Consider the following 56,973-nt stretch of genomic DNA (forward strand, 5'->3'; position numbering starts at 1 on the left):
CTCCGGGGCCATGGTGCTGGGCATGGGCGCGGCGACCACCTGCCCCCTGGCGCGCAGCTCGTCCAGGGCTTGAATCTCCACCTCCACGACGACCTTCCTGCCCCGCCGCTCGACGAGCCGGGCCCGCAGCGTCAGTTCCGGGCCCAGGGGCGTGGGCCGCAGAAAATCCACATGAAGCGAGGCCGTGACGTAGCGCTGCGGCCCCTCGCCGTCTCCGGCCGCGGCCGCGGCCGCCGTGGCCACTCCGTGACAGTCCACCAGCGAGGCCAGGAGCCCGCCGTAGACGTAGCCAGGCAGGGCGATGTGCTCGGGCCGGGGCGTGAAGCGCGCGATCCCCTGCTCACCGTCCCAGCGGGACTCGATATGCAGGCCGTGTTCGTTGTTTTTGCCGCAGCCGTAACAGTGGCTGAGATCGTCGGGGTACTGGTGCTGGATAGGGGTGCCGGACATGGAAGGCCTCCTTGGGGAAAGAATGGGGGAAGTGGCGGTCCCGGTCATATAGGCGCTCAGGGAGGCAGTCGGCAAGCGCGTCTCAGGACTCTTCCGGGATCACGTGCAGACGGTCCGGGGCGAAGCCCAGGCTGACCGGGGCCCCGAGTTCCGGAGGGCCGTCGGCCAGGAACTGCCGGTCCAGAGCGGCGGTGAAACGGGCCTGACCGCAGGACACCTCGGCGAACCAGGAAAATCCCTCGTGGCGAACGGCCGCGAGGCTGCCCTGCAGGCTGACCCAGTCCGCTGGGAACGTCCCGCCCGGGGACACGAAGACATCCTCGGGCCGCAAGGCCACGCTGCCCGTGAAGCCTGCGCCGCATACCGCGAAAGACGTTTCCCCGCCAAGGCGGCAGACGCCGTCGACATCCAGGGGGAATATGTTGCGCATGCCCACGAAGGAGGCCACGAAGGATGTGGCCGGCTTGCGGAAGACTTCGCCGACGGTCCCGACCTGTTCCAGACGCCCGTCGCGGATGACCGCGGCCCGGTCGGCCAAGGTCAGGGCGTCCACAAAGTCGTGCGTGACCATCAGGAAGGTCAGTCCCGACCGGCGGTGCAGCGCCTTGAGCTCGGCCCGCAGGCCGTCGCGGAACTGCGGGTCCAGGGAAGACAGGGGCTCGTCCAACAGCACCACATCGGGCCGGCAGGCCAGGGCCCGGGCCAGGGCCACGCGCTGCCTCTCCCCGCCGCTCAGGTGCGCCGGGGAACGCGAGGCCAGCCTGGACAGGCCCAGACGCTCCAGAAGGTCCATAGCCTCGACACGGCCTTCCGCGGCGGGGATGCCGTGATAGCGCTGCCCATAAGTCACGTTCTCGAACACCGTCATGTGCGGGAAAAGCGAATGGTCCTGGTACACCAGACTGACCCTGCGCCGCTCGGGGGGAAGGAAACTGACGTCCTGCCCCGCCACATGGATGCTGCCGGACTGATACTCCGCAAGCCCTGCCACGGATTCCAGCACCAAGGTCTTGCCCGATCCCGTGGGGCCCATGAGGGCGAAAAATTCCCCCGCGCCGACCCCGAAGGTCACGTCCTTGAGGCTGAAACCAGCCAGGCGCAGGCACAGGCCTGAAATGCGGATCATGCCCGCCCCGCGGGGCCGCGCGAGAGCAAACGCAGCAGCACGAAGAAAACGAGGCTGACCAGAATGAGGATGACCGCCACGGGCTGCGAGTACTTCAGGCCGTAGGCGGTGAAGCGCTCGAACATGAGCACCGGCGCGATCATGGGATGGTAGGCCACGATGACCACGGCCCCGAACTCGCTCAGCGCCCGGGCCATGCACATGATCATGCCCACCAGCACGGACCGGCGGCACAGGGGCAGCGTGACGCGGAAGAACGTTTCGCCGGGTCCCGCGCCAAGGGAGCGGGAGACGCGCTCCAGGCGCACGGGCACGCTCTCGAATCCGGCCTTGACCGTGTTGATGTAGAACGGCAGCCCCACGAAGAAGAGAACCATGGTGATGCCAGTGACCGTACCCATGATCTCCACGCCCATCCCACCGAGCATCCGCCCGAACCAGTTGTTGCGGCCGGCCAGGGTCAGGAAAGCGATGCCGATGACCGGATGCGGGATCATGATGGGCAGGTCGATGAGACTCTCCACGACCTTCTTGCCGGGAAACTCCCGTCTGGCCAGGACATAGGCCAGGGGGGTGCCGAAGAACAGCGACAGGACGGCGGCCATGGCCGATGCGCCCATGGACAGGCCCACGGAACGCAGCACATCCGGATCGCGCAGGGTGGCCCACATGCGCTCCGCATCCGGCGAAACCACGGTCCGGGCCAGGGGCACGACGATGAAAAGCAGGACCAGCACGCAGGACAGCGCCAGCCAGGCCTGAAAAACACGTCCGGGAAGGCCTTCTGGGAGGCCTTCCCGGCGCACGCCAGCAGAGGAAAGAGTCATTTATTTCGAGACCTTGACCAAAGTCTTGAGGCCCTGCGGAAGCGCTGCATGCATGCCCTGGGTAGCGACGCTGGCCGGCATGATGGGAGGCTGGCCCTGATCCTTGAGAATCTTCAGGCCCCCGTTCTCATCCAGCAGATAGGCCAGAAAGGCCTCGGCCGCCTCGGGATTGGGCGCGTTCTTGAGCATGGTCACGCCATAGGTGATGGAGCTGCCCTTCATTTCCATGAACGTGCCGGGCTCCTTGCCCGTGACCTTGACCACGGCCGTGGCGTAGAACGGGTCCATGGCGTAGTTGCCCAGGTTGATGTGGTCGTCGAAGGCCACGAACTTGAGCCCGTGCTGGACCGCTACGGACATGTACTCGAAGGCGTAGTCCATGTTTCCGGATTCGAGCATGGAGATGAGCTCGACGGATTTGGGCCGCACATTCTTTTCCGGCCTGTTGGCCAGAATCTTGTCATAGAGGCCGGCCTGGCCCGAGAACTTCTCGGCCAGCTGGACGGTCATGAGGCTGCGGTATCCGCACGGGTCCAGGTTGGGGTCAGAATGCCCCCAAACCACGTCGGGACGCTGCAGGATCTCCGTCCAGTTCTTGTCGTTGATCTCGGCGGCGTATTTGCTCTGGGGCGTGTAGCACAGGACGATCTGGTTGGTGGCGAAACGGGCGTTCCAGCCGGCGAACTCGGGCACGAGCATTTCGTCGATGACCAGGTAGTCGGCCGAAGCCATGATGTCCGCAGGCTTGCCGAGCTCCGTGATCATGCGGGCCAGCTTGGTGCTCCCGCCGGATTCGCGCTGGATGTCGACCTTGGGGTACTTGGCCTCGAAGGCCTTTTCCATGTCCCCGAAAGGCACGGCCAGGCTGCCGGCATGAAAGATGATCAGCTTGCCCGAGGGTTCGGCGCAGACCGGACCGGCCAGAATGAAAACGAAGAGGGCCGCCATCAGGGCTTTGATCGACCAGACACATGTCACGCTGTTCATGAATTACCTCCAGGGTTATGAAATGGCCCTGGAATTATGCCTCGAAAAGCGAATATGTCAACGATGACAGCAAATTCCGTCCAAACAGGTCGGGTTCGCAACACCATGCGCGCAGACGTAAAAAATGCAGCGCCGGTACTTGTCCGATGCTGCATTCACACCCGGTTTCCCGGCTCGTTGCCCTTTCCGGCTCATTTTTTCTGTGCCGAAAGCCAGCCGATGATGGCCGCCTGCTCCTCGGCGCCCACGGCCGGGGCGTTCGGCTTGGCGAGCATCCTGACCACAGTGGTCGACCACGCGGCCTGGTCCTTGACCCCGAAGGCCGCACGCACGCGGGTCAGGTCATGGCATTTCGTACAGGTTTGCTGAACCAGGGCATCGCCGTCGACGGCAAAGGCCCACACGGACACCAGGCACACGGCGATGGCGGTCGCCAACGACAGGTATCTTCTGCGCATCTCGATTCCTCCGGTTGTGATTTACGACTCTGCCCCCTTGTACACCGGGACGGTCGCCGAAGGCAAACGCCAGGCGCTTCGAAGGCGTCAGGCCTTGCGGACCCGGCCCAGGGAAAAGAACACGCCGATGACGCACAGCGCCGCGCAAACGGCGAAGATGATGTGCATGCTGGCCAGAAACTGCGGGACGGTCTCGGGGCTGACCTGCCGCCCGTGCAGCAGGAAGCCGAAGACCACCGTGGCGATGCCCATGGACAGGGACATGCCGAAAGTGCGCATGGTCGCCACCAGGCTGGAGGCGATGCTGTAGTGCCGGGGCTCGACGCTGCCCATGACCACGCTCATGTTGGGCGAGGCGAAGAGCGCGAAACCAAGCCCGAGAAGCGCCAGAATCCCCCCGATGGCCCACAGGGAGGTGTCCGCGCCCACGCCAACCATGCACAGAAGTCCCAGGGCGCACAGCGCCATGCCCAGGCTGGCCATGCCGGCCGCGTTGAACCTGTCCGAAAGAGTTCCCGCCAGAGGGGACAGCAGGCTTTGCACCACGGGCTGGACCACGAGCAGAAGCCCGGCGTTCATAGGCGAAAAGCCCTTGACCACCTGCAGGTAGAGGCTCAGCAAGAAGCCCACGGCGAAGGTGCCGGCGTAGTTGATGAGGGTCGCCAGGCTCGTCAGCAGAAACACGCGGTTGGACGTGAACAGGGACAGTTCCAGCAGGGGATGAACGGCGCGCTTCGAACGCAGCACGAACAACAGGCCCAGGGACGCCGCGCCCGCGAGCAGGGGGAGCCCCTGGGCGGGCCTGGCCAGACCCGTCAGGCCGTTGACGAAACAGACCACGAAGAGCGCGTAGTAGAGACTCCCGAGAGCGTCGAAACGCTCCCCTTCCGCCGGCCGCCACTCGCCCTCGATGCGCATGGCCAGCAGCCAGCAGGCCAGGCCCGGGGGCAGGCTCAGGAAAAAGACGCTGCGCCATCCCGCGAGGTCGGTCATCAGCCCCCCCACCAGCGGCCCCACGGACAGGCCGAGATAGACGCAGGCCACCAGCACGCCCATGACCTTGCCGCGCTCGTTCTTCGGGTAGATGTCCGTCACGATGGCCACGCCCGTGGACAGGATCATGGCCGCGCCCACGCCCTGCACGATGCGCAGCACGACGAGGCTGGCCACGGACCAGGCCAGGGAGGCGCATACGGAAAACACGACGAAGGCCGCCGTGCCCCAGACGAAGGTCCGCCTGCGCCCCCAGATGTCGGCCAGTCGGCCCACGGGGAGCAGGATGGCGGCCAGGGCCAGGATGTAGCTGCCGGCCACCCAGCTCAGTTCCACGGCCGTGGCCTGAAGCTCGGTCTGCACCACGGGCAGGGTGATGCCCACCGCGGACATCATGAACGGGACGAGAAAGCTGGCCATGGACCCGGCGACCAGGGCGGCGGTTCTGCTCTGCATGTTTCCTCCGAATGTCGGGTCTGGTTAGCCTTCCCCCGCCCGCGGGGCAAGCCCGGCAACCGAATGCGCAGCCGACGCAAAATCGGTTGCGTCAGCCCCTTGTTTTCATCTAATCGATGATCTATCGGCAAAGCTCGCAAGGAGGCGAGATGCTCACATCGATGCAACAGATCCGCGACAAGGCCCTGACCCTGCCCGTCCAGACCGTGGCCGTGGCCTGCGCCCACGACACCGAGGCCCTGAAGGCCGTGGCCGAGGCCCACGCCCTGGGTCTGGCCCGCTTCATCCTGGTCGGGGAGACCGACAGAATCCGCCTCCTGGCCGACGGCATGGGGCTCGACCTTTCCAGCTTCGAACTCGTGGACGCCCGCGGCGAGGCCGCCGGGGCGGCGGCCACGGTGCAGGTTGTGGCATCCGGCCAGGCCCGGATCCTGCTCAAGGGGTTCGTGGACTCCTCCGTCCTCTTCAGGGCCGTGCTCGACCGCGACACGGGACTGCGCAACGGGAGCACCGTCAGCCATACCGTTGTCATGGACATGCCCGGCTTCGACAAGCTCTACCTCCTGACCGACGCGGCCATGATCATCAAGCCCGACCTCGAAACCAAGCGCCAGATCGTGCTCAACGCCGTGAAGGTGGCACGCGCCCTGGGCAACCCGGACCCCGTGGTCGGCGTGCTGTGCGAGTCCGAGAAGGTCAACCCGAAGATGCCCGCCACCGTGGACGCGGCGGCCCTGGTCGAGATGAACCGCGACGGCCGCCTGCCCGGCTGCCGCGTGGGCGGCCCCTACGCCCTGGACAACGCCATCAGCGAGCGCGCCGCCCGCCACAAGGGCATGGACGACCCCCTGGCCGGCCAGGCCGACATCCTCCTGGCTCCGGACCTGGCCGCAGGGAACATCTTCTACAAGAGCCTCATGTACTTCGCCCACGCCCGCTCGGCCGGGGTGGTCATGGGCACCAAGGCCCCGGTGCTCCTCAACTCCCGGGCCGACTCCCACGAAACCAAGATCAACGCCGTGGCTCTGGGCGTGCTCATGGCCGCGGCCAAGGCGGAGGGCGTCGCGTGACTCAACGCATCCTGGCCATCAACCCCGGCTCCACCTCCACCAAGATCGCGGTCTTCACGGGCGGCACCCCCGTCTTCGTCGAGACCATCCGCCACGACGCCATGGAACTGGCATCCTTCGGCAGCGTCATGGACCAGGAAGGGTACAGGCGGGACCTCATCCTGGCCGCACTGCACCGGCACGGCCTCGCCGTCGCCGACCTGGCGGCCGTCATCGGGCGCGGCGGGCTCATGCGGCCCATCTCCGGCGGCACCTTCGCCGTGAACGTGGCCATGCTGGACGACCTGCGCTCGTGCCGCTACGGCACCCACGCCTCCAACCTCGGCGCCATCCTGGCCCGCGACCTGGCGGATGAGGCCGGCATTCCCGCCCTCATCGCCGACCCGGTGGTCGTGGACGAGTTGAGCCCCCTGGCCCGCTATTCCGGGCATCCGGACATTTCCCGGCGCAGCATCTTTCACGCCCTGAACCACAAGGCCGTGGCCAGGATGACGGCAGCCGAACTGGGGCGCCCCTACGAGGACCTGCGCCTGATCGTGGCCCACATGGGCGGCGGCGTGTCCGTGGGCGCCCACGACCGCGGGCGCGTGGTCGACGTCAACAACGCCCTGGACGGCGACGGTCCTTTCTCGCCCGAGCGCAGCGGCGGCCTGCCCGCCGGGTCCCTGGTGGACTGGTGCTTCGCGCCAGGCGCGGACGAGGCCGAAATACGGCGCCGGATCACCGGCCGGGGCGGTTTCCTGGCCTACCTGGGTACGGCCGACGGCCTGGAGGTCGACCGGCGCGTGGCGGCCGGCGACGAGAGGGCCCGCGAAGTGCGTGAAGCCATGGCCTACCAGGTGGCCAAGGAGATCGGGGCCATGGCGGCCGTGCTCGAAGGCCGCGTCGACGCGATCATCCTCACGGGCGGCCTGGCACATGACGGGGACCTGGTCGACATCGTCTCCCGCAGGGTCTCCTTTCTGGCCAAGATCATGGTCCATGCCGGCGAGGACGAGATGGGCGCCCTGACTCGGGCCGCCCTGCGCGCCCTGGACGATCCCGGGACGATCCGGACCTATCCGGCCTGAGCCGGGTCGGGCGCGCCGGGCACGGCAACAGGCAGCGTTCCTTTTGCGCCCTTTTCGATATTTCCCCCTTTCCCCCAACACCGTTCTGCGTTAGGAATTCTTCTCGAATACTCCCCGCCCATCCAGGAGCACGACATGACTGCGAAGATCACGTGGGACTCATCCTTCGAAACCGGCATCAGCGCGGTGGACGCCCAGCACCTGAGACTGGTCGAGATCATCAATTCCCTTGTCGACGCCATCGGCCACGCCGACAAGAACACCCTCAAGGGCATCGTCGAGCAGCTCAAGGAGTACGCGCAGTACCATTTCCGGACCGAAGAGAAGATCATGGCGGAGTCGAACTATGCCGGACTGGCCGAGCACCGCGACGAGCACGCCATGTTCGTGGACCAGATCCTGCTCTTCGACCTCGACGTCATCCTGGCGTCCGAGGGGCTGGCCTGGGACATGCTCCATTTCCTGCGCGGCTGGCTGACCAACCACATCCTCGTCGTCGACAAACGGTTTTCGACGCAGTTGCAGGCGTAGCGACCCTTTCGTCCCGATGGACCATCCGCCTCCAGCCCGCTCCGGCCCCAGCCCCGGATGCGGCTTCCCCAAGGACTGCCCCTCCCATCCGGAGCATGCCCCATGAGACTGCTGTTTCTTCTCCTTCTTCTGGCCGGCTGCCGCGCCTTCACCCCCGAACCGGCTCCGCAGGCCGTCCTGCCGCAGGCCTACCGCGTGGAGGCCGGAGACCGTGCCGTGCCCGAAGCGTGGTGGAGGGAACTCGGCAGCCCGGAACTCGACGCCCTCATGGACGAGGCCTTCCACTCGGCCCCGGACCTGCGCACGGCCCTGGCCAGGCTGGACCAGGCCCGCGCCGCCGCGGCCAGAACGGGGGCCGCGCTGTGGCCGTCCGTGACCGCCGACGGCGATGCGGCCCGCAACTGGTCCAGGATCAGGCAACGGAACGTGGTCGAAGCCGACGCCTACGGATTGGGCCTGGCCGCGAGCTACGAGCTGGACCTCTGGGGGCGGGTGCGCTCTCTGCGCAGCGCCGACAGTCTTGCGGCCGAAGCCAGTCTTGAGGACCTCCGCACCGCGGTACTGTCCCTGAGCGGCGAGATCGCCGAGGCCTGGGTGGGCCTGTGCTCGGCCCGCGAGCAACTGGCCATCCTCGAAGCCCAGCAGCGCACCAACGCGGACATCGAGTCCGCCCTGAGCCTGCGTTTCGCCAATTCCCTGGCTTCGGCCCTGGACGTGCTGCAGCAGCGCGAGGCCGTGGCCGAGAACACCACGCGCATCATCGCCGTGCAAGCCGAGGCGGCGCGCCTGGAGAACAGGCTGCACCTGCTCCTGGGCAAGGCCCCGGGGAGCCTCGACCTTTCCGCCGCCGCCCGCCTGCCGCAGGCTCAGCCCTTCCCCGACACGGGCCTGCCGGCCGATCTGCTGCGCGACAGGCCCGACATCCGCGCCTCCTGGCGGCGGCTCATGGAAGCGGGCTGGAACGTGGCGGCGGCCAGGGCCGACCGCATGCCGGCCCTGCGCCTGTCCGGCCGCTTCGAGCAGAATGGGGACGACGTGGGGCGCATTTTCGACAACTGGCTCGCCAACCTGGCCGCGTCCCTGACGGCGCCCATCTTCGACGGAGGCGCACGCGCGGCCGAGGTCGAGCGCCAGCGGGCCGTACGGGACGAACGGTTGGCCGCATACGAGAAGGCCGTCTTCACGGCCTTGTCCGAGGTGGACACTGGCGTAAGCGACGTGCTCAAGCAGTCCGACCTCATCGACGCCCTGGACCTCCAGCTCGAGGCCGCGCGCTCGGCCCTGCAGAGCGCCAGGGTCCGCTACGGCAACGGTGTTCTCGAATACGACACCGTGCTTTCCCTGCTGCTCAAGGTCCAAAGCCTCGAACGCACCAGAATCCAGGCCAAGGCCTCCCTGCTGAACTTCCAGACCGGCCTGTGCCGGGCCCTGGGCAGAGGCTGGCGGCAGGCCTTCCCCGACCAGACCGCAACCACGGAACCGGACGCGTCATGATCATCCCCGAGTGCGACAGCTCAAGGCCCCTGCCTTCCAAGGTCAGGATCGTCATCGTTCTCCTGGCCGTTCTCGTCATCGGCGCCGGAGTCTTCACCGCCGTCCGCTTCATCCAGACCCGGCCCAAGCCGCCCCAGCGTCCGCCGGCGGTCATCGCGCCTCTGGTCGAGGTCATGACCGCCAAGGCCGGGCCGGAAACGGTCGTGGTCCGCGCCATGGGGACCGTGGTCCCGTCGCGCCGGACGCTCATCCGGCCCGAAGTGTCCGGCGTGGTGCGGGAGGTGTCCCCGGATTTCCTGCCCGGCGCCACCGTGAAGGCCGGAGCGCCGCTCCTGCGTCTGGAAACCGAGGACTTCCGCCTGGCCGTGAGCGCCCGGCAGGCCGACCTGGACAGCGCCCGGGCGGCCCTGGACCTCGAACTCGGGTACCAGCAGGTCGCACGGCACGAACTCGAATTGCTGCAGAAATCCGGCAAAGCCCTGGAGGACCCGAACCTGGCCCTGCGCAAACCGCAGCTGGCCCAGGCCAGGGCCAAGGTCCTGCAGGCCGAAACGGCGCTGGACCAGGCCCGGCTCGACCTGAAGCGCACGACCGTGGCCGCGCCGTTCACGGCTCTGGTGCTCGACAAGCAGGTGGAGATCGGGTTCCGGATCGGACCGACCGACACCCTGGCCACCCTGGTCGACGCAAGCGAGTACTGGGTCGAGACGACGCTGCCCATGGACCGTCTGCCCTGGGTTTTCCTGCCGGAAAAGGGCAAGCCCGGTTCCTCCGTGCTGGTCCGCTCCCAGGCCAGCGGCGCCCAGCGCGAAGGGCGCATCCTGCGCCTGCGCGGCGACCTGGAGGACCAGGGCCGCCTGGCCCGCGTGCTGGTCAGCCTGCCGCGCCCCCTGGAGACATCGCCCGCGCCTATCCTGCTGGGCGAGTATGTCCGGCTGGACATCGAGGGCAAACGCCTCGATCAGGTCGTGCGTCTGCCGCGCTCGGCCCTGCGCGAGAACGACACGGTCTGGGCCGTACAGAACGGCACCCTGGACATCCGGCCCGTGGACGTGGCCTGGCGCGACACCGAAACCGTGCTGGTGGAAAGCGGGCTCGCGGCGGGCGACGTCATCGTGACCAGCGAACTGGCCACCCCCATCCAGGACATGCCCCTGACCCTGGCCCAGGGCGCGGGAAACTGAGCCATGCGCGACAGGATACAGCACGGCGCCATCGCCTGGATGGCCTCCAACCCGGTGGCCGCCAATCTGATCATGCTCATCTGCCTGGTCGGCGGCTTCATCATGAGCACGCAGATCAAGCAGGAGGTTTTTCCGGAGTTCGAGTCCGACATCGTGACCGTGACGGTGCCCTACCCCGGCGCCAGCCCCGAGGAAGTCGAGAAGGGCATCGTCCTGGCCATCGAGGAACGGGTCACGGGCCTGGACGGCGTCAAGAAGGTCACGTCCTCATCCGTGGAGGGCGCGGGCACGGTCACGGTGGAGGCCCTGGCCGGAGCCGACGTCGAGCGCCTGGCCCAGGACGTCAAGAGCGAGGTGGACCGCATCACCTCCTTCCCCGAGGACGCCGAGACCCCGGCCGTGGTCATCGCCTCCAACCGGCGCCAGACCATGTCCGTGGCCGTGTACGGGGCCATGGACGAACGGGTGCTGCGCGAAGTGGCCGAGACCGTGCGCGACGAACTCCTCCAGGATCCCGAAATCACCCAGGTGGACTTCAGCGGCGTGCGCGACCTGGAAATCGCCGTGGAAATCCCCGAGGCAAAGCTGCGCGCCCACGGCCTGACCCTGCGGCAGGTGGCCGACATCATCGGCCGTTCGGCCCTGGAACTCCCCGGCGGCAGCGTCAAGACCGACCAGGGCGAAATCCTGGTCCGGGTCAAGGACCGGCGCGACCTGGGCACCGAATTCGCCTCCCTGCCCATCGTCACCACGCCCGAAGGTTCCATCGTCCGTCTGGAGGACCTGGCCACCGTGACCGACGGCTTCGAGGACACGGACCTCTTCGCCCGCTACAACAACCAGCCCGCCGTACTGCTCAACATCTACCGCGTGGGCGACCAGACGCCCATCTCCGTGTCCGACGCGGTGCAGCGGCACATGGAACGGCTGGAGAGGATGCTGCCGCCGGGCGTGCATCTGGCCAAGCGCAACGACAGCTCCGACGTCTTCCGCCAGCGCATGGACCTGCTGACCCGCAACGGGATCATGGGCCTGGGCCTGGTCTTTCTGCTCCTGGCAGTATTCCTGGAGATCCGCCTGGCCTTCTGGGTCAGCATGGGCATCCCCATCTCCATCATGGGGTCCTTCCTGGTGCTGCCCGCCTTCGGTGTGAGCTTCAACATGGTCTCCATGTTCGCCTTCATCATCACGCTGGGCATCGTGGTCGACGACGCCATCGTGGTCGGCGAAAACGTCTACCAGCAGCAGGAGCGCGGCCTGACCGCCCTCAAGGCCGCGACCAAAGGCGCGCGCAACGTCGTGGTGCCGGTGACCTTCTCGGTCCTGACCAACGTTGTGGCCTTCATGCCCATGTTCTTCGTGCCGGGCACCATGGGCAAGATCTTCTGGGCCGTGCCGGCCGTGGTGGTCAGCGTCTTTCTCATCTCCCTGGTGGAGAGCCTCTTCGTCCTCCCGGCCCACCTCGGGCACCAGAAGGCCGGCGGGAAATCATGGTTCAGCGTCGTGCACAAGGCGCAGGCCCGGTTCAGCGCCGGATTCCTGAACGCGGTCAGGTCCTTCATCGCCCCATTGCTCCTGTGGACCATCCGACTGCGCTACCTGACCCTGGCCATGGCCGTGGCCGTGCTGGCGGGGACGGTCGGGTACGTGGCCAGCGGACGCATGGGCATGGTCATGTTCCCGCGGGTTGAGTCCGACTTCGCCTACGTCGAGGTGGCCATGCCCTTCGGCGCCCCCGTGGCCAGAACCGAGGCGGCCATCGACCGCATGGTCCGCATGGCGACGGAACTGGCCGCGGAAAACGGCGGCGAAGCCCTCGTGGAGGGAGTCTACTCCCAGGTCGGAACCAGCAACGGCGGGCACGAGGGCTCGGTGCGGGTCTTTTTGACTCCCCCGGAACGGCGGCCGATGGGCACCGCGGAATTCACCCGCCGCTGGCGGGAGCGCGTGGGGCCCATTGCCGGGGCCGAGTACGTCAAGTTCGAATCCGACCGCGGCGGACCGGGCTCAGGGGCGGCGCTGACCGTGGAGCTTTCCCACCGCTCCACGGACATTCTCGAACGTGCCGGGCAGGAGCTGGCCCAGGCCCTGACCAAGTACGCCCAGGTTTCGGACATCGACGACGGCTTTTCGGCCGGCAAGGTGCAGCTCGACGTGCGCATCCGGCCCGAGGGGCGCAGCCTCGGCCTGACGTCCCAGGACGTGGCCAGACAGATCCGGGCCGCGTTCTTCGGGGCCGAGGCCCTGCGCCAGCAACGCGGCCGCAACGAGATCAAGGTCATGGTCCGCCTGCCCAAGGACCAGCGCATCTCCCTGCAGAACATCGAGGACTTCCTGGTCCGCACGCCGGCGGGCACGGACGTGCCCCTGCGGGAGGTGGCCGACGTGGCCACGGGCCGCTCCTACACCAGCATCGACAGGAGGGACGGCCGCCGCGTCATCTCCGTCACGGCCGACGTGAACCCGCCCTCCGAGGCGGCCGGCATCCAAGACGTCCTCAAGGACACGTACCTGCCGCAGCTGCGGGACCGCTACCAGGGCCTGGAGTTCAGCTTCGAAGGGCAGCAGGCCGACATCCAGGAAGGCGTCAAGGCCCTGCTCTTCGGCCTGGGCATGGCCAACCTCTGCATCTTCGCCCTGCTGGCCGTGCCGCTGAAGAGCTATGTCCAGCCGCTGATCATCATGTCGAGCATCCCCTTCGGCATCGTCGGGGCCGTGTTCGGGCATCTGATCATGGGCTACAGCATGAGCCTCGTCTCCCTCTTCGGCATCGTCGCCCTCACGGGCGTGGTGGTCAATGACTCCCTGGTGCTCATCGACTGCGCCAACGGCAAGCGCCGTCTCGGCGAGGCGGCCCTCAGTTCCATACACGGAGCGGCAGTGGAGCGCTTCCGCCCCATCCTGCTGACCACGGTCACGACCTTCGGCGGGCTCGCGCCCATGATCTGGGAAACATCGCGGCAGGCGCGCTTCCTCATCCCCATGGCCCTGTCCCTGGGGTTCGGCATCGTCTTCGCGACGTTCATCACTCTCGGGATCGTGCCTTCGCTGTACATGGTCCTGGAAGACATCAAGCGCTTCGGGCGACGCCTGCGCGCATAGGAGGCGGAAATGGAAATAGGGGTGATCGTCCTTCTGGCCGCAGCCGGAGCCGCGCTGGCCTGGTTCTGGATGGACGGGGTGGTCAGCGGAGACCGCCGCATGAGCCACAGGCCCTGAGGGGCGCGGCAGCCTCTTCCGGAGGAAGGGGAAAAGGAAGAAGAGGTTTCGACTTCTGACAAGCGTTGAATAGGACAGGAAGCATGGATCCCCGCCTCCGCGGGGATGACGCTCCTGCAGTGCGGCAATCCCGGGTTCTATTCCGGGACCGCCATGACGCAACGTCACGGTGTCATCCCCGCGAAGGCGGAAATCCATGCCCTGAAAGCCGCTCGCAAAAACTTCGGTTTCCGCAATCGCCTCTGACCCTGCGTGAGAGGGCGACCCCTCAACGACTGTGCGGCCCCGCCTGCAATCTGCCACATCATCACGAAGCAGTGTCCCCTCACGGCGGAAGGCAAAAAAAAACCCTGCCGGAGCAGGGTTTCATGGCTCAGATCGACGCGACTACCATCTGGGCCGACGTTCACGCTCGGGACGCGGACGGGCTTCGTTGACCTTCAGGGAACGTCCGCCGTAATCGGCGCCGTCCAGGGCGGCGATGGCCTCTTCGGCGCCGCTCTCCATCTCCACGAAACCAAACCCGCGGGCTCTGCCTGTCTCACGGTCGGAAATGAGTTTCACATTGGCAACCTGGCCGTAGGTGGCAAACAGGTTTTCCACGTCCTGCTCGGTGGCACTCCAGGGCAGGTTTCCGACATAAATGTTCTTCGACATGATGCACTAGTCTCCTGTAAAAAAAACTGAACAATCCAGGTTGAGTCTCCCATCGGATCGTCGCGCCTTTGGGCCAAACCCCTTCCCGTCACCTCGTACCACGCACCAGCCGGATGGCTGATACATGGCTGTGGAAAATACGTGCTTTACACTAAAGAGGCAAGAGTTTCTTTGAAAAAGGGGAACAATTGCCGCTCTCTTTTCAACGCTGCCCGTTGCCTGTATCTCCATGTCCCCGGCAAACTCGTTTTGCTTGTAAAAGATAACGATATTCATTATTGAATTCCATGACCATGGACACCCTCTCAGGCACACTTTTCGCCATCAAGCGCTACGCCCTGCACGACGGCCCCGACCTGCGCGTCACCGTCTTCCTCAAGGGCTGCCCCCTGTCCTGCGCCTGGTGCCACAACCCCGAAGGCATGCGCCCGGCCGTGCAGATGCTGAGCCTACCCGGCCGCTGCGTGGGCTGCGGCGAATGCCTGACGGCCTGCCCCAGCGGCGCCCTCTCGGCCGGACAAGGCGCCGTGGAGCGAGATGCCAAAGCCTGCACGGCCTGCGGGACCTGCGCCGAGGTCTGCCCGGCACTGGCCCACGAGGCCTTGGGCAGGCGCTGGACCGTGGCCGAAGTCATGGCCGAGATCGAGAAGGAACTCCCCTTTTTCGCGGACAGCCAGGGCGGCGTGACCTTCTCCGGCGGCGAGCCCCTGGCCCAGCCCGATTTCCTCGAAGAACTCCTGCTGGCCTGCGGCCGCCTCGGCGTGCACCGCGCCGTGGACACCAGCGGCTTCGCGGCACCCAAAACCGCGCTGCGCATCGCCCGCCACACGGACCTCTTCCTCTTCGACCTCAAGCACATGGACCCGGCCGCACACCGCCACGCCACGGGCGTGGACAACGCCCCCATCCTCGCCAACCTCCATCTCCTGGCCGAGGCCGGAGCGCGCGTCCAACTGCGCCTGCCCCTCATACCTGGCTTCAACGACGGCGATGAAAACCTGCGGCAGACAGGCCGCCTGGCCGTCTCCCTGCCGGGCGTGGACGGCATCGACGTGCTGCCCTACCACGCCACGGCCAAAGGCAAGTACGCCAAGCTCGGCCTCCCCTACCCCGGGGCCGACATCCCCGCCGCCGACCCGCGACAAACGGAGCGGGCCGCGGAAATCTTGCGCAACTGCGGGCTTCGGGTCCGCATCGGAGGATAGATGAACGACAGGATCGCCCGCCTGCGCCGGGAAAGCTTCGAGACCGAGCCCTCCATCTCCATCGAGCGCGCCCTCCTCGAAACGGCCTTCTACCGCGAGAACTACGGCACATGTTCCCTGCCCGTGCTGCGCGCCATGGTCTTCAAGGACCTCTGCGAAAAGAAGACCCTCTGGCTCGGCGACGGCGAGCTCATCGTCGGCGAACGCGGCCCGCGGCCCAAATGCGTGCCGACCTTCCCCGAGCTGACCTGCCACTCGGCCGAGGACCTGCGCGTGCTGAACTCCCGGCCCATGACCCGCTACCACGTGTCCGAGGAGGACATCGCCGCCTACGAGCGCGAGGTCATCCCCTACTGGACGGGGCGGTCCATGCGCGACCGCGTCTTCTCCCAGGTGCCCGCCGAGTGGCGCGCAGCCTACGAGGCCGGCCTCTTCACCGAATTCATGGAGCAGCGCGCCCCGGGCCACACGGCCCTGGACGGTACCATCTACTCCACGGGCATGCTCGACTTCAAAACGCGCATCGCCGACCGCCTGGCCCGCCTGGACTACCTGCACGACCCCCTGGCCTCGGACCGCGCCGAACAGCTCCGGGCCATGGACATCGCCTGCGACGCGGCCATCGTCTTCGCCGAACGCCACGCCGACCTGGCCTGGGAAAAGGCCAAGACCGAAGCCGACCCGGCCCGCAAGGCCGAACTGCTGCGCATCGCCGAGGTCTGCCGCCGCGTCCCTGCCCACGCCCCGCGAAACTTCTGGGAAGCCCTGCAGATGTACTGGTTCGTGCACCTGGGCACCATCACGGAACTGAACGGCTGGGACGCCATGACCCCCGGCCATCTGGACCAGCACCTCGCCCCCTTCTACGAGCAGGGTCTGGCCGACGGCACCCTGACCCGCGAGTCGGCCAAGGAGCTGCTCTGCTGCCTGTGGATCAAGGTCAACAACCACCCCGCCCCGCCCAAGGTCGGCGTCACGGCCAAGGAGAGCGGCACCTACAACGACTTCACCAACATCAACCTCGGCGGCCTCAGGCGTGACGGCTCCGACGGCGTGAGCGAGGTCTCCTACCTCATCCTCGAGGTCGTGGACGAACTGCGCCTCCTGCAGCCCCAGACCAGCGTCCACGTCAGCCAGAAGACCCCAGACGCCTTCCTCAAGGCCGCCGCCCGCGTCATCAAGAACGGCTACGGCTACCCGTCCGTCTTCAACACCGACGCCGTGGTCATGGAGCAGATCCGCGTCGGCAAGACCGTCGAGGACGCCCGCGAGGGCGGCTGCTCGGGCTGCATCGAGACCGGCGCCTTCGGCAAGGAAGCCTACATCCTGACCGGCTACCTGAACGTGCCCAAGGTCCTGGAACTGGCCCTGAACGACGGCCGCGACCAGCTCACCGGCCGCCAGATCGGTCCGCACACCGGCGACCCGCTCGCCTTCGCATCCTTCGAGGACCTCTACGCCGCCTTCACCCGCCAGCTCCAGTGGGTCGTGGACCTCAAGGTCCGCGTCAACAACTACATCGAACGCATGTACGCCGCCCACTCGCCCGCGCCCTTCCTGTCCACGGTCATCCACGACTGCATCGAAAAGGGCCTGGACTACTACAACGGCGGGCCGCGCTACAACACCAACTACATCCAATGCTGCGGCATCGGCACCGTCACCGACAGCCTCTCGGCCATCAAGACCCACGTCTTCGACACCACCGCCGTACCCATGGACCGGCTCCTCACATCCCTGCGCGCCAACTTCGACGGCGCCGAGGCCCTGCGCCTCAAGCTCTGGAACAAGACCCCCTTCTTCGGCAACGACGACGACCGCGCCGACGACATCATGCGCCGCGTCTACGACTCCCTCTTCACCGCCATCGACGGCCGCCCCAACACCAAGGGCACGGCCTACCACCTGAACATGCTCTCCACCACCTGCCACGTCTACTTCGGCAAGATGCTCGGCGCCTCGGCCAACGGACGCCTCGCGCACCTGCCCGAGTCCGACGGCACCTCGCCCTCCCACGGCGCGGACCGCAACGGCCCCACCGCCGTGGTCAAGTCCCTGTCCAAAATGGACCAGATCAAGTCCGGCGGCACCCTCCTCAACCAGCGCTTCCTCCCCGACGTCCTCAAAACCGACCAGGACCTCGACAAGCTCTGCCGCCTCATCCGCACCTACTTCCGCCTGAACGGCCACCACATCCAGTTCAACGTCGTGGACACCGAAACCCTGCGCCACGCCCAGGCCAGCCCCGACGAATACCGCAGCCTCCTCGTCCGCGTGGCCGGCTACAGCGACTACTTCGTCGACCTCGACCTCGACCACCAGGAGGAGATCATCCGGCGGACCGAGCAGGAGATGGCGTAGGAGATCCCTCCGGCGGGCCTCTTCTCGGCCGCCAACCGCCTGAAGTCGTTCATCTACTCTGGAAAATTTACTGAACTTGACGTACACAACTGGAAAATTTGCTGAACTTGACGCACAAACATTGAAATGAATGCCGAAAGGGATTTCGCGGCAAGAACTGTCTTGATTCTCCCCCTGCCAAGGGGGAGTACCCGAAGGGGGAGGGGGTATTCCCCTGAACCGACACGTCAGGTCAGAGCAAGAAGCAACCACCCCGCCCTTCGGGCACCCCTCCTTGGCAGGAGGGGAGTTGGAGCGGCTACTGTCCGATCTTCATGCTTTGTGCGTTCGCGACCTCCGATGAGTTTTGGCGGGCCTATTCTCGGTCGCAAACGGCTTGAGCTGATCCATCATGCCGTGGAAAATTTGCTGAACGTGACGCACAAACATTGAAATGAATGCCGAAAGAGATTGCGCGGCAAGAACTGTCTTGATTCTCCTCCTGCCAAGGGGGAGTACCCGAAGGGGGAGGGGGTATTCCCCTGAACCGGCACGTCAGGTCAGAGCAAGAGGCAACCACCCCGCCCTTCGGGCACCCCTCCTTGGCAGGAGGGGAGTTGGAGCGGCTACTGTCCGATCTTCATGCTTTGTGCGTTCGCGACCTCCGATGAGTTTTGGCGGGCCTATTCTCGGTCGCAAACGGCTTGAGCTGATCCATCATGCCGTGGAAAATTTGCTGAACGTGACGCACAAACATTGAAATGAATGCCGAAAGAGATTGCGCGGCAAGAACTGTCTTGATTCTCCCCCTGCCAAGGGGGAGTACCCGAAGGGGGAGGGGGTATTCCCCTGAACCGGCACGTCAGGTCAGAGCAAGAGGCAACCACCCCGCCCTTCGGGCACCCCTCCTTGGCAGGAGGGGAGTTGGAGCGGCTACTGTCCGATCTTCATGCTTTGTGCGTTCGCGACCTCCGATGAGTTTTGGCGGGCCTATTCTCGGTCGCAAACGGCTTGAGCTTACCCATCATGCCGTGAAGAATTTGCAGAACTTGACGCACACAACTGGAAAATTTGCTGAACTTGACGCACAAACATTGAAATGAATGCCAAAAGGGAGTGCGCGGCAAGAACTGTCTTGATTCTCCCCCTGCCAAGGGGGAGTACCCGAAGGGGGAGGGGGTATTCCCCTGAACCGGCACGTCAGGTCAGAGCAAGAGGCAACCACCCCGCCCTTCGGGCACCCCTCCTTGGCAGGAGGGGAGTTGGAGCGGCTACTGTCCGATCTTCATGCTTTGTGCGTTCGCGACCTCCGATGAGTTTTGGCGGGCCTATTGTCGGTCGCCAACTGCTTGAGGTTACCCGTCATGCCTTGAACAGAACTTGACGCACACAACTCAACGCAAAACACTGCCTCCTGCGGCTAGGGGACGCGTCCCCTGCACCCCGTCCACGTTCTTCCCAACCTCACGCACCGCCACAAGCGTGTCGGCATGGTCCGGGCCGGGGCTGTCGCCCGTCCGACTGAGCCAGGCATCGTTTGCTTCCCGGCCGCTACCGAACCAAACACCGCAACCCCGCCAAATCGCAAGGCCGGGAAGCATTACGAGGCCCGCGAAGAAGTTCCGGCAGCCCCGGCCCGGACCGCGCCGACACGCGCCCCCCGCACATGACGCAACAACACCACCTCCACCGAACAAAGGCCCCACAACTGTTCCTCTCATCGAACTACTCATTCCTTCCAGAACAACAAACGTCCGCTTTTCAGCCATTCATCTTGCATTTTCCCGGTTTTTGGCCGATGCAAACAAGGATTTTCCGCCATACCGGCTGACCCAACCGTTTTTCATCCATCATCCGCAAGGAGGCTCCATGAAACGCATTCTGCTTTTCGCCGCCCTGGTCCTGGCCCTGTGCGCGACCACCGCGTCGGCCAAGAAACTGATCGTGGCCACGGACACCAATTTCCCGCCCTTCGAGTTCAAGGACCCTGAATCCGGCAAGCACACCGGCTTCGACGTGGAGCTCTGGGACGCCATCGCCAAGGAAATCGGGGCGGAATACGACCTCCAGCCCATGGACTTCAACGGCATCATCCCCGGCCTGCAGTCCGGCCAGCTCGACGTGGGCATCGCCGGCATGACCATCAAGCCCGAACGCGCCGAGGTCGTGGACTTCTCCGACCCCTACTACAACGCGGGCCTGCTGATCCTGGTCAAGGCCGACAACAACGACATCACCGACGTCAAGGGACTGGCCGGCAAGGTCGTGTCCACCAAGCTCGGCACCACCAGCGAAGACTTCGCCAAGAAGGAAGCCGGCGCCAAGGAAGTCAAGCTCTTCCCCAACAATGACGCCATGTTCATGGAACTCCTGGCCGGCGGCGCCGACGCCGTCATCTTCGACTCCCCTGTCGTGTCCGAGTTCATGCGCACCGCCGGCAAGGGCCAGGTCAAGGTCGTCGGTCCCCTGTACATGGGCCAGTCCTACGGCATCGCCTTCCCCAAGGGCAGCGACCTGGCCGCCAAGACCAACGCCGCCCTGAAGAAGCTCAAGGACAGCGGCGCCTACCGCGAACTGTACATCAAGTGGTTCGGCACCGAGCCCAAGTAAGCCCCGCACATCATCCCCGGAGGCAGGCACAGGCCTGCCTCCGTTCCGAGACATCCATGGCCTTCCAGTTCGAACCTAGCGTAGTCGTCGACACCCTGCCCATGCTCATGCGCGGCGTCTGGTACACCATCTACCTGACCGTGGGCGGACTCTTTTTCGGATTTCTCCTCGGCGTGACCGTCGGCCTGATGAAGATCGCCCGGCCCTGGCTGGCGCGCAAGGTCGCCGGGACCTACGTCGAACTCATCCGCGGCACGCCCATGCTGGTCCAGGCCATGTTCCTCTACTACGGCGTGCCCATGGCCGTGGGCATCCGCATCCCGCCGCTCATGGCCGGCATCATCGTCATCGCCGTCAACTCCGGCGCCTACATCGCCGAGATCGTGCGCGGCGCCATCCAGTCCATCAACGTCGGCCAGACCGAGGCCGGACGCTCCATCGGCCTGACCCGGGCCCAGACCATGCGCTACATCATCTGGCCCCAGGCCTTCAAACGCATGATCCCGCCGCTGGGCAACCAGTTCATCATCAGCCTCAAGGACACGTCGCTGCTCATGGTCATCGGCGTGGGCGAGCTGCTGCGCACGGGACAGGAGATCGTGGCCGTCAACTTCCGGGCCTTCGAGGTCTACATGGCCGTGGCCATGGTCTACCTCGTCATGACCATGAGCATCGCCAAGGCTCTGAAAATGCTGGAAAACAGATTGATCAACAGGACGAAGCGGGCATGATCGAGATCAGGAATCTGCACAAGAGTTTCGGGGACCTGGAAGTCCTCAAGGGCGTCGACCTGACCGTGAGCGCCGGCGAAGTGGTCTGCATCATCGGGCCCTCGGGCTCGGGCAAATCCACGGTGCTCAGGTGCATCAACCGCCTGGAGACGCCGACCTCGGGCACCGTCGTCGTCGACGGGCACGACATCATGGACCCGCGCACGGACATCAATTACGTCCGTACCGAGGCGGGCATGGTCTTTCAGCAGTTCAACCTGTTCCCGCACATGACCGTCCTCGACAACGTCACGCTGGGGCCGGTCAAGGTCCGCAAGATGCCCAAGGCCGACGCCGAGCACCTCGGCTACGACCTGCTGGCCAAGGTCGGTCTGGCCTCCAAGGCCGACGCCTTCCCCGAGCAGCTCTCGGGCGGCCAGAAGCAGCGCGTGGCCATCGCCCGCGCCCTGGCCCTGCAGCCCAAGGTCATCCTCTTCGACGAGCCCACCTCGGCCCTGGACCCGGAACTCGTCGGAGAAGTGCTTGAAGTCATGAAAAAGCTGGCGGCCGAAGGCATGACCATGATCGTCGTCACCCACGAAATGGGCTTCGCCCGCGAGGTGGCCGACCGCGTCATCTTCATCGACCAGGGTGTGATCCAGGAGGAAGGCGCGCCGAAAGATTTCTTCGGCAACCCCAAGAACCCCCGCTTGCGGGACTTCCTGGGCAAGATCGTCGGCACGGGCCGGTAGGTTCCGGGTGAAGTCCGGGCGCCGAGTCCTGCTGAAAGGAAAGAGCGGCCGTTTCAGAAGGGACTGAGCGCTGCAAGACGCTCCAGGCGCCGCACAAGAATCGGCAGGCGTCGCTGGCTCCCGGCATCCCCTGGAAGATATCCGGGCAGGGCATCGAGGAAATCAACCTGTTTCAGTAGGTCCGCGAACTGACTGCCAAGGTATCGGCGGACTTCCGGTTCGGCGTTCTCGATCTCATCAACGATCTCCGCGCGTCCGTCCACGACCGAGACAATGTCTTCCATGTCATGGCTGAGCATGAAATCGCCCCCGCCCCGCCCATGATAAGCCTCCAGTTTCGTAGCCAGAAAATATACGGGACTGACGCACCGGATCTTCACTGAATCCGCAACCACGATCTCTGCATTCCTGGCCGCATCTGCGTACCATCGGTTTGAAAAACCCAAAACCGTCGGCTCCGTGGGCATGACGTCAAGCACGATCGGGCCGTTCCGGAAACGGCAGATCACGGTTTCGTCCATGGCTTCGCGAAAGCCCCGCGCCCGGAGCCTATCCTGGAATGCGTAATACTCCCCACGGGTCATTACTTCGACAATGACATCGATATCGAGGGTGGGACGCATGGACGGGGCCGCCGGATCCGTGACCAGCAAGCCGGCCACCGCGCCCCCAAGGAAAACCACCTCTTCGGCAAGCTCGCCCAGCAGGCGCGCGGTCTCGATGACGCGCTCGACGCCGGCCTCCCTATTCCGCCGCACGCCGCAACGTCTCCAGCAGCATCTTCTCGGCCAGGGAGCGCTCCCGCGCCCGGCCTATGCGCATGGCGTCGAGCAGGGCCAGGGCCGCATACAGGGCTTCGTCATGCCTGGCGGCCTCCACGGCCGCGGGAAACAGGGGAGTCAAGGCGGCGCCGCGCACCAGTCCTTCGGGATGCGGCCAGACATACAACTCCATCTCCGCGGATTCCGGATACAAAGGATGGTTGAGGACCGGCGCCGCAAAACCGGTCGGAACCCCTCTGGTCACAGGCCCGATATCCGGCGCAAAGGCGTACTTCACGCCATGCACGAGAAATTCCTCGCACGCCCTTCGGTGCGGCCGTTTGGTCTGTTTGTTGAACAGGCGGGCATGATCGAGTCTGCCGACCCCTTTGTGCACTTCCGACGCGCTCATGCGCAGCTCGTACGCCAGTTGATTGTAGGACCACGACCTGACGGGTTCCAGGGCCAGCTTGAGCAGGATCACCATATCTTGCGGCTTCAGCATAGTCCTTATTTCCTATTCGCGAATCGCGAATAACACAAGCGCGTCATGGACAGTTTTCGCACGGCAGCCGACGGAACTACAAACCAGGCTCCGGGGTCGGTTCGGCCAGCTTCCCCACCAGCTGCGCAAAGGCCGCCGGCACGGACGCCGTCAGCGTCATGCTTTTTCCCGTGAAGGGATGGGCGAACGTGACGGACTTGGCGTGCAGGGCCAGGCGCGGGAAGGAGTCGCCGCCCGCCCCGTACTTCCTGTCCCCGACCACGGGGTGGCCCAGGTCCGCCATCTGTACGCGGATCTGATGCTTGCGGCCCGTCAGCAGCTCTATCTCCAGAAGCGTGTGCTCCCCCCGCTCCTGCACCACCTTCCAAGCCGTACGCGCAAGCTTGCCCTGGGCCGTGTCGCGGGTGGAATAGACCTTGTGCACGCCGCTCTCCACGAGGTGCGAGATGACCAGGCCCGAAGGCTTGTCCATGCGCCCGTGAACCACCGCCGCATAGACCTTGGTCGTTTCGGCCCAGCGCTCCTGCAGGGTCCGCTTGGCCTGTTCGGACTTGGCGAAAATGACCAGGCCCGACGTTTCGCGGTCAAGGCGGTGGACGATGAATATCCTGTTGCGGGACTTGGAGTTGCCCTTGCGCACGTAGTCCGTCAGGGCGAAATAGGCCGTGCGCTCCTTTTCCGTGTCCGTGGCCATGGTCAGCATGCCGGCGGGCTTGTCCACGACGATGATGTCGCGGTCTTCGTGGATGATGCGCAGGTTCGGCGGCAGGTGCCGCGCGCCGGGACGCGAGGGGGCGGTCATGACGTTGCCTGTGGTTGACGTTTGCGTAGAGGCCGGCTTCTACGCCTTCGGCCGGTTGCGGTAAAGCCCGCGTTCATGCGCCACGCCCCGCCTCGGCCGGCGCTTCGTTCTCCCGGCCGGAGACCAGCCGCTCGAGCGTTTCAAAAAGACTCTTCATTTCAACCGGCTTGGCCAGATAGGCGTCCATGCCCGCGGCCAGTAACCGCTCCCGGTCACCGACCATGGCGTAGGCAGTCAGGGCCACGATGGGCACCTGCGCGCACTCGGCGTAGCGGGGGTCGGTCCTGATGATCCGCGTCGTCTCCAGCCCATCCAGAACTGGCATCTGCACGTCCATGAACACGAGATCCACCCGCTGCCTGCCCAATATGTCGAGGGCTTCCTGCCCGTTCCCTGCCAGCAGGACCTCGACACCGCGCTTGCCCAGCATGGCCGAGATGCCAAGACGGTTGACGGGCTCGTCCTCCACCAGCAGCACGCGCAGGGAAGCCGTCAGCCGGCCGGGTTGGAAACCGAGCTCGCAGCATTCGGCCGCGGCTTCCCGCTCCGCCACGCCAAAGGGCAGGGCGACGGCAAAGGTCGTCCCGACGCCGGGCTCGGTCTCCACGGACACGGTTCCGCCCATGAGGCCCACCAGCCCGCGTACAATGCTCAGGCCCAGGCCGGCGCCCTGCCTGCTTTTCTCGCCGGTGTTCTCCCCCTGCCTGAACGGCTCGAAAATGGACCCGAGACTCCTGTCGTCGATGCCCGGCCCCGTGTCCGCAACCAGGAAGAGAAAAATCCTGTCCCCGGCGGGATGAAACGGCAAGATGCAGACATCAAGCCGCACCGAACCGCTGCCGGTGAATTTCACGGAGTTGCCGAGAAGGTTCGAGAGGACCTGCAGCACCCGGTGCTCGTCGCCCTCGACCATGGCCGGCAGGTCGTCCGGGATGTGGACCGCGAGTTCGACGCCGGACTGGCGCGCGGCCGGCTGGAACAGCTCGCCAAGGGAATGCAGCAGCCCCCGCAGATTGAATGGGCCGCGCTGAATCTGGATCTTGCCGGCCTCCACGCGCGACAGGTCGAGGATGTCCCCCAGCAGGCGCGTCAGCCTGGTGCAGGAAAACACCGCCGTCGACGCGTAATCTTCCTGCTCCCCGTCGAGTTCCGTCATCTGCAGGAGCTGCAGCATGCCCATGATGCCATTCAACGGCGTGCGCAGTTCGTGGCTCATGTTCGCCAGGAACGCCGACTTGGCCAGATTGGCCGCCTCGGCCTGGTCCCGGGCCGCCTGAAGATCCTCCATGACCGCGGCCATGGCCGCTGCGTGCCGCACGGAACGCCTGCGCTGCAGCGACAGGGACCAGATCACCGCAAAAAGCAACAGGTCCACGGCCACGCCTCCGACCGCGATCATCAGCGGCTCGTCCGTGTGCATCCCGGCCTCGAACTCCGGCAGTGCGGCGAAACGGACCGTCCACGCCCGGCCAGGAAGCTCAATGGTCCGCTGGGCGACAAGGGCGCAGTCCTGCCCGAATACGCGGCCCCGTTGTGAGTCATAGAGCAGCGACCCCTCCTGCGCCCCGTCCCCGTCGTGGATGCGGAAGTGCAGGTTCGGCAGTCCATGGCCCAGGATTCCGCGCATCAGGTCCCGGATGCGGAACGGGCTATAGACAAAGCCCAGCAAGGCCGTCCGGCGCTGCTCTATGGTGTCGACGGGCAGGTCCGGACGGTAGAGGGGCAGGTACATGAGAAACCCGGGCTGCACGTCCTCGTCTGTCTCCTGCACCAGCGTGACCTTGCCCGACACCGCGGGCCGACCGCTGTCCCGGGCCTGGACCATGGCCGCCCGCCGCACGTCCTCTGAAAACATGTCGTAGCCGAAGGCCCGCATGTTCCGGCCGGAAAACGGTTCAAGATAGACGATCGAGCTGTACTGCTCCCGAGCCCCGCGGGGACGGACTGCATAGTCGGGAAACCCCTCGGCCCGCACCTGCCGTTCATGTCCGGCCAATTCTTCCGGGGAGATCATGAGGCTGAACCCGATGCCCTGGATGCCCGACCAGTAGGTATCGATCTGCAGATTTTCGACGAAAAGGCGCCAATCCTCGCGGGTCACGGCGTCCGAGGCCAGAAAGAGCCCGACGCCGCTGCGCAGCACCTGCTCATATTCCTGCATCCGCTTGGTGATGGCCAGCCCGGCCTTCTCCACCTCGAAGCCGAAACTGTCACGCAGATGGTTCTCCACCGACCTGGACGCAATCTGCCAGCTGAGCAGGGTGATGACTAGGGAAACGGCAAGCACGACCCACGCCGCTACGTCGCCGTGCAGGGTGTCGATCACGGTCCGTCGGGACGGATCTGTGGGCATCTCTGGAGATGAGGGCTGGGGCATGCGCACGTGTCTCCTCAGCGGGATAGGTTGCCACGATGAACGGATTCAATACGTTGGATAAACTTAACGCGGTTGGAGAATCAAGGCAAGCCGTGACAAAATAAGATGCGCGGGACAGGCCCGCGCATCACAGAAAAAGACAGGGAACAAAAGGCTCAGTTGCCGCCGCTGATCAAAAAGCCCTTGGTGGAGGGGCCCGTGGAGGCGGAGGTGCCGGCGATCTTCGACAGGTAGGTGTCGCCCAGGGTCTCGATGTGGTTGCCGACGTTGTCGAAGTAGTTCATGTGGGCCTGCTCCTCCTCGATGATGGTCTCGAAGAGCTTGGCGCTGATGGCGTCGCCGTTGTCGCGGCAGGTCAGCAGGAACTGGCTGTAGACGTCGATGGTGTCGTCTTCGAGCTGTGTGTCGTAAGGGTAGATGCTGTGCACGTTCTGACCCTTCTTCAGGTCGCCCTCGTAAGACGTGATCGGCTCGCCGCCGAGTTCCTTGACGCGTTCGGCGAACATCTCGGCGTGGCGCATCTCGTCGATGGCGATGAGCTTCATCTTGGCGGCCAGTTCGCCGTAGTCCATGCTGTCCAGATTGTAGTGCTGGTTCATGTACTGGGTGATGGCGAAGAGTTCCATGGCCCGGGCCTGGTTCAAGACGTCGATGACGCGGGCACGGCGTTCTTCTTTGGAAAGAGACATGATTTCCTCCTGAAATATGATGAGGTTGATTGATTCTGCAGACAATGTTCAAAGTCTACCAAAGACCGGGCTGGTGCGGCAAGCCATTTCAAAACCGATTTCCACACCGGCAGCCCCTTGATGCCGAAAGGCTTCGAGAGTAGACAGCGCATCTTCCCGCAACAGTTTTTTCGCCGCAAGGAACGCCATGCTCGTCTACGCCAAACTCGTCGGCTCCGTCTTCTTCTGGGGCGCAACCTGGATTTCCGGCCGCGTCCTGGCCCAGGACATGGGCCCCTTCTCCGCCGCCCTGCTTCGCTTCGTCACGGCTTCGGCCTTCCTGCTGTTCTGGTCCTGGCGCGTGAACGGCGCCTTCCCGGCCCTGCCGAAAAAGGACATCCTGCCCGTGGCCTTCCTCGGCCTGACCGGCATCTTCCTCTACAACGCCTTCTTCTTCACCGGACTGCAAACCGTCCCCGCCGGCCGCGCGGCCCTCATCATCGCCTCGGTGCCCGTCATCATCAGCATCATCTCAGCCCTCATGCTCGGCGAACACCTCACGCCTGGCAAGATCGCAGGCACCCTCCTGTCCCTGACGGGCGCCTCCATCGTCCTCTCCGGAGGCAACCCCCTGAAACTCTTCCAGGGCGGCCTGTCCCACGGCGACCTCATGATCCTGGGCTGCGTGGCCGCCTGGACCGCCTACTCCGTGGCCGGCAGCCGGGTCATGAAGCGGGTAAACCCGCTCATGGCCGTGACCTGGTCCTGCATCCTCGGCACCCTCATGCTGATCACCCCGGCCCTGACCCACGGCCTGCTGGACGATATCGGCCGCGCCAGCCTCGTGGACTGGGGCAACATCCTCTTCCTCGGCGTCGTGGCCACGGGCGTGGCCTTCACCTGGTACTACGCAGGCATCCGCGCCATCGGCGCCGCCCGCGCAGGCATCTTCATCAACCTCGTGCCCGTCTTCGCCATCGCCATGGGCTACGTCATCCTCGACGAACCCGTGACCTCCGCCCTGCTCACCGGCGGCGCCATGGTCATCTCCGGCGTGTACCTGGCCAACCGGCCGGGCGCGTCGTAGGGGAAAGAAGAGGATGCCTCCGGCGGGCAGGGGGCGCGCCCCCTGCACCCGCGCTTGGGGGATGGGCTTGTTGAGGGGATTCGGTGCGTTCAGATTGTGCGCATGGACAGGCCGATGCGGCGGCGCTTCACGTCCACTTCCAGCACCGTGACCTGCACCTGCTGGCCCGTGCGGACCACCTCCGAAGGGTCACGGACGTAGCGGTCGGCCAGGTTGCTGATGTGCACCAGGCCGTCCTGGTGCACACCCACGTCCACGAAGGCCCCGAAGCGGGTCACGTTGGTCACGATGCCCGGCAGGCTCATGCCCGGGTGCAAGTCCGCAATGTCGTGCACATCGGCGAAGCGGAAGACCTGGAAGGCCGGACGCGGGTCGCGCCCTGGCTTCTCCAGTTCGGCCAGGATGTCCTTCAGGGTGGGCAGCCCCACCTCGTCCCCCACGTAGCGCGAAAGATCGATGCGCCTGCGCAGGCTTTCGTCCCGCAGAAGTTCGGCCACCCCGCAGCCGACATCCTTGGCCATGCGCCCGACCAGTTCGTAGCGCTCGGGATGGATGGCGCTGCCGTCCAGGGGGTTCTTTCCATCCCTGATGCGCAGAAAGCCGGCGCACTGCTCGAAGGCCTTGGGCCCCAGGCGCTTGACCTTGAGCAGGCCTCGACGGTCCGTGAAGGGACCGTTCTCCTTGCGGTAGAGGGCGATGTTGGCGGCCAGGACCGGGCCCAGGCCCGAGACGTGGGCCAGGAGCTCGGGGCTCGCCGTGTTCACGTCCACGCCGACCTGGTTGACGCAGGACACGACCACGTCGTCGAGACTCCTCTTCAGGGCCGCCTGGTCCACATCATGCTGGTACTGGCCCACGCCGATGGACTTGGGGTCGATCTTGACCAGCTCGGCCAGGGGGTCCATGAGGCGTCGGCCGATGGACACGGCGCCGCGGTAGGTCAAATCCAGGTCCGGGAACTCGCGCCGCGCGATTTCGGATGCCGAATAGACCGAAGCCCCGGCCTCGTTGACCAGAATGACATCCACCTCCGCCGGCAGGCCAAGCCCCCTGACAAACTCCTCGGTCTCGCGGCCCCCCGTGCCGTTGCCCACGGCAACGGCCTGCACGCCGTGGGTCCTGACCATGGAGACGATGACACGCCCGGCCTCTTCGGCCTGGCCCTTGCCGCCCACGGGAAATATCGTCTGCCAGTGCAGCAGGCTCCCCTGCTCGTCCAGGCAGACGAGCTTGGCGCCCGTGCGCAGGCCCGGGTCCAAGGCCAGAATGCGGCGCGGCCCCAGGGGCGGGGCCAGCAGCAGCTCGCGCAGGTTGGCGGCGAACACGCCGATGGCCTCCGCGTCGGCCCTCGTTTTCAACTCGCCCCACAGCTCCGTCTCCAGGGACGGGGCCAAGAGGCGGCAGTAGCCGTCGGCCGCGGCCTCCCTGACCACTTCGCCGCACGGCCCCTTGGGGACGGGAAACGTCCGCGTCAGCAGTGACAGGGCCTCGTCCTGGTCCGGGCGCAGGGCCAGGGACAGCACCTTCTCCCGCTCCCCGCGCAGCATGGCCAGGATGCGGTGCCCAGGAGCCGTGCGCGCGGGTTCGCGCCAGTCGAAATAATCGAGGTACTTCTGGCCCTCGGCGTCCTGTCCCTTGCGCACCGCCGACGCGATGACGCCCTTGGCCGCGAACATGGCGCGCAGCCCCTCGCGGCAGCGCCTGTCCTCGCTGACCGTCTCGGCGATGATGTCCCGCGCCCCGGCCAGGGCGGCCGCCGCATCGGGCACGTCCTTGCCGGGGTCGAGGTACCCAGCGGCCGCGGCCTGCGGGTTCACCCCGCCGGACAGGATCGTCCGCGCCAGAGGCTCCAGGCCCCGCTCCCTGGCCATGGTCGCGCGGGTCCGCTTCTTGGGCCGGTACGGCAGGTAGACGTCCTCCAGCTCGGCCAGGGTCGAGGACCGCAGCACGGCCCGTTCCAGGTCCGCGCTCAGCAGATCGCGCTCGCGCAGGCTGCCCAGGATCGCCTCCCGGCGCTTGTCCAGCTCGCGTGCCGCGTCCAGGGCGTCGCGGACGTTCTGGATGGCCACTTCATCGAGTCCCCCAGTGCGTTCCTTGCGGTAGCGGGCGATGAACGGGACCGTACCGCCCTCGTCCAGCAGTTCGGCCACGCTCCTGACCTGGACCTCGGGGATGGCCACAGCCTGACCGACTCGTTTGAAAATATCCGATTCCGGCATGGAAACTCCTTGAAGTTGTAATCGAAGGGCCGACCTGGTTCTTGCGGGCCGGGAGATCAATACCGTACATGCGGCAGACAATGTGCATAAACGGACACGTCTTCCGACCTGACGGATTCAGCGGTCCTACATGCGGGACGGCGCAATCACTCTCCAGGAGACCGGCTCATGACGTTCAAAATACTGCTGCTCTGGGCGGCCATCATCCCCATGGCCATCGCCAACGGAATTTTCCGCGACACCGTGCTGGTCAGGGTCTTCGGACAAAAACGGGCGCGCACCGCCAGCGGCCTGAGCCTGAGCGCGGCCATCCTGGCCTGGACAGTCCTGACCATCCCCTGGATTCAGCTCCCCGGAGCGCAGCACTACGCGAGCGTCGGCCTTGCCTGGCTGACGCTGACCGTGACCTTCGAATTCCTCTTCGGCCGGTTCGTGGCCCGGAAACCCTGGCCGGAACTCCTGCGGGCCTACCGCTTCGAGGACGGCGACATCTGGCCCCTGGTCCTCGCGGTCGTGGCCCTTTCGCCCTCTATGGCGGCAGCCCTGCGAATGCTCCATTAGCCGTGGTTCCTTCCGGACCGCAAAGCGACCGAAAAAAACCAGGCAGATCAATGAGCACGCCCTGGCGGACAGGAAGAAGACTTTGCCGGTGCGTTCGCGCCTGCGAAGACAAGGGGGAAAACCGGCGGGAGAACGGCGGGCCGGCTAGGCCCGCCCCAAGAAGACGCGGCGCCTAATACGCTCCGCCCTGCTGCCGCCATCCCTTGAGCAGGCCGAAGCACCCGGCCAGCATCATGTCACCGCCCGGCGCCAGGAATTCCACCTTGGCGTCGGCCAGCAGTGCCCGACGCGGGCCCAGGACCACAATGCGCTCGAAGCCTTCCGGCAGGTCCGGGACGGTCACGCAGCCGTGGCCGCCGTCGTCGAAGACCTCCTGGTTGCCCAATTCCCCGTGCCGAAAGCGCCGCAGATGATCGAGCAGTCTGGTCTCGTCCAGGTGGCCGGTATGGTGTTCGTAGACCCCGAGCACGCGGGTGCCGAGGACGAGGAAGGCGATGGTGTGACTGTTGCCGACGTTGACCACGAGCACGCCGTCCGTGGCCGCCGTGCGCTCTACGGACGGGTCGAAAAGCGCGCCCAGCAGGGCGGCCGAGCCCGTGTCGGCCACGAGCCCCACGCCGATGGAGCGGCGCAGACAGGCCAGGCGGGTCATCTCCTCGGGCGGGTCGGCGTACAAGAGACGCGAGACGTCCCCGCCGTCCTCGTTCATGAACCGCTCCCAATAGGCGAAGCGCGAGATGCGGTTGCTCTTGCCGGGGTGGAAGCCGTGGTCCTGCACGCAGGCCAGGACGAGATCGGGCTGGGGCAGGCCCGCGTGCTGCAGCAGGCCGCGCCAGAAGCCGGGGTCGAAGTCCGTCAGCAGCACCTGCGAAGCCGACAGGGGCGGGATGGACGTGATCTCGATGCCGTGGCCGCGCACCTGGTCCAGGTCGTCGCCCAGAGCCAGGGCGGCCTCGGGGTGGGCGTAGACCTTGAGACCCGCGTCCTGATGGGCCTTGACCGCCCGCCAGAAGCCACCGCCCATGTTCTGGCCATGCAGGTAGATGTCTCGCCCGGCCTTTGTCAGTTCCCTGATGCGGGCGGCCACGTTCCTGGCCGGGGACGGCAGGATGAACTTGGGGCAGTTCTCCAGTTCCAGGCCTTCCTGGTAAAGCAGCACGTCCTGGGTGCCGCTGCCGATATCGAGAATGAGACAGGTCGTGGATTGCACGCTCGCGCTCCTTGCGATGAGAGGATTTCGGGCCACCGACGCCCGAAGGTCCCGGGTAGCCGCTTTCGGCATGGAGGTCCAGAATTCCGGGACGTAAACCCCGCGAACGCAATGAGGCCCGGCCTCGGTGAGATTTCACCGGGGCCGGGCCGTGTCTGGTCAAAGGCTGGAATCAGGCCCTGAAGACCAGGCTGCCACCCTCTTCGTCCACCACCAGCTTCTGCCCGTCGTGCAGGCGGCCGCCGATGATCTCGCGGGCCAGGGGGGTTTCCAGGCGCTGCTGCAGGTAGCGCAGGAGCGGCCGCGCCCCGTAGACCGGGTCGTAGGCCTCGCGGGCGATGAACTCCTTGGCCCGGTCGGTCAGTGTCAGGGTGATCTTGCGTTCGTCGAGGCGCGCCTGCAGGTTGCCCAGGAGCAGGTCGATGATGCGCGTGATCTGCTCGATCAAGAGGGGCTTGAAGAGCACGATCTCGTCCACCCGGTTCAGGAACTCGGGCCGGAAGTGCCCGCGCAGCACGCCCATGACCGACTCGCGCACGCCCTCGCGCAGCTCGCCCCCCTCGGTGATGCCGTCCAGGAGCATGGGCGAGCCGATGTTGGAGGTCATGATGATGATCGTGTTCTTGAAGTCAACGGTGCGGCCGTGGCTGTCCGTCAGGCGGCCGTCGTCGAGGATCTGCAGGAGCACGTTGAAGACGTCGGGGTGGGCCTTCTCGATCTCGTCGAAGAGGACCACGCTGTAAGGCTTGCGCCGCACGGCCTCGGTCAGCTGGCCGCCCTCGTCGTAGCCGATGTAGCCGGGAGGCGCGCCGATGAGCCGGGCCACGGTGTGCTTCTCCATGTACTCGCTCATGTCGAGGCGGACCATGTTCTCCTCGGTGTCGAAGAGGCACTTCGCCAGGGTCTTGCACAGCTCGGTCTTGCCCACGCCCGTGGGCCCCAGGAACATGAAGGAGCCGATGGGCCGCTGCGGGTTTTTGAGGCCCGCCCGGGCGCGCAGGACCGCGTCGGCCACGGCCTGCACGGCCTCGTCCTGGCCGATGACGCGCTCGTGCAGGATGTCGGCCAGCTTCAGGAGTTTCTCGCGCTCCCCTTCCACCAGCTTGGACACCGGGATGCCCGTCCATTTGGAGATGATGGCCGCGATGTCGTCGGGGCCGACCTCCTCGCGCAGCAGGCGCGGCTCGCCGTCGTTGCCGCCCGAAAGCGCGGCGAGCTTCTTGTCCAGCTCCGTCAGTCGGCCGTACTTGAGTTCTGCGGCCCGGTTCAGGTCATACTCGCGCTCGGCCTTGGCGATGGCCTCCTTGGTGGCCTCCAGCTCCTTCTTGACCTGACTGATCTCGTCGATGCCGCTCTTCTCCCGCTCCCACTGGGCGCGGAGGCCCATCTGCGTCTCCTTGAGTTCGGCCAGCTCCTTTTCGAGCTTCTCCAGGCGCTCGCGCGAAGCGGCGTCGCTCTCGCGGCGCAGGGCCTCGCGCTCGATCTCCAGCTGCATGGTCTTGCGGTTGATCTCGTCCAGCTCCGTCGGCAGGGAATCAATCTCCGTGCGGATCATGGCCGCGGCCTCGTCGATGAGGTCGATGGCCTTGTCGGGCAGCTGGCGGTCCGAGATGTAGCGACTGGACAGGGTCACGGCCGTAACCAGGGCCGAATCGGAGATGCGCACGCCGTGGTGGACCTCAAAGCGCTCGCGCAGGCCGCGCAGGATGGAGATGGCGTCCTCGACGCTGGGCTCGTCCACCACCACGGGCTGGAAGCGGCGCTCCAGGGCCGGGTCCTTCTCGATGTACTTGCGGTACTCGTCCAGGGTCGTGGCGCCGATGCAATGCAGCTCGCCGCGCGCCAGCATGGGCTTCAACAGGTTGCCGGCGTCCATGGCGCCCTCGGTCTTGCCCGCTCCGACAATGGTGTGCAGCTCGTCGATGAAGAGGATGACGCGGCCATCGGACTGCTGCACTTCCTTCAGCACGGCCTTGAGGCGCTCCTCGAACTCGCCGCGGTACTTGGCCCCGGCGATGAGAGCGCCCATGTCGAGGGCGAAGACGGTCTTGTCCTTGAGGCCCTCGGGCACGTCCTTGTTCAGGATGCGCTGGGCCAGGCCCTCGACGATGGCCGTCTTGCCGACGCCCGCCTCGCCGATCATGACCGGGTTGTTCTTGGTGCGCCGCGAGAGGATGCGGATGCAGCGGCGGATTTCCGAGTCGCGGCCGATGACGGGGTCGAGCTTGCCCTTGCGGGCGTCCTCGACCAGGTCGCGGCCGTACTTCTTCAGGGCGTCGTAGGTCTCCTCGGGATTGGCCGAGGTCACGCGCTGGTTGCCGCGCACTTCGGCCAGCACGGAGAGGACCTTGTCCTTGGTCAGGGCGAACTGGCGCAGCACCGCGGCCGCCGGACCCGTGCCCGGCTTGTCGAGGATCGCAAGCAACACGTGCTCCACGCTGACGTACTCGTCCTGCATCTGCTTGGACAGGTCCAAGGCGGCCAGCATGACCTCGTTCATGCGCTGGGTGACGTAGATCTGGCCCGGCTGGGCGCCGGGTCCGCTGACGCGCGGCAGCCTGCCCAGCTCCGTGTCGAGAGCCTGGGCGATGGCCTTCACGTCGTAGCCGGCCCGCTCCAGCAGACGCGGTACGAGCCCCTGCTCCTGCCCCACCAGGGCGCGGAACAGATGGTCGACATCCACCTGCTGGTGCCCGAAACGGATGGCCACCTGCTGGGCTTCGGCCACCGCTTCCTGTGATTTCTGCGTGAATTTGTTCAGATCCATGTGAATCCTCCGTTAGCGTCGCGCGAGCGGGACCGTCAGAGTCGGTCAGCCGAGGCGCTCAGCCGTTCTTCCAAGTGTGCGATGCGTTCCAGAAGGTCGACGATGATGATGCCGGCCACGGGGCTGAGTTCGAAATCCGAACACAGGCGTCTGTACTTGCGCACGCGAAACACATCCATATCGACAAAAAGAAATTCCTCCCGGGCAGTCCGGGCCGGGACGATCCAGTCCAGTCGGACCAGCTCCATGAGCGCGTCCTCGGTCACGCCCGTCAGCTCCAGGAACTCCCTGAGGCTGATGCGGTCCGAGGTCGCCGGCACGGCGTGTTCATGTATCTGCACGATGGTCATTCCCCACTCCTACCTGGCCTGAAATGAAGAGATTGCCGCGAGCTCCTGCCACAACTCCCGTTCCCGGTCCGTGAGATTCTTCGGGGAACGAATGGCCATGCGCACGAACTGGTCTCCCTGGCTTTCGCCCTTGCCCAGACCCTTGCCGGCCAGGCGCAGCTTCTGTCCGCTGCTCACGCCGGCCGGGATGTTCATGTCCACGGGCCCGTCCAGGGTCGGGATGCGTACGGTGCACCCCAGGACCGCCTCCCACGGGGCCAGGCGGAGGTCATAGACCACGTTCACGCCTTCGAGGCGGAAGAGCGGGTGCTCGGCAATGGTCACCTGCAGCAGCAGGTCCCCTGCCGGCCCTCCGCCCATGCCGGGCGAACCCTGCCCCGCCAGACGTATCTTGGCCCCGTCCTTGACCCCTGAAGGGATGTTGACCTCCAGGGTCTTGGACTGCATCTGAGGCCTGCCGTCGGCGCCTCGCACCTGCTCCTGCAGGGTCAGGGTCTTGCGTCCGCCGCGGTAGGCCTCCTCCATGGTCAGGTTGAGGCGAACCTCGGCGTCGTGGCCGCGGCTGCGCATGGTCCGTCCGAACGGGTCGCCGCCGAAGCGGCCGCCTCCGTAGCTCCCGCCCCCTCCGAAACCGCCTGAGCCGCCGAAGATTGTCTCGAAGAAGTCGCTGAAACCCTCGCCGCCGAACCCGCCGGAACGGAACTGAAAATTCTCGAATCCCGGCGGCGGCTGGAAGTTCTGTCCATCCTTCCAGTTGGGCCCGAGGGAGTCGTAGAGCTTGCGCTTCTCCGGATCCTTCAGGACCTCGTAGGCCTCGTTGATCTCCTTGAACTTGGCCTCGGCCTCAGGATTGTCGGGGTTCAGGTCGGGGTGGTATTTTCGGGCCAGCTTCTTGAAGGCCTTGCCGACTTCCTCCTGACTCGCCCCCTTGGCCACACCGAGCAGCGTGTAATAGTCCTTGTATTCCAAAGTAGTACCACTCCTTATGCTCGAATCTTTCGCGTCACAGATAATGCGCGCCGAACGCAAGTCAACAATTTGACGCCGATTTTACCGTAATCCATACTGCATATAGTCGCGGTTCAGCGGAGCCAGGACCAGCCACAGCGGACGGCCGAAGTACGCCCACAGTTCTTCGTCCGTCGTCCCGACCTTCTCCGCGAAGCTTTGCCTGAAATGCGCCTCGCGGCGGATGAGGCTGTCGAGTTCCTGCGGAATGCCGTCGCCAGCGCGCCGAGCGGCGGCAAGCCTGACCGCCTCCCCAGCGGGAAAAAGCCGTTCGTGCTCCTCGATGCATGCCCGCAGGGCCGACCCGGCGGCAACGACATTCTCCCGGGCCAGAGTCGGAGTGTCCATGGCGCAGAATATGTCTCCCGTATCCGCGCAGGACAGGGAACGACATTCAAGGGGCCGGTGCGTGTAGACGCCGCACGCAGCGTTCTCCTCCTCGAAATACATGCACGCCCATCCCCCGTCCCGGCCGCGGATCTTCAGCAACTCGACCTCCAAAGGACGAAGGCCGTTCGCGCGTGGATCGAAGGCCTGCTCCCCGCGCCTCAGGCAGACCAGGCTGCCCATGGGGATGTGTTCAAGCAACCCGGCGTCCGACAGATGCAGGGCCGGCCCCCCCTTTCGACAGCAGGTACCGCACCTGCGGCATGTATTCAAAGACATCGGCCCTCCTTGGGAGCAAGTCGGTCATCATGGCAACGGTGAAACCGCCGGCGCACTTCGGGTACGCCCGAAAATACGGTAGCGATGTGGCACGAACAGTCAATGCGCAAAAATGAGAAAAGCCGGACTAGCCGGCTTTTCGAGAGAATATGGTAGATAAGATCAGTTATACAGCTCTTTTTCGAGCCACTGTCTCACATCGTCGTTGACTGGGTAAACGCCCTTGTGATTGTACACGCCCTTGAGGAACTTGTCCGCCAGTTTGTCAGGGAGCGGAAGGACCGCGAGTTCGTCGGCACCGTCTGAGTTGCGATACAAGAGCGTGACCGTCGGTTTTTCATTCCACGTATTTATGACGAAGTAATGGGAAAAGTCTTCTTTGCCGCGCACTGCGTTCTGATAGCCGCCGCGATATCCGTTGTTGCCCCATTCGAGATAGATGGCCACGGCATCTTCCGGGGTCATTTCCCAATCAATGATGAGATCCTTGAAAGCTCGTAACTGTCCCATAGTTCACCTCCGTTTCTTGAGATCAACTATTAATAACTATTCCTGAGTAGGTCAAGTGGACTTTCAAAGTCTGATATCGGGGCAGGGATGACCGGCAAGACGGGCATCGCGGTACACCCTGGCCGCGGCGACAAAATTTCCGGCCCAGGAGGGGTTTCCGAGCGCATGCATGTGCGTGTAGCCGGCCAGGCAATTGCGGAAGAGAACGCCATCACACCCTTTGGCCATGCCCTGGCCACGCTCGACCTTGAAAACGAAGGATGAAACATTCTCGACGTCGATGCAGCGGGAATAATGGAATTCGTGACCGGTGAGCCGCGTGGAGGCGACATAAAAGGGGTTGGGCGCAGACACGACGGAACTCATGTAGCCATGCCCCTGCGGCTTTTCGAAAACCTTCGTCGTCAACGGGAACACCCCGGACATGGGATAGGAAACGCCGCCATACAGAAGCTCACGGCTCAGGTACATGAGGCCGCCGCATTCGGCGTAAAAGGGCATCCCTGCGTGAACGAGGCCGCGGACCGACTCGCGCATGGCGGCATTAGCCGCCAAGCCTTGAGCCAGGGTCTCGGGAAACCCGCCGCCCATGTACACGGCATCGACGCCAGGTACTGCACTGTCCTCAAGCAGGCTGAACTCGACAATCTCGGCCCCGGCATGCCGCAAGGCCTCGAAATTTTCCTGGTAGTAGAACCACAAGGCCGCGTCACGAGCCACGCCGATGCGTACGGACTTCCCCGCGGGAGCGGTCGGGTACAGCGGCGCCAGTTCCCCATGGAAAGCAGGCGCCGAGCGGGCGATCGCCAGACACGCGTCGAGATCGGCGTTGTCGCGCAGGCAACCGGCGATGGCCGCGAACGGGTCGCGTTCGTGCTCGGCGTCGGAAATAAGGCCCATGTGCCGTTCGGGAATGGGGTTTTCCGAGAGTTTCGGCAGGATGCCGAGAACCTTGACGTCGGTGTATTTCTCGATGGAGTCCCGCAGGATGTTCTGATGACGGCACCCGGCCGTGCGGTTCAGAACGACGCCCCGGATGTCGACCAGCGGGTCGAAGGCGGTCAGGCCGAGAATGATGGCGGCCATGGTGCGGGTGACTTTGGTGCAGTCGGCAACGACGATGACGGGACAGTTCAGGAGTTTGGCCAGTTCGGCCGATGAGCAGGAACCTTCGACGTCCTTGCCGTCGTACAACCCTCGATTGCCTTCAAGCAAGGCCAGATCGGCTCCGCGAGCCCGGGACCAGAAAAGGTTCCGCAGGACATCGGACGACAACAAGAAAGGATCCAGATTCGTCGTGTCGCTCCGGCTGGCCAAGCTCAGCCATTTGGCATCGATATAATCTGGACCCTTTTTGAAGGCCTGAACGCTCAGGCCGTGCTCCGTGAAGGCGCGTGCGAGCCCCAGGCTGACGATGGTCTTGCCGGAACCGCCACCAAGACCGGCAACAAGTATCCGGGGACACGTCAAAACAGAGGCAGGCATCAGAAAATCTTAATCTTCGCCTTCGGTATGAGCCTGCTTACCAGCCCCGGGAACACCGTACATGGTGGTGCTGCCGCTGGACCAGTATTCAAGCACGCCGTCGGAAACGAGCTGGTTGATCACCTTCTTGGCTTCGCGCATTTTCATATCGGGAAAAAGAGCGGCCAGGTCGTTGAAATAAAACTTGGATTTCTGCTTGGACTTGGACTCGATGTACTCCAAAACGATCTGTTTAGGATCTGACATGCTAGCCTCTCTTATGGTTTAGGGCCGGCTTGCGCCGGCCCTATAGGTTTTCAAATCGGCGGGTCAGCTTAGAACTTGAAGTTCGTGGTCTGACGCCAAGTGTAGTAGGCCGGATCACGGAAATCATCGATCATGTGCTCGGAGAAATCGAGGGCACATTTTTCGAAGAAACGTTCCCAACCGATGCGCTCGGCCCAGTCACCAACGCGCTCGTACTTACGGGCGTCGGCGGCGTAGGCTTCCACGATCTGGCGGATGACCTTGGCCAGCGTGGGCCAGCGGGGCGGCTCGTTCGGGATGAAGGCCACGACGACCTTGGAGAACTTGGGATTGCTGATGCGGTTGGAAACCTTGCCACCGGCCATGATGACGAGGCCGTCACCAGTCTGGTCGGACAGGGGCAGGGACGGACACATGGTGTAACAGTTACCACAGAACATGCAGCGCTCGTTCTTGATGGCAACGGTGTTGACCGTCTTGGTTTCACCGGCTTCGGTCACGATTTCCTTCTTGGTCGGACGGATGGCGCCTACGGGGCAGGCGGCGACGGCCAACGGGATTTCGCACAGGTTGTCCAGCCACTCGTGGTCGATGACCGGAGGCTTGCGGTGGTAGCCCAGGATGGCGATGTCGGAGCAGTGAACGGCACCGCACATGTTCAGGCAGCACGCCATGGAGATGCGGACCTGAGCGGGCATGCGCATCTGGCCGAACTCTTCGAACAGTTCGTCAAGAACGACCTTGACCGTACCGGAAGCGTCCGTGGCCGGGGTGTGGCAGTGGACCCAACCCTGGGTGTGGACGATGTTGGTGATGCCGGCGCCGGTTCCGCCAACGGGGAACTTGTGGCTGCCGCCGTCGAACTTCTGGGCGTTCAAGAATTCTTTGAGCTTCTTGGCTTCGGCAAGGGTGCCGACCATGAACTCAATATTGTTACGCGTGGTGAAACGCAGGTGGCCACCACAGAACTTGTCGGCGATTTCGCAGATTTCGCGAACGTGACCGATGGACATGAGGCGGGCGCCGCCGCAACGAACAGTGTAGACTTCGTCGCCGCTCTCGGCCTTGTGCATCAGGATGCCGGGTTCACAGATTTCGTGCCACAGCCACTGCCCCTTGTTCTTGGCAATGACCGGGGGAAAGAAGTCGGAAGCATGGCGGGGGCCGATGTCCGAAATCCTGTTTTCCATTGGTTTTTCGGGATTGTATCCGGAAGAAACAAAAGCCATTTTCAACCCCCCTTCTTATCTCTGATGGTGTTTACGGTAATCCGCGATGTCGCGATCCCAGCCGCCTTCAACGTCCTCTTCCTTCCAGAAGATGTACGGATTGTGGCGGGGTTCCATAACATGCTGGGGCACCGGGGTCAGACCGACGGCAGCGATGGCCTTGGCCAAGCCCTGACGCTTGATGAGCTCACCAAGACGTTCACGGTTCTTGCCTTCTTCCATCCACCATTCCCAAATGCCTTCAATGATCTCCTTGATCTCGTCATAAGGCTCTTCGACCTTCATGAAGGGCACGAGCAGGGAGCCCATCTGCGCGCCATCCAGGATCGGGGCCTTGGCGCCGACGAGGATGGACAGACCGCGGTCATTACCGATGCGCAGAGCGCGGGGCATGACGTTCAGGCAGTGCATGCAACGGGTGCATTCACGGTTGTTGATCTTCAGCTTGCCGTCTTCCAGCCACATGCATTCGGTCGGGCACAGGTCGATGACTTCCTTCTGAATGTCGAAAGCGCCCCAGTCCTTGCCGGCGTGAGCGCCGCCGTTGGGCTGGATTTCACCACCGATATAGGCGGCGACAGCTTCCTGGTCGATGCGGATGTCGTCGCGCCAGGTGCCGATGAAGGACATGTCGGAACGGGCGATGGAGGCCACGCAACCATTCGGACAACCATCAAACTTGAACTTGAACTTGTAGGGGAAGGCCGGACGGTGCAGTTCGTCCTGGTATTCCTGGGTCATCTGGTAGCACAGTTCCTGGGTGTCGTAACAGGCCCATTCACAGCGGGAGTCGCCCAGACAGGAAGCAGGGGTACGCAGGTTGGAACCGGAACCGCCCAAGTCGTTGTTCATCTTGTGGGTCAGCTCGAAGTAGAACTCTTCCAGCTGGGGAGTAGTGGTGCCCAACAACACGATGTCGCCGGTGGCGCCGTGCATGTTGGTCAGGCCGGAACCGCGCATTTCCCACAGATCGCAGAGCTGCTTCAGGAACTCCGTGGTGTAGTACATGCCCGCGGGCTGAGCGACACGGATGGTATGAAAATGAGCAACGCCGGGGAACATCTGGGGCTGGTCACAGTAACGGCCAATAACGCCGCCGCCGTAACCGAAAACACCGACGATGCCGCCGTGCTTCCAGTGAGTGGTGCCGTCCTTGTAGGACAGTTCCAGGATGCCGAGGAGGTCATCGCAAACGTCAACGGGAATCTGGTATTCAACGTTGTTCACGTTCTTAAGACGTCTCTCGGCTTCCTCCTTGATGTCCGCCACAAAACTCGGCCACGGACCGCTCTGAAGCTGATCCAGCAACGGGGTCGCATGTTTAGCCATTACACATCCTCCTTAAAAAGATTAGACCGTGCACAGTCATCGCGACAGTTTCTAACTACTGCGCGACCCTCTACCTCTTAACAATTTCAGCAAGTTCTGAAAAATTCATGCTCGTGAATCTTCGTACAATACCGGTCAATTGTCAACCTGTATTTCACCCGCCGTCGGCCCGGAACAAAGAGTTTATCTATATTGCGCGATTTCCGCCAGCACCTGGGACTCGACATCGAAACCGGTCTCGACTGCCTTGTCGAAGTAGATGAGGGCCTTCTTCGGCTCACCCTTGTCCAGGTAGGCCAGGCCGATGTTGTTGTAGGCAGGGCCGAACATCGGCTCGATCTCGATGGCCTTGCTGCACTGCATGATGCACCCGTCCGGATCGCCGAGGGCGAGATAGGCGCTCCCGAGAGTCGTATGGGCCTGAATGAACTGCGGGTCCAGGCTGATGGCCTTTTTCAGGGCCTTCACGGCCTTGTCGGGGTTCTGCTGCTGCATGTGCACGAACCCGATGTTTCCCCACGGAACGGCGAAGCGAGGACGTACCTCGGTGGCCTTGCGATTCATCTTCAGGCATTCATCGAGGTCGCCGCGGTGCATGGCCAGACCGCCGAGCTGGACGTAGGCCTCGGCAATCCCTGGTTCGAGGGCGAGAGCCTCCTCGAAGGCTTTCTGGGCCTCATCGAGGTTTCTTTCCGCGACAAGGGACACGCCCAGATTGTACAGAAGCGTTGCGGAATCGGGGTTGTCCTGCAGGGCGGCCTTGAGGGCTGCCACCGACTTGGGGCCGTAATCAGCATGTTTTTTCATAAGGCACCTAGGGCTTGTAATCGTTGATGTCGACACTGTGCTTTTTGAGTTCTTCCGCATACCACAGGGAAAACTCGAACATTCCGATATAGCGCTCGTCGCCGTTGACCATGCCCAGACACATCTCGAGAACGCCCTGCCCGTAAGCATTGCTGTACTTCTCGGGGGCATGCTTCTGCAGGTATTCCCTGACGAGCTGCTGCGTGGTTCTCTTGGTCCCGTCAGTGCGCCACTCGATGGGCTCCTTGGGCTCGGCGAAGGGATTCCAGCGCTCGTAGCCGATGCGGTCCACGAACTTGCGCCGTCGCGGGGACATCGTCTCATAGATGGCCTTTTTCTGGGCTTCGTGTTCTTCGGTCATGGCGAAAGGCTTATGCATCGGATCCTCCGGCGAAGCCGCCCGTAGCAGCATCGTCTTTCTGCAGACCGAAAAATTCATCGGAATAGACGGTCATCAGGGCCGAGGAAACCGGGACGTGCATGAACCGGAAATCGGAGTACTGCGAACCGACGGAATCGAGCACCTTGTTGCTGAGCGCCAGCAGCATGTCCTGAATACGCTCGAGCTTCACCGCCGGGTAGGACTTTCCGGGCTCGAATCCGGACAAGCCGCAGGTGTGCGACTTGCCGCCTATTTCGAGCGGAATTCCGTAAATGCGGCAGGTGATGGGCCGATACCGGTACAGGACACATTTGTCGTCCGGTCCGAGCAGCGGACAGCGTAGACGCTCCTGGGCCGTGCGCAGCAGAATTTCGGAATGGTCCACAACCTCCGCTTCCCGGGAGGCTTTCTTCTTGAACACATAGGCCTTGCGGTCGGCCTTGTCGGCTTCAATCAGAATCTCGTTGCGGCGGGACTCTTCCAGTTCGGCGAATTTCGAGTTCAGGTACATGGCTTCGATAAGCGTCAGGTCGAAAAGGGCATGACAGCAGTCGCTGCATCCCTGGTGGCACTTCACCTCGGCGGCGAAGTTTCCGGCGACCTTCTGAAAAACGGCGTCGATCTGAGCAACTAGAGACTCATACTCGCTGAAGAAAACTGAGAAGTCTGAATTCATGAAATACTACCTTCACCGGGAGCGCAGGGCATCCCGTGGAAATGGGCGCGACAGCCGAATCTGGGACTGAGAAGTGGATTATCGGCGGAGCAGGGAGCGCGCGCCTTGAGCCGTTGGCGGTTGGGACAAAGGCAGGCCCGCGGGGGGCCTGCCTGAGAAAAAGACCTAGTTTTCTTCGATGGTGATGGCGCCCTGCTCGCAGACTTCGACGCAGGACTCACAGCCGAGGCACTCCTCTTCGTTCACGGCCACGGCCTTGCCACCCTGAAGTTCGTAAACTTCAACGGGGCACACGTCCACGCACTCGCCATCACCAACGCATTTGTCGACATCGACGGTAACAGTATAACCCATGATCTACCTCCAAAATTCTTTGAAATTCCCGCTTTTGCGAGTTGGATAAGGGACCCTTACACACGATCAAAAAAGCTGTAAACCCAAATCGAGACTTTGAGACAAAGTAAATTTATGCTGTGATTTCAGGCAGAAAAAAAAGCGGGCGCCCGGTGGGGCGCCCGCGGACAAGGCGATCTACTCGACTTCCTGCTTCACGCCGATGGCGACCTTGTACAGGATGGTCAAAACCAGGAAGCCGGTGGCGTAAATGCCCAGGGAGACCCCCAGTTCGAGTTGGGAAGGAACGTATTCGGTGATCTCGTGCAGAGGGTTCGGCACGAAGCCGCCGCCGATCATGCCAAGGCCCTTGTCGATCCAGGCCCCGATGAAGATCAGGAGGCAACCGATGATAAGCATGTTGTCCTGCTGTCTGTTTTTGGGAACAAGCAGGATGAGGATGCCCGCTACGGCCATGATCATGGCGGACCACATCCAGGGCACGAGCACGCCGTGTCCGTGGTACCCGGCGAAGAGGTACTGCAGGTGCGCCATATGCGAAGGGATCTGGCTGTAGAAGACCGTGAACACTTCGCACAGGAGCAGGAACAGGTTTACGCACATGGCGTAGACCACGGTCTTGCCCAGGGTGGGCAGGACGCCCTTGCCGGGATCGAAGCCGGTGAAGACCTTGGCGATGTACGTCACCAGGATGAGGAACGCGGGACCGGCGGCGAAAGCCGAGGCCAGGAAGCGGGCGGCCAGCACGGCGGTCAGCCAGTAGCCGCGGCCGGGAAGGCCGCAGTACAGGAAGGCCGTGACCGTGTGGATGGACACCGCCCAGGGAATGGACAGGTAGATGAAGAACTTGATCCACTTGGGCGGCGCGACCTGCTTGCGCTCGGCTTCGAGGGTCACCCAGCCGACCAGGATGTTGATGAGCAGGTAGCCGTTCAGGACCACCATGTCCCAAAACAGGATGGAGTTGGGCGTCGGGTGGATCAGGACGTTCATCAGACGCTGCGGGGAACCCAGGTCGGCGACGATGAAGAGCAGGCACAGGATGACCATGGCCACGGCGTTGAATTCGCCGAGGATCAGGATCTTGGCGAACTTGTGGTAGTCGTGCAGGTACTTGGGGATGACCAGCATGACGGCCGAGGCGGCCACGCCGACCAGGAAGGTGAACTGCGCGATGTAGAAGCCCCAGGTCACGTCGCGGCTCATGCCGGTGATGGTCAGACCGTGGGAGAGCTGCTGCCAGTAGCAGGCCGCCCCGACGCTCATCAGGAGGAGCAGGAAGGCGATCCAGCCCCAGTAAACTTTTGATCCTTTTATGGCTTTTTCAAGCATGGTTCACCCCTTTACACGAGATAGTAGACACAAGGTTTGGTTCCAAGGGTCGGACTACGCCTGATGGAGAAACGCTCCGCCAGCAGCTTACGCACATCGGACTCGGGGTCGGCCAGATCGCCGAACGTAAGCGCCCCTTCAGACACCTCGACGCAGGCCGGCAGCTTGCCCTCGGCCAGACGCTCGGCGCAGAACTCGCACTTCTCGACGACACCCTTGGTGCGGGTCGGGAAATCGGGGGTCGTCTTTTCGATGTACGGACGCGGGTCCATGAAGTTGAAGCTTCTGGAGCCGTAGGGACAGCCGGCCATGCAGTAGCGGCAGCCGATGCACCGATGGAAGTCCATCATGACAATGCCGTCCTCGCGCTGGAACGTGGCCTTGGTCGGGCAGACGCGCACGCAGGGAGGATTGTCGCAATGGTTGCACAGGGCCAGGGCGGCCTTGGCGCCGGCCTCGGGCTGGAACTCGTGGAGATCGTCCAGGAAGAGGTGCTCCATGTGCGTCTCCCAGATCCACTTGATGTTCTGGTTGCCCGGGATGTTCGGCACGTTGTGGATGGAGTGGCAGACATGCACGATGTCTTCCATGACTTTTTCGTTCAGCTTGGCCGTGTCGATGACCATGGCCCAGCGCTGCGCCTTGAGGGCGCCTGGGCCGGCATGGACCTTGTGACGGGAGGCGAAGAGGAGGCCTTCGCTCGGCTCGGCGCCGCCGGAGGCCAGGAGCTGGGAGGCGGGACGCACACTCCAGCCGAGCACGGCCACGGCAGCGATTTTCAGGAAGTTTCTACGCATGGTCTTCATTTCTTCACCCCCTTCGGATCAACATGACAATCCCAGCAGTAGGGGTTCACGGAAACCGTAGCGTGGCATTTGTCGCAGAACTGATCCTTGTTCTCGTGACACTTCATGCAGGTTTTGGTCAGGCTCTTCTGGAAGGCCTGGTGATTCGCCTTGGAGTGGTACTCGTGGACGCCGTCGCGCACGACCTCGTCGCGCCACTGGTTGAGCATGGCCATGTGCTCGGCGCGCATGAACTCGACGCTCTCCACGCATTCCTTGGAGTTCTTCGGCTTCTCGATTTCGGGTCTCACGTAAGCGGCGCTACCGATGTTGTTCCAGAAAGGATAGGTCATGAAGACCACGAACACGGCAAGACCGGTCAGAATCTTATTCTTGTCGTACATTATTCATCCTCCCCGGGCAGGTCTTCACCACGCAGATCGGTTTCACGTTCCTTTTCGCCAGGGAAAACCAGCGCGTTGGCGACAAGTTCGTGCAGGCCGCAGACGCTGACTTCAGGCACCCAGTACGCCATGGAGTTGGGCAGCACAGCGCGGTCGATGGCGCAGACGCAGCCCAGCATGTTCACGCCGTGTTTCTCGTGCACATACTTCACGGCGTTGGCGCGGGGCAGGCCGCCCATCATGCGCAGCTCGTCGTTCTCGCCGGCGTTGAGGCCGGCGCCGCCGCCACAGCAGAAGGTCTGCTCACGGATGGTTCCCTCGGGCATCTCGGTGAACTTCTCGACCACGCTCTTGGCCACGTAACGGGGCTCGTCGAGGAGACCCATGCCGCGGGCGGGGTTACAGGAGTCATGCCAAGTCAGATGGACGTTGGCGTTGCGCTTCTTGTTCAGATTGAGCTTGCCGTGCTTGATGAGATCGGCGGTGAACTCGGCGATGTGGACCATCTTGGTGCTGGCCGCGTTCTTGAACACCGTGCCCGTGATGGGGTTGACCGGGGTTTCCATGCGCGAGGACTGGAAGTCGGGGCCGTTCAGGGTGTCCATGTACTGATGGATGACGCGCCACATGTGACCGCATTCGCCACCGAGAATCCACTTCACGCCCAGGCGGTCGGCTTCCATGTACATCTTGGAGTTCAGGCGCTTCATGGTTTCGTGCGAGGTAAAGAAACCGAAGTTGCCGCCCTCGGACGCGTAGGTCGACCAGGTCACGCTCAGGCCGTACTCGCGTTTGAGGTACTCGAAGAGCATGAGGTAGCCCATGCAGGTGTAGGTGCCGGGATCGGCGAAGACGTCGCCCGAAGGGGTGACGAAGAGGATGTCGGCACCCTTCTGGTTGAAGTTCGGCTCGGGCCGGATGCCGGTGATGTCTTCGATGTCGTCGCAGAAGAAGTCGATCATGTCGAAGAAAGCGTGCGGCTGGATGCCCAAGTGGTTGCCGGTGCGGTAGCAGTTGGCCACCGGCGTTGCGATCCAGTCGATGTTCAGGCCCACAAGGTTCAGCAGTTCGCGACCGATGATGGTCACTTCGGCCGTGTCGATGCCGTAGGGGCAGAACACGGAACAGCGGCGGCACTCGGAGCACTGGAAGAAGTAGTACCACCACTCCTTGAGCACGGAAGCCGTCAGCTTGCGGCCGCCGGCGAATCGGCCGAGGATCTTGCCGAAGGTCGTGAACTCGCCGCGGTACACGGAACGCAGCAGTTCGGCGCGCAACACCGGCATGTTCTTGGGATCGCCGGAACCGATGAAGAAATGGCACTTGTCCGCGCAGGCGCCGCAGCGCACGCAGATGTCCATGAAGATCTTGAAGGAGCGGAACTTGTGCAGCCGTTCGCGCAGGCCGTTGAAAATGATCTCCTGCCAGTTCTCGGGGAGGCCCCAATCCTCGTCGAGAGGGTTCCACTTATGGGCGTTGGGCAGGCCGACGTAGTTCACGCTGTCGGGGTTGGCGGCGTAGCAGTAGCGGCCGGGCTTGATCACCGTCGGCACGTCCATCCAGTCCGCCTTGGGGGGCGTGTAGTCGATACTCGCAAAAAGCTTTTCAGGGCGTGGCAGATCAGACATTACTCGGCTCCTTCTGCTAGAGGCTTGTCCACGGGAAGGTCCTTATCGACCATCTTCTCACGGAATTCGTCCTCGTATTCTTCATAAGTGTGGTAATGAACGTTCTCGAACTTCCAGGGGTTGACATGCCTGAACTTTCTGGAAGCGCAGTTCATGTTGCGCGTGGGCGAAAGGAACACGCCGCCCATGTGCATGAGCTTGCTCAAGGGGAAGTAGGCCAGCAGCACGGAGACCAGGAACATGTGGATGTAAAAGAGCACGCCGATTCCTTCCGGCACGTTCCAGGAAAAAGTCACCAGGCCCATGGCCAACTGCTTGACGGAGATGATGTCGACCTTGGCGAAGTAGCGCATGAAGATGCCCGTGAACGCGATCGCGAGGATCAGGAACAGCGGGAAGTAGTCCTGCACCAGGGAGATGTAGCGGACCTGGGGCACGACGACACGGCGCAGGAAAAGGTAGGTCACCGCGACCACGAAGACGAGGTCTGTCAGGTACAGGGTCGGTGCGCCGATCTGCAACAAGGCGTCCAGGGACTCGATGCCGGCGATGAGTCCCGGAACCGGCTCGGTGAAGAACCGCATGTGACGCAGCACGATGGTCAGGAAGGAGTAGTGGAAGGCCAGCGCGCCAAGCCACAGCCACTTGCTCGAACCGTAGGTCACCTTCGTGCCTTCATGCAGGTCCACCTTCGTGTTGCGGAACAGGGACCTGAACAGCAGCACTTCGAAAAGCATGCGCATCACGACGCCGCCCGTGGTGGAGGGGTTCTCGATGGTGCTCTGCTTGATCCAGGGAAGCGACTCCTGCTGGCCGCACGTTGTGGGGATGCAGAACGGCACGGCCGATTTGCCCCAGTCCACAACCCTCACACAGAATCCCACCACGAAAACCGCGACTGCCAGGAAGGGTATGTACAGCCCAAAGGCTTTTTCCATACCCAAGGCCCCGGCGCCCACAAGGGCTATTGCCGCGAGGGCAAAGACCAGGAATAGGGAGTAAAGAGCTTTCATGTACCTTTTACCTCGCTAAAGGGTTAACACTGAAAATATACTTAACGGACACTACCCCGCTACCTCCTCGTCTTTCAGCAAATTTGCTCTCTCAAGCAGCTTGTGTGTTCTGTTGTACAATTGATTGGCCTTTTGCTTCCACAGAACCTCGCGGCACGCCATATACAGATCAAATCCGACCATGGTCAGACGATCGACACGCACGTTCCAGTCGTGCAGCGCCTCAGCCATCTCCTCCGGCCGGCCGGTCTTGGCCAACTCCCGATGCACGATCTCCTTCAGCGCCGGCAGAAAGCTGAGCGCCACGGACGGCGCGAAACCCTGCACCGCCCTGATGCGCAGAATCCCGTCCAGATCCGTGGAACACTCCGCGACGTCTCCGCCACGCGCAAGGATCAGGAATATTTTCTCAATGTTGTTTCGAAAGGTGTGCCCGACCGGATTGGCGAACTGGTTGGAAGATCCGGAAAAAAATTTGGCGCCTTCGTCGGGATAGGTTTTGATGATGGCGTCTGTCCATTGCGCACAAATGCCCTTCTGATTGTCGGTCAAAAATTTGTTCAGTTCCATAATTACCTTGAATTCCAGATTGTTAAAAAAAGCGAACGTTGCCGGAGCAACGCATGTGGCGAGCAGGACAGATTTGCGGGGTTCTTAAATCACCTCCCCCTCAAGGTCAAGCGTTTGTGAAAAATGAAACAAGGACGATGAGCGCAACATGGTCGTGAATCCGCCATGTTAATTCATGTCACCGGCCATCCTTCGTCCAGCGCCCGTTCCGGACACCCTGCGTCTTCGGGCTAGGCATCCAGCGCCGCTTGTGCTACCAGTGCCGCCACGTCCACACGAACTTTCGACACCGCAACGGCACCTACATGAAGTTACGCACTCTGCTTCCCGGCCTGATTTGCCTGTTTTTCTTTTCAGCTGGGCTGGCACTCGCCGCCGACGCCCCCGAGACGGAACCCCAATCCTGGCGTCTGCTGGCGGACAGGACCGCAGCCAGCCATGACAACAAATATATCGAAGCCTTCGGCAACGTGGTGCTCGATCGCGGTGCGGACTACATCCGCGCCGATTACGCACGCTATTACCAATCCACGAAATGGGTCTTCCTCCGCGGCAACGTCGAGGCCAGGTTTCAGGGGGATTTCCTGAAGGCCGAGGAAGCCGAATTCGACCTCGCATCGAACACGGGATGGCTCAAGAACGGCCAGGTCTTCATGGAAGACCCGCACATGTACTTCGAAGGCGCCGTGCTGAAGAAAACGGGCCCCGAAACCTATGAATTCCGAGAGGCCACCGTCACGGTCTGCGACGGGGACCGGCCCGCCTGGTCCATCAAGACGTCACGAGGAGACATCACCGTCGACGGCTACGCGCACCTCTGGGCCCCGCGCTTCCAGATTCTGGACCAGCCCGTGCTCATGGCGCCCTACGCGGTGATTCCGGTCAAGACGGAACGTCAAAGCGGCTTCCTGCTCCCGGAAATCGGCACAAGCGAAAAGCTCGGCATCACGTATGACCAACCGTACTATCAGGTCATCGACGAAGAGCAGGACGTGACCCTCTACTCCCACCTGATGACGGCCAAAGGGCTCATGCTCGGCGGTGAATACCGACTCGTGCCGGACATCCACACCAAGGGCATCTTCAAGCTCGACTATCTCTTCGACCAGGAGACCGAGGACACTTCGCTCTACAGTGACAACCCGGAAATGAGCAGGAAGGACCGCAACAGGTGGTGGGCCCGCGGCAAGTTTGACGGCTATCTCGGCGAGCCTGACTGGAACCTCAAGCTCGACCTGGACCTGGTTTCGGACCAGGACTATCTGCGCGAATTCTCACGCGGATATTCGGGCTTCAACAAAAGCCGCAAGGACTTCCTGCAGTATTTCGGCCGCGACATTGAGGACAACGACAGCGAATTGCGCGTCAACCGCCTCCTGCTGAGCCACAACTGGGCCAATGTCGGCGTGCAGGGCCTGGTCGAATACACCCAGAACCTGGAATACGGCAGCAACAGCAAGCTGTCGAACAAGGGCACGGAAGACGACCCTACATTGCAGCGTCTGCCCGAACTCAATCTTCACCTGTACCAGACCCAGCTTCTGAGCACGCCGCTGACGATCGAAGGAAGTTCGCAACTGGCGTCCTTCTGGCGCGAATACGGGACCACGGGCTCGCGCCTGGATGTTCATCCCGTCCTGGGGCTGCCCCTGCATTTCGAGTACGGCTCCGTCATCCCCAAGGGCGGCCTCAGAGGCACGACCTGGTTCGTCGAAAAATACGAAGGCGAAGACGACGACGTGAACACCGACGACACCAACCCGTCGCGGTTCCTGCCGGACTTCACCACCTCGGCCTACACCGAGTTTTCGCGCGTCTTCACCCTGACGGACGAGAGCGACGTATCTCCCGATTCAGGCTCCTTCACCTGGCTCAAACTCCGGCACGCCGTGCAGCCGAGGCTCGAATACACTTACATTCCCTACGCGTCGCAGGGCAAATACCCCTATTTCGATGAAGACGACCGCATCAGGCCCACCAACGAACTGACCTACTCCCTGACCAACATCTTCACCACCAAGACCGGAAGGATGCAGCCAAGCCCCGACACGCAGGGCAAGACGGGCCTGAAGGTCGATTACCTCGACCTGGCCCGCCTGCGCCTCGAACAGTCGTTCGACATCCGCGAGGATACCAGGACCGAAGACACGGACGAGTACCCCAATCGTCCCTTCTCCGACGTGCTTGCGGACCTGACGACACGCCTCTCCCCCTGGCTCTACCTGACGAACAAGACGTGGTACTCGCCGTACGAAAACCACGTGACCGAACACGAACACGCGCTCTGGGCGTACTACGAAGACAGGGTGTACGCGTCCTTCAGCCTGGATTTCCTGGAAGAGATCGACGAATATCTCAGGCAGGAACAGGAACGGGAACGCATCGCGGGCTTCGGCGGCGGCTTTGGCATCACCAAGGAATGGAGCGCCGCCTTTCTGTACCGGGTGGACTGGGAGTCCGGCACCGATTTGGAGAAACGCATCGCCCTGCGCTACGACCACCAGTGCTTCTCCACCGAGACGGCCTGGACTCAGACCGATGACGACACCCGTTTCGAATTCCGTGTCATCCTGGCGCAGTTGGGCTCCGTAGGCCGTTAGACCATGGCCAGCGCCAGACAGATACGCCTCCTTCCGCCCGAACTGCAGAACCAGATTGCCGCGGGCGAGGTGGTGGAACGTCCCGCCAGTGTTCTCAAGGAACTCATCGAAAACGCATTGGATGCCGGCGCGACCCGCCTGCGCGTCCTGATCCGCGACGGCGGGCAGTCCTGCATCCGAGTCAGCGACAACGGGTGCGGCATCCCCGAAAACGAGCTCGAGCTGGCCGTGACGCGGCATGCTACGAGCAAGCTCTCGACCATCCAGGATCTGAGCGCCATCCGCAGCTTCGGGTTCCGGGGCGAAGCGCTGCCGAGCATCGCCTCCGTGTCCCGATTCCGACTGGCGTCCGCCACGCATGATGGAGAAGGTTCGGCCCTGGAAGTCCTCCACGGCCGCGTGGTGGCCATCGGTCCTGCGGCCATGCCCAGAGGGACCGAAGTCGAAGTTCAGGATCTCTTCGCCAACGTCCCGGCCAGACTCAAGTTTCTGAAACAGCCCGCCACGGAAACCCGCAAATGCGGCGATCTGTTCGTACGCATCGCCTTGGCCAACCTGGACGTGGACTTCGAACTGCTGAACGGCGAAAGAACCGTGCATCGTTTTCTGGCAGGCGAAGACCTGCCCAGGCGCCTGAGCGCCATCTGGCCGCGTGAACTGGTGGACTGCGCGCACCACGTGGACATGGCCGACGGCCCGTTCTCCGTCCGCGGCCTGATTGGCGACCCGGCGACGGCGCAGGCTCGCGGCGACCGCATTCTCGTGTACGTCAACGGCCGCCCCGTCCAGGACAGAACCATGATCAGCGCCGTCCGGGAGGCCTATCGCGGCAGAATCCTGGGCAAGGAATACCCTCAGGCCGTGCTGTTTTTGCAACTCCCCCCCGATGAAGTCGACGTCAACGTGCATCCGGCCAAGACCGAGGTCCGCTTCCAGGATGAGGGCGCCGTTTTCCGTCTGGTGCGACGCGCCGTGGCCAAGGCGCTGGAAGCATGCACCGACGTGCCGCCCCTGACTGAAAATGCGGCGCACTTTTCCGTGTCCCGGAGCCTTCCCGTCCTGCCTGTCTCCCCCCCACAGGAGCGGGCGTTTACAGATGCCCCCGTCCCTGCCCGACCAGACAGCCCGCTTTACGAGCAGCCCTGGCCCCGGAAATTCTCCTCCTCTGCGGCCGTACAGCAACTTTTCGAAACACCGGCGGCGCCCGCCTTGACCCCGGAGCCAACACCGCAGCGCAGCCCTGACCCCGCCCCGCAGCCCGAGGCCGCGCTCACCCGCTACCTGGGACAGTTCGCCGACACGTATCTCATCCTGGCGGGTTCGACCGAGATCACGCTCATCGACCAGCATGCGGCGCACGAACGCGTGCTCTTCCACATGCTGCGCACCAGCGGGTCCCGCGGCGACCGCCGACCGCTGCTCATGCCGCTGGAAATCCCCATGCACCCGTCGCAGGCGCTGCTGGTGCAGGAAATCTGGACCCAGCTCGACGAACTCGGCTTTTCCCTTGAACTGGCGACCGAACCGAAGCTCCTGCTCCACGCCGTGCCGGCCCTGCTGACACCGTCAAAAGCCCGGGAATTCCTGGAGGACGCCCTGGCGGACAAGGCCAGCTCCATGGAAGATCTCTGGGCGGTCATGGCCTGCAAGGCGGCCATCAAGGCCGGCGACGTACTGACCCCTGACGAGGCCCTGGCCCTGATCGAATCCTGGCAGTCCCTGCCAGACAGAAATTTCTGCCCCCACGGTCGCCCCGTCACCCTGCGCTGGAGCGTCGGCGACCTGGAGAAACAGTTCAAGAGGCGCTCCTGAAGGAAGCGCCTCGCACCACGCATCAGATTCGAGGAGGAACCTTTGAATATTCTCATCGTTGGGGCCGGGGGCCGCGAACACGCCCTGGCCTGGAAGATCAGCCGCAGCCCGCTTCTCACGAAGCTCTTCATCGCCCCCGGCAACGGCGGCACGGCCCTGCTCGGGTCCAACGTCGCCATCCGGGACGACGACATCGACGGTCTGACGGCATTTGCCCGGGACAACCGGATCGATCTTGTCGTCGCCGGCCCGGAACTGCCCCTTGTCCTGGGCCTCAAGGAGGCGCTCGACGCAGTGGGCATCCCCTGTTTCGGCCCGTGCGCCTTCGCCGCCCAACTGGAGGGCTCCAAGGCCTTCGCCAAGAACATGATGCGGGAGACCGGGGTTCCGACGGCCGACTTTCGGGTGTTTGACTCCTATGACAGCGCCCTGGAATACGTCCGCGCTCATCCCCTGCCCATGGTCATCAAGGCCGACGGGCTGGCGGCGGGCAAGGGCGTGGTCATTGCCCAGACCATGGCCGAGGCCGAAGGCGCACTCAAGGACATGATGCTGGACCGCGTCTTCGGCGACGCAGGCCTGACGGTCGTCGTCGAGGAGGCCCTGGTGGGCGAGGAGGCCTCCTTCCTGGCCTTCTGCGACGGCTCGACCGTGGTGCCCATGCCTTCCCTGCAGGACCACAAGCGCATCGGTGACAACGACACGGGCCTCAACACCGGAGGCATGGGCGCGTACAGCCCGGCCCCTGTCCTGCCCGAGAACCGGTACGCCGCCATGGCCGACCTTGCCATCCGCCCCATCACCACGCACCTAGCGGCCATCGGCCAGCCTTTCAAGGGCGTGCTCTATGCCGGCCTGATGATGACGGAAAAGGGCCCCATGATCCTGGAGTACAATGTCCGTTTCGGAGACCCGGAATGCCAGCCGCTCATGGCTCGCCTCAAGTCCGACCTGGTCGAGATCATGCTCGCCTGCGTGCACGGCACCCTTGACCCGGCCAAGGTTGTCTACCATACGGAAACAAGTTGCTGCGTGGTCATGGCCGCCAAAGGCTACCCCCAAAGCTACCCCAAAGGGATGGTCATCGAGGGGATCGACGAGGCGGAAAAAATCGAAGGCGTCAACGTGTTCCAGGCCGGAACGCAGCTTCAGGACGGGCAAACCGTCAGCAGCGGCGGCAGGGTTCTGGGCGTGACCGCCTTGGGCTCGGATCTCGGACAGGCGCGCGCCCGCGCCTACGAGGCAGTGCAGAGGATATCGTTCGACAACAGCTATTACCGCACGGATATCGCCGTCAAAGGACTAAGGAGAACACAATGACCCAAGTTGCGATCTTCATGGGCAGCAAATCCGACGAGGCCACGGTGCGCCCGTGCGCGGACGTGCTGGACAAACTCGGCATCACGTACACCTTCACCATCACCTCCGCTCACCGCACGCCCGAGCGGACGGCCCGGCTGATCCGCGAGTTGGAGGACGCCGGCGTGCAGGTCTTCATCTGCGCCGCGGGTCTGGCGGCGCACCTAGCCGGCGCCGTGGCGGCCAAGACCATCCGGCCGGTGCTTGGCATCCCCATCTCGGCCTCGTCCCTGGGCGGCTGGGACGCACTGCTGGCCACGGTTCAGATGCCTCCGGGCTTCCCCGTCGGCACCCTGGCCCTGGACAAGGTCGGCGCCCGCAACTCGGCGTGGCTCGCGGCCCAGATCCTGGCATTGCACGATGCGGCCCTGGCCGAACGGATTCAGGCCGAGCGACGCAAGATGATCGAACAGGTCGAGGAAGACGCGAAGACGCTGTAGCGTTTGGCAAGCATTGCAAAAGAAAAGGCGGGTCACCCCGCCTTTTCTTTTGCCTTGTGTTCAGACAACTTACTTAAGAAACTTGAAGAACTCGCTCTCAGGAGTCAAAACGAACTGCGTCTGGTCCTTCATGGTCTTCTTGTACGCATCCATGGTCCGCACGAACTCGTAGAATTCAGGATCCTGGGTCAGGGCCTGGGCGTAGATGGCCGTGGCGGCTGCTTCGCCCTCGCCTCGGGCGGACTCGGCAGCACGCTGCGCATCGGCCAGGATGACGGTTCTCTGCCGGTCGGCCATGGTCGTGATCTTCGCTGCCTCCTCCCGGCCTTCGGAGCGATACTGCTTGGCCTGCCGCTCTCGTTCGGCCTGCATGCGGCCGTAGATAGCCATCTGGTTCTCCTTGGGCAGGTCGGTGCGCTTGATGCGCACATCGATGACGCGGATCCCGTATTCGCCGAGCAGCGAGTTGGACTTGGTCGTGACCTCCTCCATGATTGTGGAGCGCTCGACGGCCACGATCTCGGTCAGGGTATAGCGTCCGAGGGCCTCGCGCATCTGCGAGTAGACGATGTCATCGATGCGGGACAGGCCGCCCTGGATATTGCGCACGGTCCTGTAGAAAAGGAGCGGATTTTCGATCTTCCAGCGCGAATAGTTGTCCACGACCATGTTCTTCTTGTCCTGGGTGATGATCTCGGCCGCGGGGGCGTCATACTCCAGCACTCGCCCGTCAAAGAGGATGACGTTCTGCACGAAGGGCAGCTTGAAATGCAGCCCAGGGCCGAAGTCCGCGCCAATGGGCTTGCCCAGTTGCAGGAGAATGGCCCGCTCGGTCTGGTCGACCACGAACACGCACTGCAGCAGGAGAAAAACACCTACGACAATGGCGGCA

The 56,973-nt window shown here is 63.7% G+C and carries 52 protein-coding genes (2 of these 52 cut by a window edge); 17 read left to right on the forward strand and 35 right to left on the reverse strand.

The features are described 5' to 3' along the window. The 6 genes from ACYQ3G_RS15450 to ACYQ3G_RS15475 all read right to left on the reverse strand — a co-directional run. Positions 1-450, reverse strand: partial view of a PaaI family thioesterase gene (locus ACYQ3G_RS15450; protein WP_459827124.1) — the 5' portion only. It extends 3 nt beyond the left edge of the window; 450 of the gene's 453 nt are visible here — the first part of the coding sequence; it begins with the start codon at positions 448-450; the stop codon falls past the left edge of the window. Between the two features lie 82 nt (positions 451-532). Then, the gene (locus tag ACYQ3G_RS15455) at positions 533-1,576 is read right to left on the reverse strand and encodes an ABC transporter ATP-binding protein (protein ID WP_459827128.1); all 1,044 of its coding nucleotides are present in this window, start codon (positions 1,574-1,576) and stop codon (positions 533-535) included. Beyond that, on the reverse strand, positions 1,573-2,403 hold the full coding sequence (locus ACYQ3G_RS15460; protein ID WP_459827131.1) for an ABC transporter permease: 831 nt from the start codon (positions 2,401-2,403) through the stop codon (positions 1,573-1,575). The genes ACYQ3G_RS15455 and ACYQ3G_RS15460 overlap by 4 nt, the downstream gene beginning before the upstream one ends. Further along, on the reverse strand, positions 2,404-3,390 hold the full coding sequence (gene wtpA / locus ACYQ3G_RS15465; RefSeq protein WP_459827134.1) for a tungstate ABC transporter substrate-binding protein WtpA: 987 nt from the start codon (positions 3,388-3,390) through the stop codon (positions 2,404-2,406). Positions 3,391-3,581: 191 nt separating this feature from the next. After that, positions 3,582-3,848: a hypothetical protein gene (locus ACYQ3G_RS15470; RefSeq protein ID WP_459827137.1), complete on the reverse strand. Its 267-nt coding sequence runs from the start codon at positions 3,846-3,848 to the stop codon at positions 3,582-3,584. Positions 3,849-3,935: 87 nt separating this feature from the next. Further along, entirely contained in the window at positions 3,936-5,297 is a 1,362-nt protein-coding gene (locus ACYQ3G_RS15475) for an MFS transporter (RefSeq protein WP_459827140.1), read from the reverse strand. Between the two features lie 149 nt (positions 5,298-5,446). On the opposite strand from ACYQ3G_RS15475, the gene ACYQ3G_RS15480 reads away from it, so the two are divergent. The 6 genes from ACYQ3G_RS15480 (at position 5,447) to ACYQ3G_RS15505 (ending at position 13,748) form a co-directional block, all read left to right on the forward strand. Beyond that, positions 5,447-6,367: a bifunctional enoyl-CoA hydratase/phosphate acetyltransferase gene (locus ACYQ3G_RS15480; protein ID WP_459827143.1), complete on the forward strand. Its 921-nt coding sequence runs from the start codon at positions 5,447-5,449 to the stop codon at positions 6,365-6,367. Beyond that, positions 6,364-7,437, forward strand: coding sequence for a butyrate kinase (gene buk / locus ACYQ3G_RS15485; protein ID WP_459827146.1), 1,074 nt, complete (start codon positions 6,364-6,366; stop codon positions 7,435-7,437). Before ACYQ3G_RS15480 ends, buk begins: the two co-directional genes overlap by 4 nt. 135 nt (positions 7,438-7,572) lie before the next feature. Continuing rightward, positions 7,573-7,968 carry a bacteriohemerythrin gene (locus tag ACYQ3G_RS15490; RefSeq protein WP_459827149.1) on the forward strand — a complete coding sequence of 132 codons (396 nt, stop codon included), beginning with the start codon at positions 7,573-7,575 and terminating at the stop codon, positions 7,966-7,968. Positions 7,969-8,070: 102 nt separating this feature from the next. After that, positions 8,071-9,462 (forward strand): efflux transporter outer membrane subunit, encoded by a 1,392-nt coding sequence (locus ACYQ3G_RS15495; protein WP_459827152.1) that lies wholly within the window; start codon positions 8,071-8,073, stop codon positions 9,460-9,462. Then, positions 9,459-10,646: an efflux RND transporter periplasmic adaptor subunit gene (locus ACYQ3G_RS15500; RefSeq protein WP_459827155.1), complete on the forward strand. Its 1,188-nt coding sequence runs from the start codon at positions 9,459-9,461 to the stop codon at positions 10,644-10,646. Before ACYQ3G_RS15495 ends, ACYQ3G_RS15500 begins: the two co-directional genes overlap by 4 nt. Before the next feature lie 3 nt (positions 10,647-10,649). Next, on the forward strand, positions 10,650-13,748 hold the full coding sequence (locus ACYQ3G_RS15505) for an efflux RND transporter permease subunit (RefSeq protein ID WP_459827159.1): 3,099 nt from the start codon (positions 10,650-10,652) through the stop codon (positions 13,746-13,748). A 504-nt stretch (positions 13,749-14,252) separates the two neighbouring features. Here ACYQ3G_RS15505 and rbp read toward each other — a convergent pair. Further along, on the reverse strand, positions 14,253-14,522 hold the full coding sequence (rbp, locus tag ACYQ3G_RS15510; RefSeq protein WP_028578026.1) for an RNA-binding regulator: 270 nt from the start codon (positions 14,520-14,522) through the stop codon (positions 14,253-14,255). 293 nt (positions 14,523-14,815) lie between these two features. On the opposite strand from rbp, the gene ACYQ3G_RS15515 reads away from it, so the two are divergent. The 5 genes from ACYQ3G_RS15515 (at position 14,816) to ACYQ3G_RS15535 (ending at position 22,139) form a co-directional block, all read left to right on the forward strand. After that, complete coding sequence (locus tag ACYQ3G_RS15515) at positions 14,816-15,727, forward strand: glycyl-radical enzyme activating protein (protein WP_459827162.1); 912 nt, start codon at positions 14,816-14,818, stop codon at positions 15,725-15,727. Further along, positions 15,728-18,088: a trans-4-hydroxy-L-proline dehydratase gene (gene hypD, locus ACYQ3G_RS15520; protein WP_459827165.1), complete on the forward strand. Its 2,361-nt coding sequence runs from the start codon at positions 15,728-15,730 to the stop codon at positions 18,086-18,088. A 1,848-nt stretch (positions 18,089-19,936) separates the two neighbouring features. After that, the gene (glnH, locus tag ACYQ3G_RS15525; RefSeq protein ID WP_459827168.1) at positions 19,937-20,677 is read left to right on the forward strand and encodes a glutamine ABC transporter substrate-binding protein GlnH; all 741 of its coding nucleotides are present in this window, start codon (positions 19,937-19,939) and stop codon (positions 20,675-20,677) included. 56 nt (positions 20,678-20,733) lie between these two features. Then, complete coding sequence (locus tag ACYQ3G_RS15530; RefSeq protein WP_459827171.1) at positions 20,734-21,408, forward strand: amino acid ABC transporter permease; 675 nt, start codon at positions 20,734-20,736, stop codon at positions 21,406-21,408. Further along, the gene (locus ACYQ3G_RS15535; RefSeq protein ID WP_459827174.1) at positions 21,405-22,139 is read left to right on the forward strand and encodes an amino acid ABC transporter ATP-binding protein; all 735 of its coding nucleotides are present in this window, start codon (positions 21,405-21,407) and stop codon (positions 22,137-22,139) included. The genes ACYQ3G_RS15530 and ACYQ3G_RS15535 overlap by 4 nt, the downstream gene beginning before the upstream one ends. Positions 22,140-22,192: 53 nt before the next feature. Here ACYQ3G_RS15535 and ACYQ3G_RS15540 read toward each other — a convergent pair whose 3' ends face one another. The 6 genes from ACYQ3G_RS15540 to ACYQ3G_RS15565 form a co-directional block, all read right to left on the reverse strand. Then, positions 22,193-22,897 carry a hypothetical protein gene (locus tag ACYQ3G_RS15540; protein ID WP_459827177.1) on the reverse strand — a complete coding sequence of 235 codons (705 nt, stop codon included), beginning with the start codon at positions 22,895-22,897 and terminating at the stop codon, positions 22,193-22,195. Beyond that, positions 22,884-23,405, reverse strand: a complete 522-nt coding sequence (locus ACYQ3G_RS15545; RefSeq protein ID WP_459827180.1) for a hypothetical protein — start codon at positions 23,403-23,405, stop codon at positions 22,884-22,886. The genes ACYQ3G_RS15540 and ACYQ3G_RS15545 overlap by 14 nt, the downstream gene beginning before the upstream one ends. A 76-nt stretch (positions 23,406-23,481) precedes the next feature. Next, positions 23,482-24,207: an RluA family pseudouridine synthase gene (locus ACYQ3G_RS15550; RefSeq protein WP_459827183.1), complete on the reverse strand. Its 726-nt coding sequence runs from the start codon at positions 24,205-24,207 to the stop codon at positions 23,482-23,484. Between the two features lie 73 nt (positions 24,208-24,280). Further along, on the reverse strand, positions 24,281-26,533 hold the full coding sequence (locus ACYQ3G_RS15555; RefSeq protein WP_459827186.1) for a CHASE domain-containing protein: 2,253 nt from the start codon (positions 26,531-26,533) through the stop codon (positions 24,281-24,283). Between the two features lie 206 nt (positions 26,534-26,739). Continuing rightward, a complete protein-coding gene (locus tag ACYQ3G_RS15560; RefSeq protein WP_459827189.1) occupies positions 26,740-27,273 on the reverse strand; it encodes a ferritin-like domain-containing protein in 534 nt (177 codons plus the stop codon). Positions 27,274-27,321: 48 nt separating this feature from the next. Then, positions 27,322-27,462: a hypothetical protein gene (locus tag ACYQ3G_RS15565; RefSeq protein WP_459827192.1), complete on the reverse strand. Its 141-nt coding sequence runs from the start codon at positions 27,460-27,462 to the stop codon at positions 27,322-27,324. On the opposite strand from ACYQ3G_RS15565, the gene ACYQ3G_RS15570 reads away from it, so the two are divergent. After that, the gene (locus ACYQ3G_RS15570; RefSeq protein WP_459827195.1) at positions 27,461-28,339 is read left to right on the forward strand and encodes a DMT family transporter; all 879 of its coding nucleotides are present in this window, start codon (positions 27,461-27,463) and stop codon (positions 28,337-28,339) included. The genes ACYQ3G_RS15565 and ACYQ3G_RS15570 overlap by 2 nt on opposite strands. Positions 28,340-28,428: 89 nt before the next feature. On the opposite strand, the gene ACYQ3G_RS15575 is transcribed toward ACYQ3G_RS15570, so the two are convergent. Continuing rightward, positions 28,429-30,558: a Tex family protein gene (locus tag ACYQ3G_RS15575; protein WP_459827198.1), complete on the reverse strand. Its 2,130-nt coding sequence runs from the start codon at positions 30,556-30,558 to the stop codon at positions 28,429-28,431. Positions 30,559-30,726: 168 nt separating this feature from the next. Here ACYQ3G_RS15575 and ACYQ3G_RS15580 point away from each other — a divergent pair, with 168 nt between their 5' ends. Further along, positions 30,727-31,119 carry a hypothetical protein gene (locus tag ACYQ3G_RS15580; protein ID WP_459827200.1) on the forward strand — a complete coding sequence of 131 codons (393 nt, stop codon included), beginning with the start codon at positions 30,727-30,729 and terminating at the stop codon, positions 31,117-31,119. Positions 31,120-31,291: 172 nt separating this feature from the next. Here the strand turns inward: ACYQ3G_RS15580 and ACYQ3G_RS15585 are convergent, their stop codons facing one another. From ACYQ3G_RS15585 to ACYQ3G_RS15680, 20 genes are all read right to left on the reverse strand, one after another. Next, a complete protein-coding gene (locus ACYQ3G_RS15585; protein ID WP_459827203.1) occupies positions 31,292-32,329 on the reverse strand; it encodes a DUF1786 domain-containing protein in 1,038 nt (345 codons plus the stop codon). A gap of 172 nt (positions 32,330-32,501) precedes the next feature. Beyond that, positions 32,502-35,096, reverse strand: a complete 2,595-nt coding sequence (clpB, locus tag ACYQ3G_RS15590; RefSeq protein WP_459827206.1) for an ATP-dependent chaperone ClpB — start codon at positions 35,094-35,096, stop codon at positions 32,502-32,504. A 35-nt stretch (positions 35,097-35,131) separates the two neighbouring features. Then, complete coding sequence (locus ACYQ3G_RS15595; RefSeq protein ID WP_459827209.1) at positions 35,132-35,446, reverse strand: chaperone modulator CbpM; 315 nt, start codon at positions 35,444-35,446, stop codon at positions 35,132-35,134. 9 nt (positions 35,447-35,455) lie between these two features. Then, the gene (locus ACYQ3G_RS15600; RefSeq protein WP_459827212.1) at positions 35,456-36,415 is read right to left on the reverse strand and encodes a DnaJ C-terminal domain-containing protein; all 960 of its coding nucleotides are present in this window, start codon (positions 36,413-36,415) and stop codon (positions 35,456-35,458) included. A gap of 81 nt (positions 36,416-36,496) precedes the next feature. After that, positions 36,497-37,120 (reverse strand): YkgJ family cysteine cluster protein, encoded by a 624-nt coding sequence (locus ACYQ3G_RS15605; RefSeq protein WP_459827215.1) that lies wholly within the window; start codon positions 37,118-37,120, stop codon positions 36,497-36,499. A 162-nt stretch (positions 37,121-37,282) separates the two neighbouring features. Further along, entirely contained in the window at positions 37,283-37,630 is a 348-nt protein-coding gene (locus tag ACYQ3G_RS15610; RefSeq protein WP_028578009.1) for a DVU0772 family protein, read from the reverse strand. Positions 37,631-37,693: 63 nt separating this feature from the next. Beyond that, complete coding sequence (locus ACYQ3G_RS15615) at positions 37,694-39,115, reverse strand: cobyrinic acid a,c-diamide synthase CobB (protein WP_459827219.1); 1,422 nt, start codon at positions 39,113-39,115, stop codon at positions 37,694-37,696. A 9-nt stretch (positions 39,116-39,124) separates the two neighbouring features. Beyond that, positions 39,125-39,361 (reverse strand): dissimilatory sulfite reductase D family protein, encoded by a 237-nt coding sequence (locus ACYQ3G_RS15620; protein WP_028578007.1) that lies wholly within the window; start codon positions 39,359-39,361, stop codon positions 39,125-39,127. Between the two features lie 68 nt (positions 39,362-39,429). Continuing rightward, positions 39,430-40,590 carry a dissimilatory-type sulfite reductase subunit beta gene (gene dsrB, locus ACYQ3G_RS15625; RefSeq protein WP_459827222.1) on the reverse strand — a complete coding sequence of 387 codons (1,161 nt, stop codon included), beginning with the start codon at positions 40,588-40,590 and terminating at the stop codon, positions 39,430-39,432. A 15-nt stretch (positions 40,591-40,605) separates the two neighbouring features. Next, positions 40,606-41,919, reverse strand: a complete 1,314-nt coding sequence (gene dsrA / locus ACYQ3G_RS15630; protein ID WP_459827225.1) for a dissimilatory-type sulfite reductase subunit alpha — start codon at positions 41,917-41,919, stop codon at positions 40,606-40,608. 183 nt (positions 41,920-42,102) lie between these two features. Beyond that, positions 42,103-42,726 carry a tetratricopeptide repeat protein gene (locus tag ACYQ3G_RS15635; protein WP_028578004.1) on the reverse strand — a complete coding sequence of 208 codons (624 nt, stop codon included), beginning with the start codon at positions 42,724-42,726 and terminating at the stop codon, positions 42,103-42,105. A gap of 7 nt (positions 42,727-42,733) precedes the next feature. Next, entirely contained in the window at positions 42,734-43,105 is a 372-nt protein-coding gene (locus tag ACYQ3G_RS15640; RefSeq protein WP_028578003.1) for a hypothetical protein, read from the reverse strand. Next, positions 43,098-43,784, reverse strand: coding sequence for a YkgJ family cysteine cluster protein (locus ACYQ3G_RS15645; protein WP_459827229.1), 687 nt, complete (start codon positions 43,782-43,784; stop codon positions 43,098-43,100). The genes ACYQ3G_RS15640 and ACYQ3G_RS15645 overlap by 8 nt, the downstream gene beginning before the upstream one ends. 165 nt (positions 43,785-43,949) lie before the next feature. Beyond that, entirely contained in the window at positions 43,950-44,138 is a 189-nt protein-coding gene (locus ACYQ3G_RS15650; protein ID WP_028578002.1) for a ferredoxin, read from the reverse strand. 177 nt (positions 44,139-44,315) lie between these two features. Continuing rightward, on the reverse strand, positions 44,316-45,470 hold the full coding sequence (gene dsrP / locus ACYQ3G_RS15655) for a sulfate reduction electron transfer complex DsrMKJOP subunit DsrP (RefSeq protein ID WP_028578001.1): 1,155 nt from the start codon (positions 45,468-45,470) through the stop codon (positions 44,316-44,318). 11 nt (positions 45,471-45,481) lie between these two features. Next, positions 45,482-46,276, reverse strand: coding sequence for a sulfate reduction electron transfer complex DsrMKJOP subunit DsrO (gene dsrO / locus ACYQ3G_RS15660; RefSeq protein WP_028578000.1), 795 nt, complete (start codon positions 46,274-46,276; stop codon positions 45,482-45,484). Continuing rightward, positions 46,273-46,659 carry a sulfate reduction electron transfer complex DsrMKJOP subunit DsrJ gene (dsrJ, locus tag ACYQ3G_RS15665; RefSeq protein ID WP_028577999.1) on the reverse strand — a complete coding sequence of 129 codons (387 nt, stop codon included), beginning with the start codon at positions 46,657-46,659 and terminating at the stop codon, positions 46,273-46,275. The genes dsrO and dsrJ overlap by 4 nt, the downstream gene beginning before the upstream one ends. Next, a complete protein-coding gene (gene dsrK / locus ACYQ3G_RS15670) occupies positions 46,659-48,287 on the reverse strand; it encodes a sulfate reduction electron transfer complex DsrMKJOP subunit DsrK (protein WP_459827235.1) in 1,629 nt (542 codons plus the stop codon). Before dsrK ends, dsrJ begins: the two co-directional genes overlap by 1 nt. Next, positions 48,287-49,300: a sulfate reduction electron transfer complex DsrMKJOP subunit DsrM gene (gene dsrM / locus ACYQ3G_RS15675; protein WP_459827238.1), complete on the reverse strand. Its 1,014-nt coding sequence runs from the start codon at positions 49,298-49,300 to the stop codon at positions 48,287-48,289. Before dsrM ends, dsrK begins: the two co-directional genes overlap by 1 nt. A 51-nt stretch (positions 49,301-49,351) precedes the next feature. Beyond that, a complete protein-coding gene (locus ACYQ3G_RS15680; protein WP_028577996.1) occupies positions 49,352-49,870 on the reverse strand; it encodes an RsbRD N-terminal domain-containing protein in 519 nt (172 codons plus the stop codon). 305 nt (positions 49,871-50,175) lie between these two features. On the opposite strand from ACYQ3G_RS15680, the gene ACYQ3G_RS15685 reads away from it, so the two are divergent. Genes ACYQ3G_RS15685 through purE form a run of 4 tightly spaced genes read left to right on the forward strand, consistent with a single transcriptional unit; the run spans position 50,176 to position 56,081 of the window. Then, positions 50,176-52,470 (forward strand): LPS-assembly protein LptD, encoded by a 2,295-nt coding sequence (locus tag ACYQ3G_RS15685; RefSeq protein ID WP_459827241.1) that lies wholly within the window; start codon positions 50,176-50,178, stop codon positions 52,468-52,470. Positions 52,471-52,473: 3 nt separating this feature from the next. Further along, positions 52,474-54,282, forward strand: a complete 1,809-nt coding sequence (gene mutL, locus ACYQ3G_RS15690; RefSeq protein ID WP_459827244.1) for a DNA mismatch repair endonuclease MutL — start codon at positions 52,474-52,476, stop codon at positions 54,280-54,282. Positions 54,283-54,324: 42 nt separating this feature from the next. Next, complete coding sequence (purD, locus tag ACYQ3G_RS15695) at positions 54,325-55,602, forward strand: phosphoribosylamine--glycine ligase (RefSeq protein WP_459827247.1); 1,278 nt, start codon at positions 54,325-54,327, stop codon at positions 55,600-55,602. Beyond that, entirely contained in the window at positions 55,599-56,081 is a 483-nt protein-coding gene (gene purE, locus ACYQ3G_RS15700; protein WP_028577993.1) for a 5-(carboxyamino)imidazole ribonucleotide mutase, read from the forward strand. Before purD ends, purE begins: the two co-directional genes overlap by 4 nt. A 69-nt stretch (positions 56,082-56,150) precedes the next feature. Here the strand turns inward: purE and hflC are convergent, their stop codons facing one another. Beyond that, positions 56,151-56,973 carry the 3' portion of a protease modulator HflC gene (hflC, locus tag ACYQ3G_RS15705; RefSeq protein ID WP_459827251.1) on the reverse strand. Its footprint extends 23 nt past the window's final position, so only the last 823 of its 846 coding nucleotides appear in the window; its start codon lies beyond the right edge, outside the window; the stop codon is at positions 56,151-56,153.

The sequence above is a fragment of the Desulfomicrobium salsuginis genome (genome assembly GCF_054657795.1).

Bases quoted from the DNA above. Each gene is read 5' to 3' on its own strand.
- ACYQ3G_RS15595 (WP_459827209.1), bottom strand. From the start codon at position 35,446: ATGACCATCGTGCAGATACATGAACACGCCGTGCCGGCGACCTCGGAC.
- ACYQ3G_RS15680 (WP_028577996.1), bottom strand. From the start codon at position 49,870: ATGGAACTGAACAAATTTTTGACCGACAATCAGAAGGGCATTTGTGCG.
- dsrK (WP_459827235.1), bottom strand. From the start codon at position 48,287: ATGTCTGATCTGCCACGCCCTGAAAAGCTTTTTGCGAGTATCGACTAC.
- ACYQ3G_RS15615 (WP_459827219.1), bottom strand. From the start codon at position 39,115: ATGCCTGCCTCTGTTTTGACGTGTCCCCGGATACTTGTTGCCGGTCTT.
- ACYQ3G_RS15550 (WP_459827183.1), bottom strand. From the start codon at position 24,207: ATGACCGCCCCCTCGCGTCCCGGCGCGCGGCACCTGCCGCCGAACCTG.
- dsrA (WP_459827225.1), bottom strand. From the start codon at position 41,919: ATGGCTAAACATGCGACCCCGTTGCTGGATCAGCTTCAGAGCGGTCCG.
- dsrO (WP_028578000.1), bottom strand. From the start codon at position 46,276: ATGAAGACCATGCGTAGAAACTTCCTGAAAATCGCTGCCGTGGCCGTG.
- ACYQ3G_RS15685 (WP_459827241.1), top strand. From the start codon at position 50,176: ATGAAGTTACGCACTCTGCTTCCCGGCCTGATTTGCCTGTTTTTCTTT.
- dsrJ (WP_028577999.1), bottom strand. From the start codon at position 46,659: ATGTACGACAAGAATAAGATTCTGACCGGTCTTGCCGTGTTCGTGGTC.
- ACYQ3G_RS15640 (WP_028578003.1), bottom strand. From the start codon at position 43,105: ATGCATAAGCCTTTCGCCATGACCGAAGAACACGAAGCCCAGAAAAAG.
- hypD (WP_459827165.1), top strand. From the start codon at position 15,728: ATGAACGACAGGATCGCCCGCCTGCGCCGGGAAAGCTTCGAGACCGAG.
- ACYQ3G_RS15560 (WP_459827189.1), bottom strand. From the start codon at position 27,273: ATGTCTCTTTCCAAAGAAGAACGCCGTGCCCGCGTCATCGACGTCTTG.
- rbp (WP_028578026.1), bottom strand. From the start codon at position 14,522: ATGTCGAAGAACATTTATGTCGGAAACCTGCCCTGGAGTGCCACCGAG.
- ACYQ3G_RS15500 (WP_459827155.1), top strand. From the start codon at position 9,459: ATGATCATCCCCGAGTGCGACAGCTCAAGGCCCCTGCCTTCCAAGGTC.
- ACYQ3G_RS15515 (WP_459827162.1), top strand. From the start codon at position 14,816: ATGGACACCCTCTCAGGCACACTTTTCGCCATCAAGCGCTACGCCCTG.
- ACYQ3G_RS15495 (WP_459827152.1), top strand. From the start codon at position 8,071: ATGAGACTGCTGTTTCTTCTCCTTCTTCTGGCCGGCTGCCGCGCCTTC.
- wtpA (WP_459827134.1), bottom strand. From the start codon at position 3,390: ATGAACAGCGTGACATGTGTCTGGTCGATCAAAGCCCTGATGGCGGCC.
- ACYQ3G_RS15650 (WP_028578002.1), bottom strand. From the start codon at position 44,138: ATGGGTTATACTGTTACCGTCGATGTCGACAAATGCGTTGGTGATGGC.
- mutL (WP_459827244.1), top strand. From the start codon at position 52,474: ATGGCCAGCGCCAGACAGATACGCCTCCTTCCGCCCGAACTGCAGAAC.
- ACYQ3G_RS15530 (WP_459827171.1), top strand. From the start codon at position 20,734: ATGGCCTTCCAGTTCGAACCTAGCGTAGTCGTCGACACCCTGCCCATG.
- dsrP (WP_028578001.1), bottom strand. From the start codon at position 45,470: ATGCTTGAAAAAGCCATAAAAGGATCAAAAGTTTACTGGGGCTGGATC.
- ACYQ3G_RS15610 (WP_028578009.1), bottom strand. From the start codon at position 37,630: ATGGGACAGTTACGAGCTTTCAAGGATCTCATCATTGATTGGGAAATG.
- dsrB (WP_459827222.1), bottom strand. From the start codon at position 40,590: ATGGCTTTTGTTTCTTCCGGATACAATCCCGAAAAACCAATGGAAAAC.
- ACYQ3G_RS15490 (WP_459827149.1), top strand. From the start codon at position 7,573: ATGACTGCGAAGATCACGTGGGACTCATCCTTCGAAACCGGCATCAGC.
- ACYQ3G_RS15605 (WP_459827215.1), bottom strand. From the start codon at position 37,120: ATGTCTTTGAATACATGCCGCAGGTGCGGTACCTGCTGTCGAAAGGGG.
- clpB (WP_459827206.1), bottom strand. From the start codon at position 35,096: ATGGATCTGAACAAATTCACGCAGAAATCACAGGAAGCGGTGGCCGAA.
- glnH (WP_459827168.1), top strand. From the start codon at position 19,937: ATGAAACGCATTCTGCTTTTCGCCGCCCTGGTCCTGGCCCTGTGCGCG.
- ACYQ3G_RS15635 (WP_028578004.1), bottom strand. From the start codon at position 42,726: ATGAAAAAACATGCTGATTACGGCCCCAAGTCGGTGGCAGCCCTCAAG.
- ACYQ3G_RS15575 (WP_459827198.1), bottom strand. From the start codon at position 30,558: ATGCCGGAATCGGATATTTTCAAACGAGTCGGTCAGGCTGTGGCCATC.
- ACYQ3G_RS15580 (WP_459827200.1), top strand. From the start codon at position 30,727: ATGACGTTCAAAATACTGCTGCTCTGGGCGGCCATCATCCCCATGGCC.
- ACYQ3G_RS15505 (WP_459827159.1), top strand. From the start codon at position 10,650: ATGCGCGACAGGATACAGCACGGCGCCATCGCCTGGATGGCCTCCAAC.
- ACYQ3G_RS15545 (WP_459827180.1), bottom strand. From the start codon at position 23,405: ATGCTGAAGCCGCAAGATATGGTGATCCTGCTCAAGCTGGCCCTGGAA.
- ACYQ3G_RS15565 (WP_459827192.1), bottom strand. From the start codon at position 27,462: ATGGCGTTCCTTGCGGCGAAAAAACTGTTGCGGGAAGATGCGCTGTCT.
- purE (WP_028577993.1), top strand. From the start codon at position 55,599: ATGACCCAAGTTGCGATCTTCATGGGCAGCAAATCCGACGAGGCCACG.
- ACYQ3G_RS15455 (WP_459827128.1), bottom strand. From the start codon at position 1,576: ATGATCCGCATTTCAGGCCTGTGCCTGCGCCTGGCTGGTTTCAGCCTC.
- ACYQ3G_RS15570 (WP_459827195.1), top strand. From the start codon at position 27,461: ATGCTCGTCTACGCCAAACTCGTCGGCTCCGTCTTCTTCTGGGGCGCA.
- ACYQ3G_RS15535 (WP_459827174.1), top strand. From the start codon at position 21,405: ATGATCGAGATCAGGAATCTGCACAAGAGTTTCGGGGACCTGGAAGTC.
- ACYQ3G_RS15645 (WP_459827229.1), bottom strand. From the start codon at position 43,784: ATGAATTCAGACTTCTCAGTTTTCTTCAGCGAGTATGAGTCTCTAGTT.
- ACYQ3G_RS15475 (WP_459827140.1), bottom strand. From the start codon at position 5,297: ATGCAGAGCAGAACCGCCGCCCTGGTCGCCGGGTCCATGGCCAGCTTT.
- ACYQ3G_RS15480 (WP_459827143.1), top strand. From the start codon at position 5,447: ATGCTCACATCGATGCAACAGATCCGCGACAAGGCCCTGACCCTGCCC.
- ACYQ3G_RS15460 (WP_459827131.1), bottom strand. From the start codon at position 2,403: ATGACTCTTTCCTCTGCTGGCGTGCGCCGGGAAGGCCTCCCAGAAGGC.
- dsrM (WP_459827238.1), bottom strand. From the start codon at position 49,300: ATGAAAGCTCTTTACTCCCTATTCCTGGTCTTTGCCCTCGCGGCAATA.
- ACYQ3G_RS15470 (WP_459827137.1), bottom strand. From the start codon at position 3,848: ATGCGCAGAAGATACCTGTCGTTGGCGACCGCCATCGCCGTGTGCCTG.
- ACYQ3G_RS15620 (WP_028578007.1), bottom strand. From the start codon at position 39,361: ATGTCAGATCCTAAACAGATCGTTTTGGAGTACATCGAGTCCAAGTCC.